Annotated in this window: 40 protein-coding genes and 1 tRNA gene (1 of these 41 only partly in view); 25 read left to right on the top strand and 16 right to left on the bottom strand. The window is 52.7% G+C overall.

The window, feature by feature from the left end; genetic code table 11:
* Nucleotides 1–108: 108 nt before the first annotated feature.
* Nucleotides 109–168: a type I toxin-antitoxin system Ibs family toxin gene (locus H9644_RS14335; RefSeq protein ID WP_072272163.1), complete on the top strand. Its 60-nt coding sequence runs from the start codon at nt 109–111 to the stop codon at nt 166–168.
* Between the two features lie 120 nt (nt 169–288).
* Here the strand turns inward: H9644_RS14335 and hldE are convergent, their stop codons facing one another.
* The 3 genes from hldE to ygiF are packed head-to-tail and all read right to left on the bottom strand — an operon-like array spanning nt 289 to nt 5,934.
* Complete coding sequence (gene hldE / locus H9644_RS14330; RefSeq protein ID WP_191775062.1) at nt 289–1,722, bottom strand: bifunctional D-glycero-beta-D-manno-heptose-7-phosphate kinase/D-glycero-beta-D-manno-heptose 1-phosphate adenylyltransferase HldE; 1,434 nt, start codon at nt 1,720–1,722, stop codon at nt 289–291.
* Between the two features lie 47 nt (nt 1,723–1,769).
* A complete protein-coding gene (gene glnE, locus H9644_RS14325; protein ID WP_191775060.1) occupies nt 1,770–4,610 on the bottom strand; it encodes a bifunctional [glutamate--ammonia ligase]-adenylyl-L-tyrosine phosphorylase/[glutamate--ammonia-ligase] adenylyltransferase in 2,841 nt (946 codons plus the stop codon).
* A gap of 22 nt (nt 4,611–4,632) precedes the next feature.
* Complete coding sequence (gene ygiF / locus H9644_RS14320; RefSeq protein WP_191775058.1) at nt 4,633–5,934, bottom strand: inorganic triphosphatase; 1,302 nt, start codon at nt 5,932–5,934, stop codon at nt 4,633–4,635.
* Between the two features lie 242 nt (nt 5,935–6,176).
* Here ygiF and H9644_RS14315 point away from each other — a divergent pair, with 242 nt between their 5' ends.
* Complete coding sequence (locus tag H9644_RS14315) at nt 6,177–6,797, top strand: TIGR04211 family SH3 domain-containing protein (RefSeq protein WP_001125317.1); 621 nt, start codon at nt 6,177–6,179, stop codon at nt 6,795–6,797.
* 63 nt (nt 6,798–6,860) lie between these two features.
* Nucleotides 6,861–8,099, top strand: a complete 1,239-nt coding sequence (gene cca / locus H9644_RS14310; protein ID WP_191775056.1) for a fused tRNA nucleotidyltransferase/2',3'-cyclic phosphodiesterase/2' nucleotidase/phosphatase Cca — start codon at nt 6,861–6,863, stop codon at nt 8,097–8,099.
* A gap of 182 nt (nt 8,100–8,281) precedes the next feature.
* Here the strand turns inward: cca and bacA are convergent, their stop codons facing one another.
* On the bottom strand, nt 8,282–9,103 hold the full coding sequence (gene bacA / locus H9644_RS14305) for an undecaprenyl-diphosphate phosphatase (RefSeq protein ID WP_064529612.1): 822 nt from the start codon (nt 9,101–9,103) through the stop codon (nt 8,282–8,284).
* Nucleotides 9,104–9,193: 90 nt separating this feature from the next.
* Nucleotides 9,194–9,562 (bottom strand): bifunctional dihydroneopterin aldolase/7,8-dihydroneopterin epimerase, encoded by a 369-nt coding sequence (gene folB / locus H9644_RS14300; protein ID WP_010347879.1) that lies wholly within the window; start codon nt 9,560–9,562, stop codon nt 9,194–9,196.
* Between the two features lie 105 nt (nt 9,563–9,667).
* Here folB and plsY point away from each other — a divergent pair, with 105 nt between their 5' ends.
* Nucleotides 9,668–10,285: a glycerol-3-phosphate 1-O-acyltransferase PlsY gene (gene plsY / locus H9644_RS14295; RefSeq protein WP_064529611.1), complete on the top strand. Its 618-nt coding sequence runs from the start codon at nt 9,668–9,670 to the stop codon at nt 10,283–10,285.
* A gap of 12 nt (nt 10,286–10,297) precedes the next feature.
* Here plsY and ttdR read toward each other — a convergent pair whose 3' ends face one another.
* The gene (ttdR, locus tag H9644_RS14290; RefSeq protein WP_064529861.1) at nt 10,298–11,230 is read right to left on the bottom strand and encodes an L-tartrate utilization transcriptional activator TtdR; all 933 of its coding nucleotides are present in this window, start codon (nt 11,228–11,230) and stop codon (nt 10,298–10,300) included.
* Nucleotides 11,231–11,436: 206 nt separating this feature from the next.
* Between ttdR and ttdA the strand changes: the two genes are divergently transcribed.
* From ttdA to ttdT, 3 genes are read left to right on the top strand one after another with little or no spacing between them, the layout of a single operon-like run.
* A complete protein-coding gene (gene ttdA / locus H9644_RS14285; RefSeq protein ID WP_074399597.1) occupies nt 11,437–12,348 on the top strand; it encodes a L(+)-tartrate dehydratase subunit alpha in 912 nt (303 codons plus the stop codon).
* Complete coding sequence (gene ttdB, locus H9644_RS14280; protein WP_064529610.1) at nt 12,345–12,950, top strand: L(+)-tartrate dehydratase subunit beta; 606 nt, start codon at nt 12,345–12,347, stop codon at nt 12,948–12,950. The genes ttdA and ttdB overlap by 4 nt, the downstream gene beginning before the upstream one ends.
* Before the next feature lie 48 nt (nt 12,951–12,998).
* The gene (gene ttdT / locus H9644_RS14275; RefSeq protein ID WP_064529609.1) at nt 12,999–14,462 is read left to right on the top strand and encodes an L-tartrate/succinate antiporter; all 1,464 of its coding nucleotides are present in this window, start codon (nt 12,999–13,001) and stop codon (nt 14,460–14,462) included.
* 41 nt (nt 14,463–14,503) lie between these two features.
* On the opposite strand, the gene tsaD is transcribed toward ttdT, so the two are convergent.
* Nucleotides 14,504–15,517, bottom strand: a complete 1,014-nt coding sequence (gene tsaD / locus H9644_RS14270) for a tRNA (adenosine(37)-N6)-threonylcarbamoyltransferase complex transferase subunit TsaD (RefSeq protein WP_064529608.1) — start codon at nt 15,515–15,517, stop codon at nt 14,504–14,506.
* 237 nt (nt 15,518–15,754) lie between these two features.
* Here tsaD and rpsU point away from each other — a divergent pair, with 237 nt between their 5' ends.
* The 3 genes from rpsU (at nt 15,755) to rpoD (ending at nt 19,861) form a co-directional block, all read left to right on the top strand.
* A complete protein-coding gene (gene rpsU / locus H9644_RS14265) occupies nt 15,755–15,970 on the top strand; it encodes a 30S ribosomal protein S21 (RefSeq protein ID WP_001144069.1) in 216 nt (71 codons plus the stop codon).
* 110 nt (nt 15,971–16,080) lie between these two features.
* Entirely contained in the window at nt 16,081–17,826 is a 1,746-nt protein-coding gene (dnaG, locus tag H9644_RS14260; RefSeq protein ID WP_064529607.1) for a DNA primase, read from the top strand.
* 193 nt (nt 17,827–18,019) lie between these two features.
* Nucleotides 18,020–19,861: an RNA polymerase sigma factor RpoD gene (gene rpoD, locus H9644_RS14255; RefSeq protein WP_064529606.1), complete on the top strand. Its 1,842-nt coding sequence runs from the start codon at nt 18,020–18,022 to the stop codon at nt 19,859–19,861.
* 80 nt (nt 19,862–19,941) lie between these two features.
* On the opposite strand, the gene mug is transcribed toward rpoD, so the two are convergent.
* Nucleotides 19,942–20,448 carry a G/U mismatch-specific DNA glycosylase gene (gene mug, locus H9644_RS14250; protein ID WP_064529605.1) on the bottom strand — a complete coding sequence of 169 codons (507 nt, stop codon included), beginning with the start codon at nt 20,446–20,448 and terminating at the stop codon, nt 19,942–19,944.
* 125 nt (nt 20,449–20,573) lie between these two features.
* On the opposite strand from mug, the gene H9644_RS14245 reads away from it, so the two are divergent.
* A tRNA-Ile gene (locus H9644_RS14245) sits at nt 20,574–20,649 on the top strand.
* Nucleotides 20,650–20,702: 53 nt separating this feature from the next.
* Here H9644_RS14245 and nfeF read toward each other — a convergent pair.
* A complete protein-coding gene (gene nfeF, locus H9644_RS14240; protein WP_064529604.1) occupies nt 20,703–21,467 on the bottom strand; it encodes an NADPH-dependent ferric chelate reductase NfeF in 765 nt (254 codons plus the stop codon).
* A 276-nt stretch (nt 21,468–21,743) separates the two neighbouring features.
* Here nfeF and nfeR point away from each other — a divergent pair, with 276 nt between their 5' ends.
* Nucleotides 21,744–22,367, top strand: coding sequence for a DNA-binding transcriptional regulator NfeR (gene nfeR / locus H9644_RS14235; protein ID WP_064529603.1), 624 nt, complete (start codon nt 21,744–21,746; stop codon nt 22,365–22,367).
* Between the two features lie 120 nt (nt 22,368–22,487).
* Here nfeR and aer read toward each other — a convergent pair whose 3' ends face one another.
* Entirely contained in the window at nt 22,488–24,008 is a 1,521-nt protein-coding gene (gene aer / locus H9644_RS14230) for an aerotaxis sensor receptor Aer (protein WP_191775048.1), read from the bottom strand.
* Nucleotides 24,009–24,425: 417 nt separating this feature from the next.
* Between aer and ygjG the strand changes: the two genes are divergently transcribed.
* Nucleotides 24,426–25,805 carry a putrescine aminotransferase gene (gene ygjG / locus H9644_RS14225; RefSeq protein ID WP_064529859.1) on the top strand — a complete coding sequence of 460 codons (1,380 nt, stop codon included), beginning with the start codon at nt 24,426–24,428 and terminating at the stop codon, nt 25,803–25,805.
* Nucleotides 25,806–25,849: 44 nt separating this feature from the next.
* Here the strand turns inward: ygjG and H9644_RS14220 are convergent, their stop codons facing one another.
* On the bottom strand, nt 25,850–26,182 hold the full coding sequence (locus tag H9644_RS14220) for a tRNA-binding protein (protein ID WP_000450588.1): 333 nt from the start codon (nt 26,180–26,182) through the stop codon (nt 25,850–25,852).
* Nucleotides 26,183–26,400: 218 nt separating this feature from the next.
* Between H9644_RS14220 and ebgR the strand changes: the two genes are divergently transcribed.
* From ebgR to fadH, 7 genes are all read left to right on the top strand, one after another.
* Entirely contained in the window at nt 26,401–27,384 is a 984-nt protein-coding gene (gene ebgR, locus H9644_RS14215) for a transcriptional regulator EbgR (RefSeq protein ID WP_191775046.1), read from the top strand.
* Nucleotides 27,385–27,567: 183 nt separating this feature from the next.
* The gene (gene ebgA, locus H9644_RS14210) at nt 27,568–30,660 is read left to right on the top strand and encodes a beta-galactosidase subunit alpha (protein WP_191775043.1); all 3,093 of its coding nucleotides are present in this window, start codon (nt 27,568–27,570) and stop codon (nt 30,658–30,660) included.
* On the top strand, nt 30,657–31,106 hold the full coding sequence (locus H9644_RS14205) for a beta-galactosidase subunit beta (RefSeq protein WP_191775041.1): 450 nt from the start codon (nt 30,657–30,659) through the stop codon (nt 31,104–31,106). Before ebgA ends, H9644_RS14205 begins: the two co-directional genes overlap by 4 nt.
* Nucleotides 31,107–31,168: 62 nt before the next feature.
* On the top strand, nt 31,169–32,602 hold the full coding sequence (locus H9644_RS14200) for an amino acid permease (protein WP_001285444.1): 1,434 nt from the start codon (nt 31,169–31,171) through the stop codon (nt 32,600–32,602).
* A 142-nt stretch (nt 32,603–32,744) separates the two neighbouring features.
* On the top strand, nt 32,745–33,815 hold the full coding sequence (gene ygjJ / locus H9644_RS14195) for a protein YgjJ (RefSeq protein WP_064529598.1): 1,071 nt from the start codon (nt 32,745–32,747) through the stop codon (nt 33,813–33,815).
* Nucleotides 33,816–33,831: 16 nt separating this feature from the next.
* A complete protein-coding gene (ygjK, locus tag H9644_RS14190) occupies nt 33,832–36,183 on the top strand; it encodes an alpha-glucosidase (RefSeq protein WP_191775038.1) in 2,352 nt (783 codons plus the stop codon).
* 433 nt (nt 36,184–36,616) lie between these two features.
* Entirely contained in the window at nt 36,617–38,635 is a 2,019-nt protein-coding gene (gene fadH / locus H9644_RS14185; protein WP_191775036.1) for an NADPH-dependent 2,4-dienoyl-CoA reductase, read from the top strand.
* Nucleotides 38,636–38,733: 98 nt separating this feature from the next.
* On the opposite strand, the gene higA is transcribed toward fadH, so the two are convergent.
* The 3 genes from higA to rlmG all read right to left on the bottom strand — a co-directional run bounded on the left by higA (nt 38,734) and on the right by rlmG (nt 40,881).
* A complete protein-coding gene (gene higA / locus H9644_RS14180) occupies nt 38,734–39,150 on the bottom strand; it encodes a type II toxin-antitoxin system antitoxin HigA (protein WP_000560254.1) in 417 nt (138 codons plus the stop codon).
* Nucleotides 39,147–39,461 carry a type II toxin-antitoxin system toxin HigB gene (higB, locus tag H9644_RS14175; RefSeq protein WP_191775034.1) on the bottom strand — a complete coding sequence of 105 codons (315 nt, stop codon included), beginning with the start codon at nt 39,459–39,461 and terminating at the stop codon, nt 39,147–39,149. The genes higA and higB overlap by 4 nt, the downstream gene beginning before the upstream one ends.
* A 283-nt stretch (nt 39,462–39,744) precedes the next feature.
* Nucleotides 39,745–40,881 (bottom strand): 23S rRNA (guanine(1835)-N(2))-methyltransferase RlmG, encoded by a 1,137-nt coding sequence (rlmG, locus tag H9644_RS14170; RefSeq protein WP_191775021.1) that lies wholly within the window; start codon nt 40,879–40,881, stop codon nt 39,745–39,747.
* Nucleotides 40,882–40,965: 84 nt separating this feature from the next.
* Here rlmG and H9644_RS14165 point away from each other — a divergent pair, with 84 nt between their 5' ends.
* From H9644_RS14165 to sstT, 5 genes are all read left to right on the top strand, one after another.
* On the top strand, nt 40,966–41,469 hold the full coding sequence (locus tag H9644_RS14165) for a M48 metallopeptidase family protein (RefSeq protein WP_191775019.1): 504 nt from the start codon (nt 40,966–40,968) through the stop codon (nt 41,467–41,469).
* 76 nt (nt 41,470–41,545) lie between these two features.
* Complete coding sequence (locus tag H9644_RS14160) at nt 41,546–42,238, top strand: SanA/YdcF family protein (RefSeq protein ID WP_191775017.1); 693 nt, start codon at nt 41,546–41,548, stop codon at nt 42,236–42,238.
* A gap of 78 nt (nt 42,239–42,316) precedes the next feature.
* The gene (locus H9644_RS14155) at nt 42,317–43,303 is read left to right on the top strand and encodes a Gfo/Idh/MocA family protein (RefSeq protein WP_191775015.1); all 987 of its coding nucleotides are present in this window, start codon (nt 42,317–42,319) and stop codon (nt 43,301–43,303) included.
* Nucleotides 43,304–43,762: 459 nt separating this feature from the next.
* Nucleotides 43,763–44,728, top strand: a complete 966-nt coding sequence (gene alx / locus H9644_RS14150) for a TerC family membrane protein Alx (protein WP_001098791.1) — start codon at nt 43,763–43,765, stop codon at nt 44,726–44,728.
* A 580-nt stretch (nt 44,729–45,308) separates the two neighbouring features.
* Nucleotides 45,309–46,553, top strand: a complete 1,245-nt coding sequence (gene sstT / locus H9644_RS14145) for a serine/threonine transporter SstT (RefSeq protein WP_064529591.1) — start codon at nt 45,309–45,311, stop codon at nt 46,551–46,553.
* Nucleotides 46,554–46,556: 3 nt separating this feature from the next.
* On the opposite strand, the gene H9644_RS14140 is transcribed toward sstT, so the two are convergent.
* Nucleotides 46,557–47,108, bottom strand: coding sequence for a YgjV family protein (locus H9644_RS14140; protein WP_191775013.1), 552 nt, complete (start codon nt 47,106–47,108; stop codon nt 46,557–46,559).
* Between the two features lie 82 nt (nt 47,109–47,190).
* Nucleotides 47,191–48,058, bottom strand: partial view of an altronate dehydratase gene (uxaA, locus tag H9644_RS14135; RefSeq protein WP_064529589.1) — the 3' portion only. It continues 620 nt past the right edge of the window; only the last 868 of its 1,488 coding nucleotides appear in the window; the start codon falls outside the window, past its right edge — the gene reads right to left on this strand; its stop codon occupies nt 47,191–47,193.

Here is a 48,058-nt window from a genome sequence, read left to right as displayed (position 1 = left end):
ATGGAAAGAGTCCCCCCTAAAGCAGACTGACAGACATCACAAATCCCCGGGTGGGGACTTGTGTATAAGAGACAGCCCGAAGAAGGGGCCTTACAGAAGGAAAGGGTTATGATGAAGTTAGTCATCATACTGGTTGTGTTGTTACTCGTAAGTTTCCAGGCTTATTAACAACCAATTCAGAGGGGGGAGAAATCCTCCCTTACCCTTGTTCCTTTACTCTAGGTTGAAAAAACAACAGCGTCAATAGGCCTGCCAGGTACGAAGCGAGATCTGTGAACCGCTTTCCGGTTAGCCTTCTTTATCCTGTTGGATCTTCTTAATAATGTTGGTCGTTGAGCAACCATCTTCAAAGTTGAGCACCAGCACTTCACCGCCGTTAGCCCAGACTTCTTTACTCCCGGCGATCTCTTCCGGTTTATAGTCACCACCTTTCACCAGCAAATCTGGCAGGATGCCTGCGATCAGGCGCTGCGGCGTATCTTCTTCAAACGACACCACCCAGTCGACCGCTTCCAGTGCGCCCAGCACTATCATACGCTGTTCGAGCGGATTAACCGGGCGAGAATCCCCTTTCAGCCGCCTGGTGGATGCGTCACTGTTCACTGCGACAATCAGGCGGTCGCCCAGCTTGCGAGCGTTTGCCAGATAAGAGACATGCCCGGCATGGAGAATGTCGAAGACGCCATTGGTCATCACCACTTTTTCGCCACGTTTACGCGCCGCCGCTACGGCCAGCTTCAGTTCCTCTTCGGTCATCACGCCAAAGCCAGTGTCTGCGCGCCCGCGCACTGCGTTTTCCAGCTCGATGGGAGAAACCGTAGAAGTCCCCAGTTTGCCGACGACTACTCCTGCCGCCGCATTGGCGAAGAAGCAGGCTTCTTCCAGCGAATTACCCGCTGCCAGCGTCGCCGCAAGCACACCAATCACCGTGTCCCCTGCACCGGTAACGTCATAGACTTCCTGCGCCTGAGTTGGCATATGCAGCGGCGCTTTACCCGGTTGCAGCAACGTCATCCCCTGCTCGGAACGGGTTACCAGCAGCGCAGAGAGTTCGTAGTCGGCAATCAGTTTCATGCCGCGTTCAACAATCTCTTCTTCGGTTTTACATTTACCGGCAACCGCTTCAAATTCCAAGAGATTCGGCGTTAACAGCGTAGCGCCGCGGTAGCGTTCAAAATCGGTGCCTTTTGGATCAATCAGCACCGGAACGCCCGCTTTACGCGCCAGTTGGATCATCTGCTGTACGCTTGCCAACGCACCTTTCGCATAGTCAGAAAGCACCAGCGCGCCAATCGTACCGAGGGCCTGATTAATCCGCTCATGCAGCGGCTGCGGATCAACGCCTTCGAAACCTTCTTCAAAATCCAGGCGAATCAACTGTTGGTTACGAGAAAGCACCCGCAGTTTGGTGATGGTTGGATGCGTCGGCACAGAAACGAAGTCGCATTTTACGTTCACGTCGGCCAGCGATTTACTGAGCGCGCGTGCCGCATCATCAATACCTGTCAGCCCCACCAGGCGTGCGTTTGCACCGAGAGAAGCGATGTTCATCGCCACGTTGGCTGCACCGCCCGGACGTTCTTCAATGGTATTGACTTTAACCACGGGCACCGGCGCTTCCGGCGATATACGGCTGGTGGGACCGTACCAGTAACGATCCAGCATCACATCACCAACCACCATCACTCCTGCACGTTCAAACTCTGGCAGCGTTACTTTCATTCCTGTCTCCTGAGAGATTCAAAATTTGCGCGCGATAATACCATATTTCATTCCTCCACCAGCCACTTCTGCCAGCTTGCCCGCACCAGTTCACGCTCTGCGGTGAAGCAATCCTCCGGCACATGGCCCGGCAGCTCTTGTAATGCCAGATGATGAAGTTCATCGCGCAGCGTAGTGTAAGCACGGGTCAGCGCCATCGCTTCCTGCTCTTCCATAATGTCATTTTGCGCCAGCAGTTCCAGAATGCGCACGTTGTCTGACCAGCGCGTTAACTTCGGTTTTTCATGAGCGTAGCGCAACACCAGATATTGGGTAATAAATTCGATATCGGTAATTCCGCCTTCATCTGCTTTGATATCAAAGCGATCGCGATGTTTATTGCCGAGATGAGCGCGCATTTTCTCGCGCATTTCCCGCACTTCTGTCTGTAAGGTTTTGCCTTCACGCGGCAGCGTCATAATCTCCCGACGTACCGCGTCAAATTGCGCGGTCAATTGTGGATCACCATATACCACGCGAGCACGCACCAGCGCCTGATGCTCCCACGTCCAGGCTTCGTTTTTCTGATAATCGGCAAATGCTTCTGCGGAAGTCACCAACATTCCCGCCGCCCCGGACGGGCGTAGCCGTGAATCCACTTCGTACAAAATACCGGAAGACGTGCGCGTGCTGAACAGATGCATAATGCGTTGAGCCAGACGCAGATAAAACTGCCGCCCGTCGATTTCCCGCTCGCCGTCGGTCATCACATCCATCGGGCAATCATGGAGGAAAATCAGGTCAAGATCCGAACTATATCCCAGTTCCCAGCCGCCCAGCTTACCGTAACCAACCACCGCAAAGCCGCGACCTTCACGTTCGTTCAGGTGAGTGGGTTTTCCGTAACGAGCAACCATTTGTCCCCACGCTTGCTGGACCACAGCATCTATCATTGCCTCCGCCAGCCAGGTTAAGTGATCGCTCACTTTCATTACCGGCAGCGTGCCGGCAATATCCGCCGCCGCAATACGTAACAGTTGTGCCTGTTTAAACTGACGCAGCGCTTCAAGTTGTTGTTCTTCATCATCTTCTGGCACGCGCAGCAAATACTGGCGCAATTCGTCGCGATAGGCATCCGTCGCTGTCGGCTGGTAGAGGGTGTTCGGATCGAGCAGTTCATCCAGCAATAATGGATAGCGCGCCAGTTGACTGGCAATCATCGGCGATGAGGCACACAGTGAAATCAAATGCTTAAGCGCCGCAGGGAATTCACTAAGCAGTTCAAGATAGGTCGTACGGGTGACAATCCCCATCAGCAAGGCGGTAATGCGCGACAGCGTGACGACGGCATCGTTACGCGCACATACGTCACTTAACAAATGCGGCATCAGATGATCGAGCACCTGGCGACCGCGCGGACCAATGGTGCGCTTATCCAGTTCTTTGCGGAAATCGGCAATCAGCGTCAGCACCTGTTTGCGATCATCTTCACTAAGATGCGCCAGCACTGGCGTAGTGTCATCCTCCTGCAACGCATCCTGCCACAGCTCACGCCACTGCTCTGACAGAGTCTCCTCCTGGGTTTCGCTTTCGTCGTCACCAATCAGTTCGTTAAATACCCGACGCACATTGGCCATATGTCCGGTCAGCGCCCCGGTCAATTGCGGCCAGTCAGCAAAGTCCATCGCCCACGCCAGCCGCGCACGGTTAAGCTCATCAGCCGGAAGCGTCTGGGTTTGTTCGTCATTAATGCTTTGCAGCAGGTTTTCCAGACGCCGCAGGAACAGATACGCCACTCGCAATTGTTCGGCATCATTCTCAGAGAGCAGATGCAATGCAGCAATGGCGTTGAGGGTAGGAAGTAATGAACGCGATTGCAGCGACGGCTCGCGCCCACCGCGAATAAGCTGGAACACCTGGACGATAAACTCAATTTCGCGAATACCGCCCGCGCCCAGTTTGATGTTGTCAGTGAGGCCGCGGCGACGCACTTCACGGGCAATCATCCCTTTCATGTTGCGCAGAGACTGAATCACGCTGAAATCGATGTAACGACGAAAAACAAACGGGCGCAGCATCGAACGCAATTCGTTAGCATAAGCACCGTCGCTATCGCCCATAATCCGCGCCTTGACCATCGCATAACGCTCCCAGTCGCGCCCCTGCTCCTGGTAATAATCCTCCAGCGCGGCGAAGCTCAACACCAGCGGGCCACTTTCGCCAAACGGACGCAGGCGCATATCCACGCGATAGACAAAGCCATCTTGCGTCGGTTGATCCAGCACTTTAATCAGCCGCTGCCCCATGCGGGTAAAAAACTGGCCGTTATCCAGTTCGCGGCGTCCGCCCTGAGTACAGCCATGTTCCGGCCAGGCAAAAATCAGGTCGATATCCGAGGAGAAATTCAGTTCCCCGCCGCCCAGCTTACCCATGCCTAAAATCAACAGCGGTTGCGCTTCGCCCTTCGCATTACATGGCGTTCCCCACTCACGACAGCAGGCGTCATACAGCCAGTCACGCGCCGCAACAATCAGCGTCTCAGCGAGATGACTAAGCTGCTGCAAAATGCTCTCTTCCGCGACCAGCGCCAGCGTTTGCGCCCAGGCGATGCGCACCATAATGCGCCGACGGAACAGCCGCAGTTCACGCATTAACCCAGCCTCGTCACTCACATTACTGAGCGCCGCCTGCAACCACTCGCCGTAATATTGCCATTCATCGGCTTGTGGCGGCTCGCTTTCCAGCTCCGTCAGCCACTCTGGATGCGCAATTACGCTATCCTGCACAAAATCACTGAAAGTAAGTACTGACTTCGCCTGTACACCAAGTGATTCCTTGGCTAAAGGCGCTGGCAGCCGCTCAACAACGGTCTGCCAGTACTGCTGTAACGGTGAAGAGAGCGGCTTCATAAGCGATTTTATCCTTGCCAGATTAACGTTTTCCGCTATGCAACCAGAACGGTTCCTGATTGTTTGCCTCATTGCGGAAATGTTCAATTTCAATGCGTTGCCCGGTCGCAATAGCGTGACGCAGCCCCTGCCAGTTCTCCAGCCAGGCTTGCGCGACGAGAGGATCGTAGTAACCCGCCAGCAGCAGTATTGAGTCAATACCACGCGTCAGGCGCGGTAACTGGTCAGGGTAGCGATCGCCCAACGGCTGGCAAAAAACGCTCTTCAATTCAGCGGAATGGCGAGAGAGATGGATATCGGCAAAGCGTTTGAAGGAATCGCTGATTTTACCCTGCTCTTTGGCATCTAAAAACGGCTGCCAGGCTTTAGTCACCAGCCATTCGGTCAACGCCAGTTTCGCCATTGCCGTTTCAGTAGAATAGACCGCCGTCACGGCAGAAACCACAGAAGCAATGGTCGCTTCGCATTGGGTCAGCAAATCACGTAAGTGAGTGCTCGCTTTACGTGGCACGATACCGCCGAACAGCATCAGCGTATGGCGAACCAGGCCGATGGCTGCCAGCACCTGCTCTTTCGCCGCCTCGTTGCCGCGTATCCACAACTCTTCATGGTACTGCCATTGCGATAACGCCAGTTCCATTGCTGCTTCCAGCCCCTGCTCTACATCTGCTTTTGCCGCAACATGCAGAATAGTGGTTGATTTGATTTCACGCACCGGATTGCCCTGCGCCAGATGATAGCCACGCGCCGCCTTGCTCAGGCTGCCCTGGCGTAAACCAGTTTGCGATACCAGTTGGTTTGCCAGTTTCAGCACCGCGCGCGTTTCGCCACTGAGTAATTCCAGTTCCAGCTCGCAGATAGGTTCAACAAACTCACCTGCTTTCACTTCCCCCTGGTCGAGGGCGATTTCAATCTGACTGCCATCCACTTCAACCAGCCATTTTTCGCGGTAAAAATCGGTGCTGAACAGCGGCTGCACGCGTGACGCGAGATCGGCAGGTAACTCACCGTTTGGCCAGACTTCCGTTGGTAACTGCGCCAGATCGAGCGTCGGTTCACTCAACGCCACGTTATATTCCGGGCGCTGGTGCAATCCACCTGTTACCCGTCCGGCAACTTTCATGGTCATCTCATAGCGACCGTTTTCGCCACGAATACGCAGGCCCATATCGTGCCCACGCAGCCAGTTATCCGGCGTTTCGTAGTAAATATTCAGCAACTGCACGGGATCATGATGCTCGCCGCCCAGCGTATTAAGATGGTCACGCAACGCCTCAACGGCACTGTGATTAACAATAAACTTTAATTCGATTTCCTGAGCCATGGCCTCTACTTATCCGGTTATGTCACATAAGTGACGATGAACGGCGAACTAAATGCGATCTTTTTTGTCAGTAGATAGTATTTTGCGCCAAATTGCCATGCAACGAGCATTTTGACGGGCGTAAAAGTTTGAGACGGTGGCAAGACCTGACACAGAGGATTCCGATTGATAGCGAATGCTTTGCGTAGCGACACTGATGCCACTACTATCGTTCCACTTTCCATGACAATAACGACAGCCTGATGCCAAAATTACGCCTGATCGCACTAACTTTACTCGCGCTTAGCGCCACTGCCGTCTCTCACGCGGAAGAAAAACGCTATGTTTCTGACGAACTGAACACCTGGGTTCGCAGTGGTCCGGGAGATCATTATCGCCTCGTGGGCACAGTGAACGCCGGTGAGGAAGTGACATTATTACAAACTGACGCCAACACCAATTATGCCCAGGTAAAAGACAGCTCTGGTCGAACCGCCTGGATCCCGTTGAAACAACTGAGCACTGAGCCAAGCCTGCGCTCCCGCGTGCCAGATCTGGAAAATCAGGTCAGAACTCTGACCGATAAGCTCACCAATATCGATAACACCTGGAATCAGCGCACCGCAGAAATGCAGCAAAAAGTGGCGCAGAGCGACAGTGTGATTAACGGGTTAAAAGAAGAAAATCAGAAGCTGAAAAACGAACTGATTGTCGCGCAGAAAAAGGTCGATGCCGCCAGCGTGCAGCTAGACGACAAACAGCGCACCATCATCATGCAATGGTTTATGTATGGCGGTGGCGTGCTGGGGCTTGGCTTGCTGCTCGGACTGGTATTACCGCACCTGATCCCAACGCGTAAACGCAAAGATCGCTGGATGAACTAAATCGCCTTCTTCGTTGCACTGTCTTATTATTAGGAATTGTGTATTTGACGAAGGGAAGATGGCGTGAAGATTTATCTGGTCGGTGGTGCGGTACGGGATGCATTGTTAGGGCTACCGGTCAAAGACAGAGATTGGGTAGTTGTCGGCAGCACGCCACAGGAGATGCTCGACGCGGGCTACCAGCAGGTAGGTCGCGATTTTCCTGTTTTTCTGCATCCGCAAACACATGAAGAGTATGCGCTGGCACGTACCGAACGGAAATCCGGCTCCGGTTATACCGGTTTTACCTGCTATGCCGCGCCGGATGTCACGCTGGAAGATGATCTCAAGCGTCGCGATCTGACCATTAATGCGCTGGCCCAGGACGATGACGGCAAGATTATCGACCCGTACAACGGTCTGGGCGATCTGCAAAATCGTCTGTTGCGCCATGTTTCCCCCGCCTTTGGCGAAGATCCGCTACGCGTATTGCGCGTAGCGCGTTTTGCTGCGCGTTATGCCCACCTCGGTTTTCGAATTGCCGATGAAACGATGACGTTGATGCGTGAGATGACTCACGTAGGCGAACTCGAACACCTGACGCCCGAACGCGTGTGGAAAGAGACTGAAAGCGCCCTCACCACACGCAACCCGCAAGTTTTCTTCCAGGTATTGCGTGATTGCGGCGCATTACGCGTTTTATTCCCGGAGATCGACGCATTGTTTGGTGTCCCCGCTCCGGCGAAATGGCACCCGGAAATCGACACTGGTATTCACACCTTAATGACGCTATCGATGGCGGCGATGCTGAGTCCGCAAGTAGATATCCGTTTCGCGACTTTATGCCACGATTTCGGTAAAGGGCTAACGCCGCCGGAGCTTTGGCCTCGTCATCACGGCCATGGCCCGGCGGGTGTAAAGTTAGTGGAACAATTGTGCCAGCGTCTGCGTGTGCCTAATGAAATTCGTGACTTAGCCAAACTGGTGGCTGAGTTTCACGATCTCATCCACACCTTCCCAATGCTGAACCCGAAAACCATCGTCAAATTATTTGATTCCATCGATGCCTGGCGTAAACCGCAGCGTGTAGAGCAACTGGCGCTGACCAGCGAGGCTGACGTGCGCGGCAGAACCGGTTTTGAATCAGCGGACTATCCGCAAGGACGCTGGTTACGTGAAGCCTGGGAAGTGGCGCAATCAGTGCCGACAAAAGCCGTCGTTGAAGCGGGATTTAAAGGCGTGGAGATCCGCGAAGAGCTGACCCGCCGCAGGATTGCGGCGGTAGCCAGCTGGAAGGAACAACGTTGCCCAAAGCCTGAGTAAGTATTGGGCATTTTGCCGGAGGCGGCGTAAACGCCTTATCCAGCCTAAATGTCAACGACGGTTGTAGGCCTGATAAGACGCGCGAGCGTCGCATCAGGCGTTGATTGCCGGATGCGGCGTGAACGCCTTATCCGGCCTACGCGATCGTGGACAATTCCCGGCATCCGACACTATTCTTCACATCAAAAGAACACTACGTACACCGCGGCCGCCACAATAAAACGATAAATGGCGAACGGGATAAACGAAATGCGCTTAATCAATTGCAGGAAGGTTTTAATTGCTATCAGCGCCACTACGAAAGCAGTGATAAACCCAACAGCAAACATCGGGATATCGCCGGTGGTCAGGAAGCCCCAGCTTTTGTAGAGATCGAGCGCCGTTGCGCCCATCATCATCGGCACCGCCAGCAGGAACGAGAACTCAGAAGCTGCGTAACGACTCACGCCCATCAGCATCCCACCAGAAATGGTCGCCCCGGAGCGAGAGAACCCCGGCCACAGCGCCAGACACTGGAAGCAGCCAATCATAAACGCCTGACGATACGTCATATCATCCAGACCCGGCGCGCGTGGCTCTTTCGGCTTCAGGCATTCGGCGGCAATCAGCAACAAACCGCCGACAACCAGCGCATACATGACATTTATCGGGTTAAACAATGATTTAATCATGTCATGGAACAACAGTCCCAACACCACCGCGGGGATCATCCCCAGCAAAATGTGGATCAGCGTTAAACGACCTTTGCTTTCTCCTTCGTGCTGCAACGGACGGCCAAAGTGAATGCCAATCAGGCCAAACAGACGCCGCCAGAACATCACTACCACAGCCAGAATCGAACCTAACTGGATAACGACTTCAAAGGTTTTTGCCGTGTCGCCTTCAAACCCCAACAAATGGCCCACAATAATCATGTGGCCCGTACTGGATACTGGCAAAAACTCTGTCAATCCTTCGACCACACCCAGGATTGCCGCCACCAGCAGCGAGTGCATATCGCTCATCAATAAACCCCTAAATTATAAAAATATACCGCTTGTCCGAACTACTGCAGTATGACCAGGTTATAACCGTTTGGTTTAACAGCTGTAAAATTAATTATTTTCTTTCAGATTATTGCCACGCTCGATGATGACGCCGACATTCGCCGCTCGTGCCACCGCGCCTGGCTTGCTAAGTTTGATGCGAACCCACGGCGAATTAAAGCGAGTTAACAGCAATTCCGCCACCTCCTCCGCCACGCGTTCCACCAGCGCAAAGCGCGCGCCCTCGACGTGGCTGACTACCGTTTCTGCGATGTCGGCGTAGCTAAGGCAATCTGCCACATCATCGCTTTTCGCCGCTTTGCGGTTATCCCACGCCATTTCGATATCGAACACCAGTTTCTGTTCGATGGTCTGTTCCCAGTCGTAAACACCAATAGTGGTGATTACCGAAAGTTGCTCTATAAATACAATATCCATCACGACCTGCTCGCTTTTTGGCTACCCCGGATACCACTTCCGGCGAAATGTGCGTATTATCCACAGATTCATCGTTGAACACGAATTTTCAAAACGGAACAGCTTATGAGTGCAATCGCGCCTGGAATGATCCTCATCGCGTACCTCTGCGGCTCCATTTCCAGTGCCATTCTGGTTTGCCGCCTTTGTGGCTTGCCCGACCCGCGAACCAGCGGCTCCGGCAATCCTGGCGCGACCAACGTTTTACGCATGGGTGGCAAAGGAGCAGCCGTAGCAGTGCTGATCTTTGACGTTCTAAAAGGTATGTTGCCTGTCTGGGGGGCATATGAATTAGGCGTCAGCCCCTTTTGGCTGGGATTAATTGCGATTGCCGCCTGTCTTGGACACATCTGGCCCATTTTCTTCGGTTTTAAAGGGGGAAAAGGCGTTGCCACCGCTTTTGGCGCTATTGCTCCGATCGGCTGGGATTTAACGGGTGTGATGGCGGGGACCTGGCTGCTTACCGTACTATTGAGTGGATATTCTTCGCTGGGGGCGATTGTCAGCGCACTGATTGCCCCGTTTTACGTCTGGTGGTTTAAGCCACAGTTCACCTTTCCGGTTTCTATGCTCTCTTGCCTGATCCTGCTGCGTCATCATGACAACATCCAGCGTCTGTGGCGTCGCCAGGAGACAAAAATCTGGACGAAATTCAAAAGAAAGCGCGAAAAAGATCCCGAGTGATTTCCGGCAGGTTTACAAAACCTGATAGCCTTCGGCGGGCTTGCCTAGCCGTTGCTGGCACCACGCTGCCAGAAACTCTACGCAAACGCGCAACTTCATGCTGCGATAGAGCGGCTCCCGATAAACAGCCCAGATATTGGCGCTTTGTGCATACTCCGGCAATACTCGCACCAGTTTACCACTCTCCAGAAACGGCAAAACATCCCACTCGGAACGCAGCATGATCCCTTTGCCCTCCAGCGCCCATTGCAGCACAATCTCGCCGCTATTGGAGGAAAGATGCCCGCTAACCTTCACCGATTTTTTCTCCTGACCGTTCCCCAACTCCCATATTCCGTGGGTCATATCGCGCTCTTTGGTCACCAGACAGTCATGACGACTTAATTCCTGTAATGATTGTGGCGGGGGATATTTTTGCAGATACTCAGGTGCAGCGCATAATATTCTTTTATTTTTCGTTAACAGATGCGCGATATAATAATCAGGGATTTCATCATTAATACGAATATCCAGATCAATATTATCCTGCACTAAATCAATTTGCCGATCGAACAATTCAAAATGCACCTGTAATTCAGGGTAATTGCGCATCAGTTCGGTAATGGCTGGCGCAATATAACTGCGCCCAAATCCAAAGCTGCAACCAATACGAATCATCCCCTCCGGGCGCGTTTTGATTTGCGTGACGTCATCGACCAGTCGCTGATATTGGGTGAGGATTTCCAGCGCATGTTCGTAACAACGTTGGCCGCTCTCAGTCAGTGCCACGCCACGTGCCGAGCGGTTCAGCAGCGTGGTTGCCAGCGTATTTTCAAGGATTTGGATCCGTTTAGTGACAAATGCGGGCGTCTGCCCAAGCGTTGCCGCTGCGGCGCTAAAGCTCCCGCTGTGGACGATTTCTACCAGTACCTGCAAGTCTTTGGCTAAAGGCCAGCTATTTAGCATCGTTAAATATCCGCAGTTTTGATAAACGCAGTGTATTTCGCAAAACATTGCCATTCCCTGCTCTGGCGCAATATTCATTCTTATTTTCGTGTTGATTAACGAACTGTTAATTACATATTCACGGCAGCAAAAAATATAAACCCACATTTTTAGTGGTAGTTTGTGGCGGTGAATTTTTCCAGACAAATAGAAAAACTGGAGTTGCCATGATGAGCGAATGTAATAAACAACAGGCAGTGAATAAGTTGACGGAGATTGTCACTAACTTTACCGCCATGATTTCTACCCGAATGCCCGATGACGTGGTGGATAAACTAAAACAGCTAAGAGATGCCGAAACGTCGTCGATGGGGAAAATCATCTACCACACGATGTTCGATAACATGCAAAAAGCGATCGACCTGAATCGTCCGGCCTGCCAGGACACCGGTGAAATCATGTTTTTCGTCAAGGTCGGTTCCCGTTTCCCGCTGCTTGGCGAGCTGCAAAGCATTCTTAAGCAAGCCGTGGAAGAGGCGACCATCAAAGCGCCACTGCGCCACAACGCGGTGGAAATTTTTGACGAAGTGAATACCGGCAAAAATACCGGCAGCGGCGTACCGTGGGTCACCTGGGATATTGTCCCTGACGGTGACGACGCGGAAATCGAAGTTTATATGGCTGGCGGTGGCTGCACGCTGCCTGGCCGCTCGAAAGTATTAATGCCTTCGGAAGGCTACGAAGGCGTGGTGAAATTCGTCTTCGAAAATATCTCCACTCTCGCCGTAAACGCCTGTCCGCCGGTACTGGTAGGTGTGGGCATCGCCACTTCGGTGGAAACCGCCGCTGTACTCTCGCGTAAAGCCATTTTGCGCCCAATAGGCAGCCGCCACCCCAATCCGAAAGCGGCAGAGCTGGAGCTACGCCTGGAGGAAGGACTCAACCGTCTGGGGATTGGCCCACAAGGGCTGACTGGCAACAGTTCAGTAATGGGCGTGCATATCGAATCTGCCGCTCGCCATCCGTCTACCATCGGCGTTGCTGTCTCTACCGGCTGCTGGGCGCATCGTCGCGGCACGCTGCTGGTTCATGCCGATCTCTCCTTTGAAAATCTGTCTCACACCCGGAGCGCGTTATGAAAAAGATCCTGACAACCCCGATCAAAGCTGAAGATCTGCAAGATATTCGCGTCGGCGATGTGATCTACCTGACCGGTACGCTGGTGACCTGCCGCGACGTTTGTCACCGCCGCTTGATCGAACTCAAACGCCCGATCCCTTACGATCTCAACGGCAAAGCGATTTTCCACGCAGGCCCCATCGTGCGTAAAAACGGTGACAAATGGGAGATGGTGTCCGTCGGCCCGACAACCAGTATGCGAATGGAAAGTTTTGAACGTGAGTTCATCGAGCAGACTGGCGTGAAACTGGTGGTCGGCAAAGGCGGAATGGGGCCGCTGACCGAAGAAGGCTGCCAGAAATTCAAGGCGCTGCATGTGATTTTCCCGGCAGGCTGCGCGGTACTGGCAGCAACGCAGGTGGAAGAGATTGAAGAGGTGCACTGGACAGAACTCGGGATGCCAGAGTCGCTGTGGGTCTGCCGGGTCAAAGAGTTTGGCCCACTGATTGTCTCTATCGATACCCACGGCAACAACCTGATAGCCGAAAACAAAAAGCTGTTCGCCGAACGCCGCGGCCCCATCGTGGAAGAAATCTGCGAGCACGTCCACTACATCAAATAACTCTCACGGAGAGGTTCGCCCCCTCTCCTTTTTCGCAGGCATAACACGATGAAACCTTCCACTGAATGGTGGCGATACCTTGCGCCACTGGCGGTCATCGCCATTATTGCTCTACTTCCGGTTCCTGCAGGGCTGGAGAGTCATACCTGGCTCTACTTTGCGGTTTTTACCGGCGTGATCGTTGGGCTTATCCTCGAACCCGTACCAGGTGCCGTGGTGGCGATGGTGGGTATCTCCATCATTGCCATTCTCTCGCCGTGGCTGCTGTTTAGCCCGGACCAACTCGCCCAGCCAGGCTTTAAGTTCACCGCTAAATCCCTCTCCTGGGCGGTTTCCGGTTTTTCTAATTCGGTTATCTGGCTGATTTTCGCCGCCTTTATGTTTGGTACGGGCTATGAAAAAACCGGACTTGGACGTCGCATCGCGCTGATTCTGGTAAAAAAGATGGGGCATCGCACGCTGTTTCTCGGTTATGCGGTGATGTTCTCCGAGTTGATCCTTGCGCCTGTAACACCGTCCAACTCGGCGCGTGGTGCGGGGATTATCTATCCCATCATCCGTAACCTGCCGCCGCTCTATCAATCACAACCAAACGACAGCAGCTCGCGCAGCATTGGCTCGTACATCATGTGGATGGGGATTGTTGCCGACTGCGTGACCAGCGCCATTTTTCTGACGGCGATGGCGCCTAACCTGCTGTTAATTGGACTGATGAAAAGCGCATCTCACGCCACGCTGAGTTGGGGCGACTGGTTTCTCGGCATGTTGCCGCTCAGTATATTACTGGTCCTGCTGGTTCCCTGGCTGGCTTATGTGCTGTATCCGCCAGTACTGAAGTCAGGCGATCAGGTGCCTCGCTGGGCAGAGACGGAACTACAGGCAATGGGCCCGCTCTGTTCGCGTGAAAAACGGATGCTGGGGCTAATGGTGGGCGCACTGGTGCTGTGGATTTTCGGCGGTGATTATATCGATGCCGCGATGGTCGGTTACAGCGTGGTGGCACTGATGCTGCTTCTGCGCATTATCTGCTGGGACGACATTGTCAGTAATAAAGCCGCGTGGAATGTTTTTTTCTGGCTGGCCTCGCTTATCACCCTCGCCACCGGACTCAATAACACTGGTTTTATTAGTTGGTTTGGCAAACTGTTAGCAGGCGGCTTAAGCGGTTATTCACCAACGATGGTGATGGTGGTGTTAATTGTGGTGTTTTATCTGCTGCGCTACTTCTTTGCCAGCGCCACGGCGTATACCTCCGCTCTCGCGCCGATGATGATTGCCGCCGCGCTGGCGATGCCGGAAATTCCGCTACCGGTGTTCTGCCTGATGGTTGGCGCAGCAATTGGTTTGGGGAGCATTCTTACGCCATACGCCACCGGACCCAGCCCGATTTACTACGGCAGTGGTTATCTGCCAACGGGGGATTACTGGCGACTGGGGGCGATTTTTGGGCTGATCTTCCTCGTGTTGCTGGTGATTATCGGCTTACTGTGGATGCCCGTGGTGTTGCTTTAAGTAAGGGCGGTGCCGGAAGAGACTCTCCGGCACCTGATATTTTACGCAGCCGGTAACTCTGCCAGCGGCCAGCGCGGACGCACGCTAACGCCGAGATCCGCCGTCGTGCCTGCTTTAAACCGTACCATTCCGGCATAGGCGATCATCGCACCGTTATCGGTACAAAATTCCGGACGCGCGTAGAACACTTCGCCGCGACGCTTTTTCATCATTTCCGCCAGTTTCGCCCGCAGCGTGCGGTTAGCACTCACGCCGCCTGCCATTACCAGTCGCTTGAAGCCCGTCTGATCCAATGCCCGTTTGCACTTAATCATCAGTGTATCGACCACCGCATCTTCAAAAGCTCGGGCAATATCGGCACGCGTCTGGTCGTCGGTGCCGTTGTCACGAATCGTGTTCGCGGCGAAGGTTTTCAGGCCAGAGAAACTAAAATCCAGCCCCGGACGGTCGGTCATCGGGCGCGGGAAGACAAAGCGCCCGGCTGTACCCTGAGCGGCCATTTTTGACAGTAACGGCCCGCCCGGATAATCCAGCCCCAGCAGTTTCGCGGTTTTATCAAACGCTTCCCCGGCGGCATCATCGATAGACTCACCGAGCAACTCGTACTGACCAATGCCGGTTACGCTGATTAACTGCGTATGACCGCCGGAAACCAGCAATGCGACAAACGGAAATTCCGGTGGGTTATCTTCCAGCATCGGCGCTAACAGATGCCCTTCCATATGGTGTACCGGGATCGCCGGAACGTTCCAGGCAAACGCCAGAGAACGCCCTACCGTTGCGCCAACCAGCAGCGCGCCGACTAATCCTGGGCCTGCGGTATAGGCCACGGCGTCAATGTCTTTTGCCGTTAAACCGGATTCTTTCAGCGCCGCCTGGATCAACGGTACGGTTTTACGTACGTGATCGCGGGAGGCAAGTTCAGGCACCACGCCGCCGTAGTCAGCGTGCAATTTCACCTGACTATACAATTGGTTGGCTAACAAACCTTTTTCATCGTCGTAAATGGCGATGCCGGTTTCATCGCAGGAAGTTTCAATACCCAGTACACGCATGACTTGTTTTACCTCGCTTTATTACCGCGCAGTGTAGGACCAATGCGGGTTGATGTAAAACTTTGTTCGCCCCTGGAGAAAGCCTCGTGTATACTCCTCACCCTTATAAAAGTCCCTTTCAAAAAAGGCCGCGGTGCTTTACAAAGCAGCAGCAATTGCAGTAAAATTCCGCACCATTTTGAAATAAGCTGGCGTTGATGCCAGCGGCAAACCGAATTAATCAAAGGTGAGAGGCACATGCCGGTAATTAAAGTACGTGAAAACGAGCCGTTCGACGTAGCTCTGCGTCGCTTCAAGCGTTCCTGCGAAAAAGCAGGTGTTCTGGCGGAAGTTCGTCGTCGTGAGTTCTATGAAAAACCGACTACCGAACGTAAGCGCGCTAAAGCTTCTGCAGTGAAACGTCACGCGAAGAAACTGGCTCGCGAAAACGCACGCCGCACTCGTCTGTACTAATTCCCTGAGAGCGTTGCTCTCCGATCAGACCGAGTTGTAGTTGTAAGGCCGTGCTTCCGAAAGGAATGCGCGGCTTATTTTCGTTTATGAATTGCTAAAAATCGGGGCCTATGGCTGGACGAATCCCACGCGTATTCATTAATGATCTGCTGGCACGCACCGACATCGTCGATCTGATCGATGCCCGTGTGAAGCTGAAAAAGCAGGGCAAGAATTTCCACGCGTGTTGTCCATTCCACAACGAGAAAACCCCGTCATTCACCGTTAACGGTGAGAAACAGTTTTACCACTGCTTTGGATGTGGCGCGCACGGCAACGCGATCGATTTCCTGATGAACTACGACAAGCTCGAGTTCGTCGAAACGGTCGAAGAGCTGGCGGCAATGCACAATCTTGAAGTGCCATTTGAAGCAGGCAGCGGCCCCAGCCAGATCGAGCGCCATCAACGGCAAACGCTTTATCAGTTGATGGACGGTCTGAATACGTTTTACCAACAATCTTTACAGCAACCTGTTGCCATGTCTGCGCGCCAGTATCTGGAAAAACGCGGATTAAGCCACGAGGTCATCGCCCGTTTTGCGATTGGTTTTGCGCCCCCCGGCTGGGACAACGTCCTGAAACGGTTTGGCGGCAATCCAGAAAATCGCCAGTCATTGATTGATGCGGGCATGTTGGTAACTAACGATCAGGGCCGTAGTTACGATCGTTTCCGCGAGCGGGTAATGTTCCCTATTCGCGATAAACGCGGTCGGGTAATTGGTTTTGGCGGGCGCGTGCTGGGCAACGATACCCCCAAATACCTGAACTCGCCGGAAACCGATATTTTCCATAAAGGCCGCCAGCTTTACGGTCTTTATGAAGCGCAGCAGGATAACGCTGAACCCCAACGTTTACTTGTGGTCGAAGGCTATATGGACGTGGTGGCGCTGGCGCAATACGGTATTAATTACGCCGTTGCGTCGCTGGGTACGTCAACCACTGCCGATCACATTCAACTGTTGTTCCGCGCAACCAACAATGTCATTTGCTGTTATGACGGTGACCGCGCAGGTCGCGATGCTGCCTGGCGAGCGTTGGAAACGGCGTTGCCTTACATGACAGACGGCCGTCAGCTACGTTTTATGTTTTTGCCTGATGGTGAAGACCCTGACACTCTGGTGCGCAAAGAAGGTAAAGAGGCGTTTGAAGCGCGGATGGAGCAGGCAATGCCACTCTCCGCATTTCTGTTTAACACTCTGATGCCGCAAGTTGATCTGAGCACCCCAGACGGGCGCGCGCGCTTGAGTACTTTGGCGCTGCCATTGATTTCGCAGGTACCAGGCGAAACGCTGCGAATATATCTTCGTCAGGAATTAGGCAACAAATTAGGCATACTTGATGACAGCCAGCTTGAACGATTAATGCCGAAAGCAGCAGAGAGCGGCGTTTCTCGTCCTGTTCCGCAGCTAAAACGCACGACCATGCGTATACTTATAGGGTTGCTGGTGCAAAATCCAGAATTAGCGACGTTGGTCCCGCCGCTTGAAAATCTGGCTGAAAATAAGCTTCCCGGACTTGGCTTATTCAGAGAACTGGTCAACACTTGTCTATCCCAGCCAGGTCTGACCACCGGGCAACTTTTAGAGCACTATCGTGGTACAAATAATGCTGCCACCCTTGAAAAACTGTCGATGTGGGACGATATAGCAGATAAGAATATTGCTGAACAAACCTTCACCGACTCACTCAACCATATGTTTGATTCGCTGCTTGAACTGCGTCAGGAAGAGTTAATCGCTCGTGAGCGCACGCATGGTTTAAGCAACGAAGAACGCCTGGAACTCTGGACATTGAACCAGGAACTGGCGAAAAAGTGATTTAACGGCTTAAGTGCCGAATAGCGATCGGGAAGCCCCCGACAGCCGCACTGAGAGGCAGCGGCAAAATATAAGTACGCCCTCGTAATTATCGTTGGCGGTAAACAGCCATTGGATTTCAGCGTTAACGCCTGAAGGACATCTGGTCAATCGCCCAACACCAACCTCATGAAATAAGTGTGGATACCGTCTTATGGAGCAAAACCCGCAGTCACAGCTGAAACTTCTTGTCACCCGTGGTAAGGAGCAAGGCTATCTGACCTATGCCGAGGTCAATGACCATCTGCCGGAAGATATCGTCGATTCCGATCAGATCGAAGACATCATCCAAATGATCAATGACATGGGCATTCAGGTGATGGAAGAAGCGCCGGATGCCGATGACCTGATGCTGGCTGAAAACACAGCAGACGAAGATGCTGCCGAAGCCGCCGCGCAGGTGCTTTCCAGCGTGGAATCTGAAATCGGGCGTACGACTGACCCGGTACGCATGTACATGCGTGAAATGGGCACCGTTGAACTGTTGACCCGCGAAGGCGAAATTGACATCGCTAAACGCATCGAAGATGGGATCAACCAGGTTCAATGCTCCGTTGCTGAATATCCGGAAGCGATCACCTATCTGCTGGAACAGTACGATCGTGTTGAAGCAGAAGAAGCGCGTCTGTCCGATCTGATCACCGGCTTTGTTGACCCGAACGCAGAAGAAGATCTGGCGCCAACCGCCACTCACGTCGGTTCTGAGCTTTCCCAGGAAGATCTGGACGATGACGAAGATGAAGACGAAGAAGATGGTGACGACGATACCGCCGACGATGACAACAGCATCGACCCGGAACTGGCTCGCGAAAAATTTGCTGAACTGCGCGCCCAGTACGTTGTAACGCGTGACACCATCAAAGCAAAAGGCCGTAGTCACGCAGCCGCCCAGGAAGAGATCCTGAAACTGTCTGAAGTGTTCAAACAGTTCCGCCTGGTGCCGAAGCAGTTTGACTACCTGGTCAACAGCATGCGCGTCATGATGGACCGCGTTCGTACGCAAGAACGTCTGATCATGAAGCTCTGCGTTGAGCAGTGCAAAATGCCGAAGAAAAACTTTATCACTCTGTTTACCGGCAATGAAACCAGCGATACCTGGTTCAACGCGGCAATTGCGATGAATAAGCCGTGGTCAGAAAAACTGCACGATGTCTCTGAAGAAGTGCATCGCGCCCTGCAGAAACTGCAACAGATTGAAGAAGAAACCGGCCTGACCATCGAGCAGGTTAAAGATATTAACCGTCGCATGTCCATCGGTGAAGCGAAAGCCCGCCGTGCGAAGAAAGAGATGGTTGAAGCGAACTTACGTCTGGTTATTTCTATCGCCAAGAAATATACCAACCGCGGTCTGCAGTTCCTGGATCTGATTCAGGAAGGCAACATCGGTCTGATGAAAGCGGTTGATAAGTTCGAATACCGCCGTGGTTACAAGTTCTCCACCTACGCAACCTGGTGGATCCGTCAGGCGATCACCCGCTCTATCGCGGATCAGGCGCGCACCATCCGTATTCCGGTGCATATGATTGAGACTATCAACAAACTCAACCGTATTTCTCGCCAGATGCTGCAAGAGATGGGCCGCGAGCCGACGCCGGAAGAGTTGGCTGAACGTATGCTGATGCCGGAAGACAAGATCCGCAAAGTGCTGAAGATCGCCAAAGAGCCAATCTCTATGGAAACGCCGATCGGTGATGATGAAGATTCGCATCTGGGGGATTTCATTGAGGACACCACCCTCGAGCTGCCGCTGGATTCTGCGACCACCGAAAGCCTGCGTGCAGCAACGCACGACGTGCTGGCTGGCCTGACCGCGCGTGAAGCGAAAGTTCTGCGTATGCGTTTTGGTATCGACATGAACACCGACCACACGCTGGAAGAAGTGGGTAAACAGTTCGACGTTACCCGCGAACGTATCCGTCAGATCGAAGCGAAGGCGCTGCGTAAACTGCGCCATCCGAGCCGCTCTGAAGTGCTGCGTAGCTTCCTGGACGATTAATCGGTAGGCCGGATAAGGCGTTACGCCGCATCCGGCAGTTGTCCCTTTGCACAAACGCCACCTTTTCGGTGGCGTTTTTTTTATCGCCCGCGCACCACCAGCGCCTGATCCAGTTCGCGATACGCCTCAACCAGCTTCTCAAGGGAAACGCGACTTAAACCGCTGGGATTCGGCAGCACCCAAATCTGTGTCGGACCAATGGTGAGCGTTTGCTTCCCCCACTGCGCACCGCGCTGGCTGAATCCTTGTTCATATGCTTGTTTGCCCAGAATCGCCAACGCCTGCGGCTGATAATCTTCAATTTTTTCAATCAGCTTGCGTCCGCCTGCATGCAACTCCTGCTTTGTCACCTCATTTGCTTGTACCGTTGGCCTGTCAACCAATTTGGTTACTCCACAACGATAATCCAGCAAATGCTGTGCCTCCTGAGGCTTCAACTGACGGTCGGTAAACCCGGCCTGATAAATTACCTTCCAGAAGCGATTCGCCGGATGGGCAAAAGGAAAGCCAGTATCCGCAGATGAAAGCCCCGGATTAATGCCGCAAAACACCACGCGCAACCCTGGTGCAATAATATCTTCAACCATATTAACTCCTGAACAACACAACCCGCGGGAAGTATAACGAATTGAAAACACATTGTTTATAAAAACAGCAGCCGCGCGGTAATGGCTGGATTGCGACGCGGAGTTACTTTATAATCCGCTACCATGGCCCCTTAGCTCAGTGGTTAGAGCAGGCGACTCATAATCGCTTGGTCGCTGGTTCAAGTCCAGCAGGGGCCACCACATACAGCAAAGGCTGACGAGAAATCGTCAGCCTTTTTCTTTTCATATATCAATTACTTTGCGTGCCAGTAAGCCGCTGCGCGTACCCGCTGTGGGTCATACTGTTCCGCTTCAAAGCGGCGGCTTAAATTCTTAACTACTTTGCCTTCGCCGGTTATCCAGATGAAGTAATCATCGGCAGGGATTTGCAGCTGCGCCAGACGCGCGTCTACCGCCCGCTCATCATGTGCCAGCCATTCGATATTAAAACCATCAAGGTGCACGAGATAATCCTGACAGGCGTTATCCTGCACGCTGACCAGCGCGGTAACTTGCGGTTTAACGGCAAGTTTACTCAACGTTTCCAGGCGGCGGCGCAGTGCGGGCATTCCGGATTCATCACAGACATACACTTGATACGCGTAATCCTCTGGCACCACCAGCGAACCGCGCGGCCCGGCTACCGTGAGCTTGTCACCCGGTTGCGCCTGCATCGCCCAGCCGCTGGCGACCCCGCCATCGTGAATAAAGAAATCGATCGCCAGTTCATGGCGTTGCTCGTCATACAGCGGCGTATAGTCGCGCGAAGGTGGACGCGGTCCTTCCGGCCAGACGATCCCCTCTTCTGTTACCGTTGGCGGAACAAAGTGAGCGCCAGGTTGAGGAAAGAAGAGTTTGCTGTGATCGTCAAAACCGCGCGACGTAAAACCGTCCAGCGCCTCGCCGCCAAGGACAATGCGCTGAAAACCGGCGCTAATGCGCTCAACGCGCAGTACAGTCAGTTCACGGAAGCGCAGATCATTGCGAACGCGCTGCGGGTAGCGGGGGGAATTATTCATTGTTATCGCCTTCGTGATGGTAATCAGATATATCTAAATGAAATTTGCAAATGATAATGATTGTTAATCATGATAAATGCAAGCGATTTGTAGAACTGATATATCTGAAGTGTGTGAAGACATTCCGCGTCGTAGCAAGGCTGCCGGATGCGGCATGAATGCTTTATCCGGCCTGGATGTTGAGTACATCTGCGTTTAAAAATCATTTTTGTACTTGCAGAAATGTTTATATCAGATATAAATTAGATATATCTAATTAAGCAAAAGGAGGCTGATATGAGCCATCATCACGAAGGGTGTTGTAAACATGAAGGCCAGCCACGCCATGAAGGCTGCTGCAAAGGTGAGAAGTCAGAACACGAGCGCTGCGAGCATGGACATCATCATGAACATGGTCAATGCTGCGGTGGTCGCCACGGTCGCGGCGGCGGTCGTCGGCAACGTTTCTTTGGTCACGGTGAATTGCGTCTGGTAATTCTGGATATTCTCTCGCGCGATGACAGCCACGGTTACGAGTTGATTAAAGCGATTGAGAATCTGACCCAGGGGAATTACACCCCAAGCCCGGGCGTCATCTACCCGACGCTGGATTTTCTCCAGGAGCAGTCGCTGATTACCATCCGCGAAGAGGAAGGCGGCAAGAAGCAGATTGCGCTGACCGAACAGGGCGCGCAGTGGCTGGAAGAAAACCGCGAACAAGTCGAGATGATTGAAGAGCGAATCAAAGCGCGCTGTGTTGGCGCGGCATTGCGCCAGAACCCGCAAATGAAGCGAGCGCTGGATAATTTTAAAGCGGTGCTGGACTTACGCGTCAACCAGAGCGATATCAGCGACGCGCAGATAAAAAAGATCATTGCGGTGATCGACCGCGCCGCTTTTGACATTACCCAGCTGGATTAATCACCGATTGCCGGATGCGGCGTGAACGCCTTATCCAGCCTACACCCACCCGTAGGCCTGATAAGATGCGCCAGCATCGCATCAGGCATTGTGTACCAACCGCTATATCCGGTATACCGATTAATGCAGCACCGTCACCGCGTCTTCCAGTCGGCTGGCGCGGTGTTTCACCATCGCCGACACCTGTGCACTCTCTTCCACCAGCTCGGCATTTTTCTGGGTAATCATGTTAAGCTCATCCACCGCCCGGGTCAGGCTGGAAAGCCCATCGGCCTGTTCCAGTGTTGAATGGCTAATCTGGGCAATCAACTGGGTGACATTTTTCACCTGGGCCACAATATCGTCCATCGTACGTCCGGCAGCGTGCACCTGCTGCGAGCCGGATTGCACCTTATCAGCACTGGCATCGATCAACTTGCGAATATCGTTGGCAGCATTGGCGCTACGGCTGGCTAAATGACGCACTTCCCCTGCCACCACAGCAAAACCTTTGCCTTGTTCTCCGGCACGCGCCGCTTCCACCGCCGCATTCAGGGCGAGAATATTGGTCTGAAACGCTATATCGTTAATTAGCGAAGTAATGGTGCCAATGCGCTGGGTACTGTCGGCAATATCATCCATCGTCTTGATCACCATGGTCATCGCTTCCCCGCCCTGCACCGCCGCATTACTGGCGGTGATAGAAAGTTTATCAGCAGCCGAAGCTGTAGCTGAGTTCTGTTTCACCGACGCTGCCATCTGGTTCATGGTCGCTACCGTTTGCTGGACATTATCTACTGTCTGCTGAGTATGCTCGTTCAGTTCATCAGTGCCTTTCGCCAGCGTCTCGCTGCCGTTTCTGACACTGGACACCTGGCTTGAAACATCGTTAATTAGCCAACGGCACATCAGACCTAGCTGCCCTACCGCGCGTAATGTCAGCCCCAGCTCATCGCTGCGATTCAAATGCTCAACACTATTACGCTCTCCGGTCGCCACCTTCAGCGCCTGGCTGGCGACATTTTCTATCGGGCGTACAATTTGCCATTCAAAACAGGCATTTCCCAACAACATCACTAACGCACAGAGGAAATACGTCACCACCGGGGCAGCAACAAACCAAAGCATGGCCGCCAGCACGAGAAACAGCAGCGTCATCACTCCACGCGTTCGCCAACGAAGCGGTAATGAAGGCAATTTTCCCAACCAACCGTTACGCACCACCAGCCCTTTATGGATACGTTTATTGGTACGTCCGGCGTTTAGCGCCTTGTACAGCGGCTCGACCGCCGCGATCTCTTCATCCGTCGCCCGCGTGCGAATCGACATATAGCCACTGATTTTGCCCTCACGCACCATCGGCACTGCATTCGCCCGTATCCAATAATGGTCACCATTTTTGCGGCGATTTTTCACAATACCACTCCAGGGTTCCCCTTTTTTCAGGGTGTACCACATATCAGCAAACGCCGCTTTTGGCATATCCGGGTGACGCACCATGTTGTGCGGCTGGCCCTGTAACTCCTGCAAGGTATAGCCACTCACTTGCACGAAAGAATCATTGGCGTGGGTAATATAGCTTTGCAGATCGGTAGTGGACATCAGGGTAGTATCGTCAGCCAGCGGGGTATTTTGCTGGGTGACATACGGATGAGAAGACATAATCGCGTCCTGTGCAGGTTATATGGTTGTTAACTTCTTGTCGGAAGTTATGTCGGCCCAGGCGCGGTTATCTTTAGCACTTTAATTTGATTTAGATCGCAATTTGCGATTAAAGCACAAGCTCTAATTCCTTGATTTAAAATACTTTCACTCTGTTATTATCCGAAAACGTTAATTATCTTGCCCAAAAATCAGGCTTTTATTGCCCTGAAAGAGTGCATTTGCGCTGCGAACGCAAAATCCATCCCAGATAAAATCGTGCAAAATAACAACAAAAGTTAACCAGCAGCATTAAATGTTACACAAATGATAATACAATTTGTGTTTATCCCGATTTTCGCGATCGCAGCCGGAGTGGCGCAATCCCTGCAATACTTAAATCGGTATCATGTGATACGCGAGCCTCCGGAGCATATTTTGAACAGGTTACCTTCGAGCGCATCGGCTTTAGCGTGCAGCGCCCACGCCCTGAATCTCATTGAGAAGCGAACGCTGGATCATGAGGAGATGAAAGCACTTAACCGGGAGGTGATTGAATACTTCAAAGAGCATGTCAATCCGGGGTTTTTAGAGTATCGCAAATCTGTTACCGCCGGCGGGGATTACGGAGCCGTAGAGTGGCAAGCGGGAGGTTTAAATACGCTTGTCGACACCCAGGGACAGGAGTTTATCGACTGCCTGGGAGGTTTTGGAATTTTCAACGTGGGGCACCGTAATCCAGTTGTGGTTTCCGCCGTACAGAATCAACTTGCGAAACAGCCCTTGCATAGTCAGGAATTGCTCGACCCATTACGGGCGATGCTGGCGAAAACCCTTGCTGCGCTAACGCCCGGTAAACTGAAATACAGCTTCTTCTGTAATAGCGGCACCGAGTCCGTTGAAGCGGCGCTGAAACTGGCGAAGGCTTATCAGTCGCCGCGCGGCAAGTTTACTTTTATTGCCACCAGCGGCGCGTTCCACGGTAAATCGCTCGGCGCACTGTCGGCCACGGCGAAATCGACCTTCCGCAAACCGTTTATGCCGCTGCTGCCAGGTTTCCGTCATGTGCCGTTTGGCAATATCGAAGCCATGCGCACGGCCCTTAGCGAGTGCAAAAAAACCGGTGATGATGTGGCTGCGGTGATCCTTGAGCCGATTCAGGGCGAAGGTGGCGTAATTCTGCCGCCGCCGGGCTATCTCACTGCCGTGCGTAAGTTGTGCGATGAGTTCGGCGCACTGATGATCCTTGATGAAGTACAAACAGGAATGGGGCGGACGGGCAAGATGTTCGCCTGCGAGCATGAGAACGTTCAGCCGGATATTCTGTGCCTGGCGAAAGCCCTCGGTGGCGGCGTGATGCCGATTGGCGCAACCATTGCTACCGAAGAGGTGTTCTCAGTCCTGTTCGACAACCCGTTCCTGCACACCACCACCTTTGGCGGCAATCCGCTGGCCTGTGCGGCGGCGCTGGCGACCATCAATGTGTTGCTGGAACAGAACCTACCGGCCCAGGCAGAGCAAAAAGGCGATATGTTGCTGGACGGTTTCCGCCAGCTGGCACGGGAATATCCCGATCTGGTGCAGGAAGCGCGTGGTAAAGGGATGTTGATGGCGATTGAGTTTGTTGATAACGAAATCGGCTACAACTTTGCCAGCGAGATGTTCCGCCAGCGTGTGCTGGTTGCCGGAACGCTCAACAACGCCAAAACGATCCGCATTGAACCGCCACTGACGCTGACCGTTGAACAGTGTGAAGTGGTGATCAAAGCGGCGCGTAAGGCGCTGGCGGCCATGCGCGTGAGTGTGGAAGAAGCGTAATACCGATGTCGGATGGCGATGCAACATCGCCATCCGATATTTTCTTATACGATTCGCACGCCCGCAGGCATCATGCGTTCCGGCGTTAACAGCACGCTTTCACTGCCGTCATCGGTTTCCGCACACAGCAGCATGCATTCCGAGGTTTCACCGCGCATTTTCGCTTTTTGCAGATTGCACAGCACCACCACCGTTTTCCCCATCAGCTCTTCTTCGCTGTAGTACGGCACCAGGCTGGTCACGGTTTGCAGCGTTTTTTCACCGACATCTACCTGTACGATATACAGCTTGTCGGCGTTTTCATGGCGTTTCACTTCCACAATCTTTCCGACGCGCATTTCCAGACGCGCGAAATCGGCGTAAGCCACGGTTTCCATTGTTGTCCCTCCTCAAGTAAAATTTTACTAAACTATAGCAAAAGTTTTTCTCAATCCTGTAGGCTAAAAATGGAGAATGCAGGCGTGATCACATTCGTACGTCGCTGTGTTACCGTTACAGCGTCAAAGAAACGCGCTTTATTTACTGAAAACAGGTGACCCGATAAGCACTTCCTCTACAATGGAAGCGCACATCAGGGAAAGTAAAAAAGGTAAACATGGCAACACTAAAAGACATCGCAATCGAAGCTGGCGTATCCCTGGCGACAGTATCCAGGGTCTTAAATGACGATCCGACATTGAATGTGAAAGAAGAGACGAAACATCGCATTCTCGAGATCGCCGAAAAGCTGGAGTACAAGACCAGTAGCGCCCGTAAACTACAGACAGGCGCAGTCAACCAACACCATATTCTGGCTATCTACAGCTACCAACAGGAGCTGGAGATCAACGATCCTTACTATCTGGCGATCCGCCACGGCATTGAAACCCAGTGCGAAAAGCTGGCGATTGAACTGACCAACTGTTATGAACACAACGGCTTGCCAGACATTAAAAACGTCACCGGCATTTTGATTGTTGGCAAACCCACGCCCGCACTGCGCGCCGCCGCCAGCGCGTTGACCGACAATATCTGTTTTATCGACTTTCACGAACCCGGCAGCGGTTACGATGCGGTGGATATCGATCTGGCACGCATCAGTAAAGAAATCATCGATTTCTATATCGATCAGGGCGTTAATCGTATTGGTTTTATTGGTGGCGAAGACTTGCCTGGCAAGGCGGATATTCGCGAGGTCGCCTTTGTGGAATATGGTCGACTGAAACAAGTGGTACGCGAAGAAGACATCTGGCGCGGCGGTTTTTCAAGTTCGTCGGGCTATGAACTGGCAAAGCAAATGCTGGCGCGGGAAGACTACCCGAAGGCGTTGTTTGTCGCTTCCGATTCCATTGCTATTGGCGTACTGCGGGCAATTCATGAACGTGGCCTGAACATCCCAGAAGATATTTCGCTTATCAGCGTTAACGACATCCCCACCGCGCGATTTACCTTTCCGCCGCTCTCAACCGTGCGCATCCATTCCGAAATGATGGGAAGCCAGGGCGTCAACCTGTTGTATGAAAAGGCTCGCGATGGTCGTGCGCTGCCGCTGTTAGTCTTCGTTCCCAGCAAATTAAAACTGCGCGGTACAACCCGCTAAATCCCCTTACGCACTGTCCGGCAATCGTTTTTACCGGACAGTGCTGCCGTTTATTTTCGTGATCCAGTTAAAGTAAATGCATTTATTCGCTATTTTTTAGTAAAAATTTTACTAAACTCCCCAGCAATTACACAAACTACCATCACCATGAATGGTTCCGATTTCTCTCTACCGGGAGGCCCTATGAATCGCTGGGAAAACATTCAGCTCACCCACGAAAACCGACTTGCGCCGCGTGCGTACTTTTTTTCTTATGATTCTGTTGCGCAGGCGCGTACCTTTGCCCGCGAAACCAGCAGCCTGTTTCTGCCCTTAAGCGGCCAGTGGAATTTCCACTTTTTTGATCATCCGCTGCAAGTGCCAGAAGCTTTCACTTCCGAGTTAATGGCTAACTGGGGATACATCACCGTCCCCGCCATGTGGCAAATGGAAGGCCACGGCAAACTACAATATACCGACGAAGGTTTTCCGTTCCCCATCGATGTGCCTTTTGTCCCCAGCGATAACCCAACCGGTGCCTATCAACGCATTTTCACCCTCAGCGACGGCTGGCAAGGCAAGCAGACGCTGATTAAATTTGACGGCGTCGAAACCTATTTTGAAGTCTACGTTAACGGTCAGTATGTTGGTTTCAGCAAGGGCAGCCGTCTGACCGCAGAGTTTGACATCAGTGCGATGGTAAAAACCGGCGACAACCTGTTGTGTGTGCGCGTGATGCAGTGGGCGGATTCCACCTACGTGGAAGACCAGGATATGTGGTGGTCGGCGGGGATCTTCCGCGATGTTTATCTGGTCGGAAAACAACTAACGCATATTAACGATTTCACCGTACGCACCGATTTTGACGAAGCCTATTGCGATGCCACGCTGTCCTGCGAAGTGGTGCTGGAAAATCTCGCTGCCTCCCCTGCCGTAACGACGCTGGAATATACTCTGTTCGATGGCGAGCGTGTGGTGCACAGCGGCGCCATTGATCATCTGGCAATTGAAAAACTGACCAGCGCCAGCTTTGCTTTTACTGTCGAACAGCCGCAGCAATGGTCCGCAGAATCCCCTTATCTTTACCATCTGGTCATGACGCTGAAAGACGCCGACGGCAACGTTCTGGAAGTGGTGCCGCAACGCGTTGGCTTCCGTGATATCAAAGTGCGCGACGGTCTGTTCTGGATCAATAACCGTTATGTGATGCTGCACGGCGTCAACCGTCACGACAACGATCATCGCAAAGGCCGCGCCGTTGGGATGGATCGCGTCGAGAAAGATCTTCAGTTGATGAAGCAGCACAACATCAACTCCGTGCGTACTGCTCACTACCCGAACGATCCGCGTTTTTACGAACTGTGTGATATCTACGGCCTGTTTGTGATGGCGGAAACCGACGTCGAATCGCACGGCTTTGCTAACGTCGGCGATATCAGCCGCATTACCGACGATCCGCAGTGGGAAAAGGTCTACGTCGAGCGCATCGTTCGGCATATTCACGCGCAGAAAAACCATCCGTCGATCATCATCTGGTCGCTGGGCAACGAGTCCGGCTATGGCTGTAACATCCGCGCGATGTACCACGCAGCGAAGGCGCTGGATGACACGCGCCTGGTACACTACGAAGAAGATCGCGATGCCGAAGTGGTCGATATTATTTCCACCATGTACACCCGCGTGCCGCTGATGAATGAGTTTGGTGAATACCCGCATCCGAAGCCGCGCATCATCTGCGAATACGCCCATGCGATGGGGAATGGACCTGGCGGGCTGACGGAATATCAGAACGTCTTCTATAAGCACGATTGCATTCAGGGGCATTATGTCTGGGAGTGGTGCGACCACGGGATCCAGGCGCAGGATGACAACGGCAACGTCTGGTATAAATTCGGCGGCGATTACGGCGACTATCCCAACAACTATAACTTCTGTCTTGATGGTTTGATCTATTCCGATCAAACGCCGGGACCAGGTCTGAAAGAGTACAAACAAGTTATTGCGCCAGTAAAAATCCACGCGCTGGATCTTACTCGCGGCGAACTGAAAGTAGAAAATAAACTGTGGTTTACCACGCTTGATGACTACACCCTGCACGTAGAGGTGCGCGCCGAAGGTGAAACGCTCGCGACGCAGCAGATTAAGCTGCGCGACGTTGCGCCGAACAGCGAAGCGCCATTGCACATTACGCTGCCGCAACTGGACGCCCGCGAAGCATTCCTCAATATTACGGTGACCAAAGATTCCCGCACCCGCTACAGCGACGCCGGACACCCTATCGCCACTTATCAGTTCCCGCTGAAGGAAAACACCGCACAGCCAGTGCCTTTCACACCGAACAACGCTCGTCCGCTGATGCTGGAAGACGATCGTTTGAGCTGCATCGTTCGCGGCTACAACTTCGCGATCACCTTCTCAAAAATGAGTGGCAAACCGACATCCTGGCAGGTGAATGGCGAATCGCTGCTGACTCGCGAGCCTAAGATCAACTTCTTCAAGCCGATGATCGACAACCACAAGCAGGAGTACGAAGGGCTGTGGCAGCCGAATCATTTGCAGATTATGCAGGAACATCTGCGCGACTTTGCCGTTGAACAGAGCGATGGCGAGGTGTTGATCATCAGCCACACGGTTATTGCTCCTCCGGTGTTTGACTTCGGGATGCGCTGCACCTACATCTGGCGCATCGCTGCCGATGGCCAGGTTAACGTGACGCTTTCCGGCGAGCGTTACGGCGACTATCCACACATCATTCCGTGCATCGGTTTCACCATGGGGATTAACGGCGAATACGACCAGGTGGCATATTACGGACGTGGACCGGGCGAAAACTACGCCGACAGCCAGCAGGCTAACATCATCGATATCTGGCGCAGCACCGTCGATGCCATGTTCGAGAACTATCCCTTCCCGCAGAACAACGGCAACCGTCAGCATGTCCGCTGGGCGGCGCTGACAAACCGCCACGGCAACGGCCTGCTGGTGGTTCCACAGCGCCCAATTAACTTCAGCGCCTGGCACTACACCCAGGAAAACATCCACGCTGCCCAGCACTGCAACGAGCTGCAGCGCAGTGATGACATCACCCTGAATCTTGACCACCAGCTGCTTGGCCTCGGCTCCAACTCCTGGGGCAGCGAGGTGCTGGACTCCTGGCGCGTCTGGTTCCGTGACTTCAGCTACGGCTTTACGTTGCTGCCGGTTTCTGGCGGAGAAGCCACCGCGCAAAGCCTGGCGTCGTATGAGTTCGGCGCAGGATTCTTTTCCACGAATTTGCACAGCGAGAATAAGCAATGAGGATCATCGATAACTTAGAACAGTTCCGCCAGATTTACGCCTCTGGCAAGAAGTGGCAACGTTGCGTTGAAGCGATTGAAAATATCGACAACATTCAGCCTGGCGTCGCCCACTCCATCGGTGACTCATTGACCTACCGTGTGGAAAATGACTCCGCGACCGATGCGTTATTTACCGGGCATCGTCGTTATTTTGAAGTGCATTACTACCTGCAAGGGCAGCAAAAGATTGAATATGCGCCGAAGGAGACATTACAGGTAGTGGAATATTATCGCGATGAAACTGACCGTGAATATTTAAAAGGCTGCGGAGAAACCGTCGAGGTTCACGAAGGGCAAATCGTTATTTGCGATATCCATGAAGCATATCGTTTTATCTGCAATAACGCGGTCAAAAAAGTCGTTCTCAAAATCACCATCGAAGATGGTTATTTCCATAACAAATAACAACTACGGCGGCAAAAGGAGTTTGCCGCCACCGCTACCCTACTCATTTTCGGAGATGTGTTATGTCTGATACCAAACGTAATACAATCGGCAAATTCGGCTTGCTCTCGCTGACTTTTGCCGCCGTTTACAGCTTTAACAACGTTATCAATAATAATATTGAGCTTGGACTGGCCTCGGCGCCGATGTTTTTCCTCGCAACGATTTTTTATTTTATTCCCTTCTGTCTGATCATCGCAGAATTTGTCTCGTTAAACAAAAACTCGGAAGCCGGTGTCTACGCGTGGGTAAAAAGCTCGCTGGGCGGACGTTGGGCATTTATTACTGCCTATACCTACTGGTTCGTAAACCTGTTCTTTTTCACCTCGCTGTTGCCGCGCGTTATTGCTTACGCTTCATATGCCTTCCTCGGCTACGAATATATTATGACGCCGGTTGCTACCACCATTATCAGTATGGTGCTGTTCGCCTTCTCCACCTGGGTTTCTACCAACGGGGCGAAAATGCTGGGGCCAATCACCTCCGTGACCTCAACGCTAATGCTGCTGTTAACGCTCTCCTACATTTTACTGGCAGGTACGGCGCTGGTTGGTGGCGTACAGCCTGCCGATCCGATCACCGTTGACGCGATGATCCCGAACTTCAACTGGGCGTTCCTCGGCGTTACCACCTGGATCTTTATGGCCGCAGGCGGCGCGGAGTCCGTCGCGGTGTACGTTAACGACGTCAAAGGCGGTTCGAAATCGTTCGTTAAAGTGATCATCCTCGCCGGGATTTTCATTGGTGTACTGTACTCCGTCTCCTCGGTGCTGATTAACGTCTTCGTCAGCAGCAAAGAGTTGAAGTTTACCGGCGGATCGGTACAGGTATTCCACGGCATGGCGGCGTATTTTGGTCTGCCGGAAGCGTTAATGAATCGCTTTGTTGGCCTTGTTTCCTTTACTGCGATGTTCGGTTCCCTGCTGATGTGGACCGCAACGCCGGTGAAAATTTTCTTCTCCGAAATCCCGGAAGGCATCTTTGGTAAGAAAACCGTTGAACTGAACGAAAACGGCGTTCCGGCGCGCGCAGCGTGGATCCAGTTCCTGATCGTCATCCCGCTGATGATTATCCCGATGCTCGGCTCCAATACCGTGCAGGATCTGATGAATACCATTATTAATATGACTGCCGCAGCGTCCATGCTTCCGCCGTTATTCATCATGCTGGCGTATCTGAATTTACGCGCCAAATTAGATCACCTGCCACGCGATTTCCGTATGGGTTCCCGCCGCACCGGTATTATCGTTGTTTCAATGCTGATTGCGATATTTGCCGTAGGATTTGTCGCTTCGACATTCCCGACTGGTGCGAATATTCTGACCATCATTTTTTATAACGTCGGCGGTATTGTTATCTTCCTCGGCTTTGCGTGGTGGAAATACAGTAAATATATAAAGGGACTCACGGCTGAAGAGCGCCATATTGAAGCGACGCCAGCCAACAATGTTGATTAAGCAGACTAATAAAAAATGAGCAGGCATTTTCTCTCTTCCTGGATGGGGAGAGGGAAAATAGTTTCTGCCTTTATGTTTTTTATAATTATTTATTACAACGATAAAAGGCTGTACTTTTTTCTTTAGCTCATGGATTAATATTATGAAATTTATAAGTACGCCATGCAGAGCATTACTTGCTCTGCCGTTTTGCTACGCGTTTTCTGCTGCAGGTGAAGAAGCACGTCCGGCAGAACATGACGACACAAAAACGCCCGCCATTACCTCAACATCTTCTCCTTCATTTCGTTTTTACGGCGAATTGGGGGTTGGTGGATATATGGATTTAGAGGGCGAGAATAAACATAAATACAGCGACGGCACTTATATCGAAGGCGGTCTGGAGATGAAATATGGCTCCTGGTTCGGCCTGATTTACGGCGAAGGCTGGACCGTGCAGGCCGACCACGACGGCAATGCCTGGGTGCCTGACCATAGCTGGGGCGGTTTTGAAGGTGGGATTAACCGTTTCTATGGCGGTTATCGTACCAACGATGGCACCGAAATCATGCTCAGTCTGCGCCAGGATTCCTCGCTGGATGACCTGCAATGGTGGGGCGACTTCACCCCCGATCTGGGCTACGTCATTCCCAATACCCGCGACATTATGACTGCGCTGAAGGTACAGAACTTAACCGGCAACTTTCGTTATAGCGTCACCGCCACACCTGCCGGACATCATGACGAAAGCAAAGCCTGGCTGCATTTTGGCAAATACGATCGCTACGACGACAAATACACCTATCCGGCAATGATGAACGGTTACATCCAGTATGACCTTGCCGAAGGCATCACCTGGATGAACGGTCTGGAAATCACCGACGGCACCGGGCAACTCTATCTCACTGGCCTGCTTACCCCTAACTTCGCAGCCCGCGCCTGGCACCATACCGGACGCGCCGACGGACTGGACGTACCGGGAAGTGAAAGCGGAATGATGGTGAGCGCCATGTATGAAGCGTTAAAGGGCGTTTATCTCTCCACCGCTTACACCTACGCCAAACATCGCCCTGACCACGCTGACGATGAAACCACCTCTTTCATGCAGTTTGGTGTCTGGTACGAATACGGCGGCGGACGTTTCGCAACGGCTTTTGACAGCCGCTTCTACATGAAAAATGCCTCTAACGATCCCAGCGACCAAATCTTCCTGATGCAATATTTCTACTGGTAATAAGGACTGTAATTTCATGAAAATCAAAACTATTTTAACGCCAGTAGCCTGTGCTCTGCTGATGAGTTTTTCAGCCCATGCCGCTAACGCCGACAATTATAAAAACGTGATTAACCGTACCGGCGCACCGCAATACATGAAGGATTACGATTACGACGACCACCAGCGTTACAACCCATTTTTTGATCTCGGTGCCTGGCATGGTCATCTGTTGCCAGACGGTCCGAACACCATGGGCGGTTTTCCGGGCGTTGCGCTGCTGACGGAAGAGTACATCAACTTTATGGCGACCAATTTCGACCGCCTGACCGTCTTGCAGGATGGCAAGAAAGTCGACTTCACGCTGGAGGCATACAGTATTCCCGGCGCGCTGGTGCAAAAACTGACAGCAAAAGATGTGCAGGTCGAAATGACTCTGCGCTTCGCCACGCCGCGCACGTCACTACTGGAAACCAAAATCACCAGCAATAAACCACTGGATCTGGTGTGGGACGGTGAACTGCTGGAAAAACTGGAAGCCAAAGAAGGGAAACCGCTTTCCGATAAAACCATTGCTGGCGAGTATCCTGACTATCAGCGCAAAATCAGCGCCACCCGTGATGGTCTGAAAGTTACCTTTGGCAAAGTGCGCGCCACCTGGGATCTGCTGACCTCCGGCGAATCGGAATATCAGGTGCATAAATCCCTGCCAGTGCAGACTGAAATCAACGGCAACCGCTTTACCAGTAAGGCGCATATCAACGGTTCGACGACGCTCTATACCACCTATTCCCATCTGCTGACCGCACAAGAAGTTAGCAAAGAGCAGATGCAAATCCGCGATATTCTGGCGCGTCCGGCGTTTTATCTCACCGCCTCGCAGCAACGCTGGGAAGAGTACCTGAAGAAAGGGTTAACCAATCCAGATGCGACGCCAGAACAGACGCGCGTGGCGGTAAAAGCAATCGAGACGCTCAACGGTAACTGGCGCTCGCCGGGCGGCGCGGTGAAATATAACACCGTCACGCCGTCGGTGACCGGGCGCTGGTTCTCCGGCAATCAGACCTGGCCGTGGGATACCTGGAAACAGGCGTTTGCGATGGCGCATTTCAATCCCGATATCGCCAAAGAGAATATCCGCGCGGTCTTCTCCTGGCAGATCCAGCCCGGCGACACCGTGCGTTCGCAGGATGTGGGCTTTGTCCCCGACCTGATAGCGTGGAACCTTAGCCCGGAGCGCGGAGGCGATGGCGGCAACTGGAACGAACGTAACACCAAGCCCAGCCTTGCCGCCTGGTCGGTGATGGAAGTGTATAACGTCACCCAGGATAAAACCTGGCTGGCAGAGATGTACCCGAAACTGGTGGCCTATCACGACTGGTGGTTACGTAACCGCGATCACAACGGCAACGGCGTGCCGGAATATGGCGCGACCCGCGATAAAGCCCACAACACTGAGAACGGCGAGATGCTGTTTACGGTGAAAAAAGGCGACAAAGAAGAGACGCAGTCTGGCCTGAATAACTACGCCCGTGTGGTAGAGAAAGGCCAGTATGATAGTCTGGAAATCCCGGCACAGGTTGCTGCGTCGTGGGAATCGGGTCGTGATGACGCCGCCGTCTTTGGTTTTATCGACAAAGAACAGCTGGATAAATATGTCGCAAGCGGCGGTAAACGTAGCGACTGGACGGTGAAATTCGCCGAGAACCGCAGCCAGGACGGAACGTTGCTGGGCTACTCGCTACTGCAGGAGTCAGTGGATCAGGCCAGCTATATGTACAGCGATAATCATTATCTGGCCGAGATGGCAACCATTCTCGGTAAGCCGGAAGAGGCCAAACGCTATCGCCAGTTGGCGCAGCAGCTCGCGGACTACATCAACACCTGCATGTTCGACCCGACCACGCAGTTCTACTATGACGTGCGCATTGAAGATAAACCGCTGACGAACGGCTGCGCGGGAAAACCGATTGTCGAGCGTGGTAAAGGGCCGGAAGGCTGGTCGCCGCTGTTTAACGGTGCGGCAACGCAGGCCAACGCCGACGCGGTGGTGAAGGTGATGCTGGACACCAAAGAGTTCAACACCTTTGTTCCGCTGGGAACGGCGGCGTTAACGAACCCGGCCTTTGGTGCGGACATTTACTGGCGCGGGCGCGTATGGGTGGATCAGTTCTGGTTTGGCCTGAAAGGGATGGAGCGTTACGGGTATCGCGATGATGCCCTGAAGCTCGCGGATATGTTCTTCCAGCACGCCAAAGGATTAACCGCCGATGGTCCGATTCAGGAGAATTACAATCCGCTGACCGGCGCACAGCAAGGTGCACCAAATTTCTCCTGGAGTGCCGCGCATTTGTATATGTTGTATAACGATTTTTTCCGTAAGCAGTAATTAGCAACGGCTGGCGGATGCGGCGTAAACGCCTTATCCGCCCTACATGTACGCTCCCCCTGGCCGGATAAGACGCATCAAGCGTCGCATCCGGCAATTGCACCACGCCACTGGTGGATGCGGCGTGAACGCCTTATTCGCCCTACATGTACGCTCCCGTAGTTCTGTAGGCCGGATAAGACGCGTCAAGCGTCGCATCCGGCAATTGCACCACGCCACTGGCGGATGCGGCGTAAACGCCTTATCCGCCCTACATGTACGCTCCCCCTGGCCGGATAAGACGCGCCAAGCGTCGCATCCGGCGTTGCCACCGGGCGTATTCTTTTTGAATCCCATCACAAACCCCGCATTCCCCTTTTCCCTTTTCCCCGGCGACGGCTAAATTATAACTCATCCGACCACATAACAATTATTTTACATACTGGACAATTTTATGAGCTATCCGTCGCTGTTCGCCCCGCTTGATTTAGGCTTCACCACGTTAAAAAATCGTGTGCTGATGGGCTCAATGCACACCGGGCTGGAGGAATACCCGGACGGTGCCGAGCGGCTGGCAGCGTTTTATGCCGAACGCGCCCGTCACGGCGTGGCGCTGATTGTCAGCGGCGGCATTGCACCAGATTTAACAGGCGTTGGCATGGAAGGTGGTGCAATGCTCAACGACGTCAGCCAGATCCCACACCATCGCACGATTACCGAAGCGGTACATCAGGAAGGCGGCAAAATCGCCCTGCAAATTTTGCATACCGGGCGCTACAGCTACCAGCCGCATCTGGTGGCACCGTCCGCACTGCAGGCCCCCATCAACCGCTTTGTTCCCCATGAGTTAAGCCATGAAGAAATCCTGCAACTGATCGACAATTTCGCCCACTGCGCACAACTGGCGCGGGAGGCGGGATACGATGGCGTAGAGGTGATGGGTTCCGAAGGGTATTTGATCAACGAATTTCTGACGCTGCGCACCAACCAGCGTAGCGACCAGTGGGGCGGCGAATACCCTAACCGGATGCGATTTGCCGTTGAAGTAGTGCGTGCGGTGCGCGAACGCGTCGGCAACGACTTCATTATTATCTACCGTTTGTCGATGCTCGACCTGGTAGAAGGCGGCGGTACTTTTGCCGAAACGGTGGAACTGGCGCAGGCCATCGAAGCGGCTGGCGCAACCATTATCAACACCGGAATTGGCTGGCATGAAGCGCGTATTCCGACCATCGCCACACCAGTACCGCGCGGCGCCTTTAGCTGGGTCACGCGTAAACTGAAAGGTCACGTCTCGCTGCCGTTAGTGACCACCAACCGCATTAACGATCCGCAGGTTGCCGACGATATTCTCGCGCGCGGCGATGCGGACATGGTATCGATGGCGCGACCGTTTCTTGCTGATGCCGAGCTGCTGTCAAAAGCGCAATCGGGGCGAGCTGATGAGATCAACACCTGCATTGGCTGCAACCAGGCCTGTCTGGATCAGATCTTTGTTGGCAAAGTCACATCGTGTCTGGTCAATCCTCGCGCCTGTCATGAAACCAAAATGCCGTTCCTTCCTGCCGTGCAGAAAAAAAATCTGGCGGTTGTTGGTGCCGGTCCGGCGGGGCTGGCGTTTGCCATTAACGCGGCGGCGCGTGGGCATCAGGTAACGTTGTTTGATGCGCATAGCGAGATCGGCGGGCAGTTTAATATCGCCAAACAGATCCCCGGCAAAGAGGAGTTTTACGAAACGCTGCGTTACTACCGCCGAATGATCGAAGTAACGGGCGTAGCGCTCAAACTCAATCACACCGTAACTGCGGATCAGTTACAGGAATTCGATGAAACGATCCTCGCCAGCGGGATCGTGCCACGCATTCCGCCCATCGACGGGATCGATCATCCGAAGGTGCTGAGTTATCTCGACGTACTGCGCGACAAAGCGCCGGTGGGCAACAAAGTCGCCATCATCGGTTGTGGCGGGATTGGTTTTGATACGGCGATGTATTTGAGTCAGCCTGGCGAATCCACCAGCCAGAACATTGCCGAGTTCTGCACAGAATGGGGCATTGACAGCAGCCTGCAACAGGCCGGTGGCTTAAGTTCGCAAGGAATGCAGATCCCCCGTAGCCCACGGCAGATTGTGATGCTCCAGCGCAAAGCCAGCAAACCAGGACAAGGGCTGGGCAAAACCACCGGCTGGATCCATCGCACCACCCTGCTCTCACGCGGCGTGAAGATGATCCCTGGTGTAAGTTACCAGAAGATCGACGATGACGGGCTGCATGTGGTGATCAACGGCGAAATGCAGGTATTAGCAGTGGATCATGTGGTGATCTGCGCGGGGCAAGAGCCAAACCGCACGCTGGCGCAACCGCTGATTGATAACGGGAAAACCGTGTATTTAATTGGCGGCTGCGATGTGGCTATGGAGCTGGACGCACGACGGGCAATTGCCCAGGGAACACGGCTTGCGTTAGAGATTTAAATCGTTATTTGACGTGCCGGATGCGACGCTTGCCGCGTCTTATCCGGCTAATGATCGTAGGCCGGATAAGGCGTTCACGCCGCATCCGGCAGGCCGCGTTAATCAATAAACAAGGCGGGAGAAATACCGAATCGCGCAGCCAGTTTTTTAGCGTGTTCCAGCGTTAATTTTCTCTTCCCGTTCAAAACGCGTGACACCATTGATTTACTGCCAATTTCCGGCAAATCAGAAAGGGTTAAACCGTATTGATCCATCAGAGTACGAATCACAGCAACACCGCCAGGCATGGCTTGAGCCATCGCATTAAATTCAGCAAATTCAGGCGCTGATTCTTCCCACGCGGTTATTTTGGCACATACCAGATCCAGCAAGGGGTTTTCAGGATCGTTGAGCAGCAGATGATCTACCAGTTCCAGCGCCTGGGCGTATTGTTCTTCGTTCTGGATACCCGCCAGAAAAGGTGCCACAGCGGTTAGCTTTTCTCCTGCCTGCAAGATGTCGGCAATCGCAATCATTTTTTCCCCTTAGTACGATGAACGGCGGTAAAGAAATCGTATTCTTTGTGCGTCATAACGTCGCGTATGTAGCACTTTTGCGATTCAAAAAAGATCATTGCTACAACACGTAATTCATTGCCCCCGACATTGAAAACATAATGCTTATCCAGATATTTGAAGTTATCCAGAGATGGGAACACTGCTTTTAATGACTCAGGTTTTTTGAAATATCCCTTAGCAATCGTGTTCCCCAGTGCCACCAACTCCGTTTTATGCTGCGGATATTTTTCCGCAGCATCTTTCAATGCTTTTTGAGTGATCAGGTGCATTCTTCATCAAGTCCGTTGACAAATTGGCAATATGATAACATCCGTTGACAGATTGGCAACGGATGAATTTATCTGTGTGACGGAAGAATAAACGTTGAAAAACACTAAACAAGAGAATGCAGAGGATGGCGACTGGGATTTTTGTTTTATGGAAGCGCGATTCCAGAACTGGGCAGACATTGCCGGATGTGACGATTACCGCGTCTTATCCGGCCTGGGGGTAACATGCTGATCGTAGGCCGGATAAGGCGTTCACGCCGCATCCGGCAGGTAGCTCCCAATCTTACCGACGACGCCCCAGCTTCACCGCTTTCAGCACCACAAATTTATTATTCGTCGCAATAGTGGTGCAGTTGCCGAAAATCTTCTTCAGTTTATGGAAGTAATCCAGATGGCGGTTGGCAACGATATACAGCTCGCCGTTGATTTTCAGGCAGCGGCGAGCGTGGTGGAACATCTCCCAGGCGACGTTATCGGTCAGCGCATGTTGCTGATGAAACGGCGGGTTGCAGAGCACAGCATTAAAGCGGAAAGGTTCCACGCCGGAGAGCGCGTTGTTGATCATAAATTCGCAGCGATCCAGTGCCTCAGGCATGTTGATTTCTACGTTCATGCGGCTGGAAGCAACGGCCATTGGCGATTCATCGACAAACACCACTTTCGCCTGCGGGTTTTTATCAAGCAATGTCAGGCCAATGACACCGTTACCACAGCCGAGATCGACAATCTCACCTTCGAGATTTTCCGGCAGATGCTGCATAAAGAAGCGCGCGCCGATATCAAGCCCAGTGCGGGAGAAGACATTCGCGTGGTTGTGGATGGTCCAGTCGGTGCCTTCCAGTTTCCAGCTAACGGTCTGCGGCGCATCGGCCAGCTGCGGTTCATTGAAAGTGCAGTTAATCAGGCGCGCTTTCTTCCATGCCAGCGTGGTGGTGGTCGGGCCGAGCACTTTTTCGAACAGTTCCAGCGTGGACGTGTGAATGTCACGGGCTTTGGCACCGGCAATAATGCGTGTTTGTGGCGTTACCACTTTGCGCAACGCACGCAGTTGCTGCTCAAGCAATGCCAGCGTTTTCGGTATTTTGATCAGTACTACGCCCGGCTGTTGCGGGTAGTCGGCAGTGCTGTCGAGAAACTTCACGCTCGACTCATCAATCCCGTTGAGACGTAAATTCTCACGCGTCGCCAGTTCGCTGATGTATGAGTCGCCGATGCTGTACGGCTTATGTTCCGCCAGCGCGCAGCTTAACGCGCCAAAAGCATCATTCAGGATTAACACCGGGCCGCGGATTTCTGTATCGTCCAACTGTTGCAGCAAATATTCATCCGCCGCTTCCCACGCCTGTAGCGGGTTAACGTCATCCGTCGCCGGAAAACGTTGTAGTGTCAGTGAACGGAAACCGTTGTCTAAGTGGCTCATCGGCCCTCCTGAATGATAAAATTTCGACGTTGCCCCTGAAAAGGGTGCGTGAGTATACCCTTTTTCTCTTTTTCGTGGGCGGTTATGAGCAATCTTACTTATCTTCAGGGTTATCCCGAGCAACTGCTTTCCCAGGTGCGCACGCTGATTAATGAACAGCGTCTGGGCGATGTGCTGGCAAAACGCTATCCGGGAACGCACGACTACGCTACCGATAAAGCCCTCTGGCAATATACTCAGAATCTGAAGAATCAGTTTCTGCGCAATGCCCCGCCGATCAATAAAGTGATGTATGACAATAAGATCCACGTGCTGAAAAACGCGCTCGGTTTACATACCGCTGTTTCACGTGTGCAGGGCGGCAAGCTGAAAGCAAAGGCGGAGATCCGCGTCGCTACCGTGTTTCGCAATGCGCCGGAACCGTTTTTGCGCATGATCGTGGTGCACGAGTTGGCGCATCTGAAGGAGAAAGAACATAACAAAGCGTTCTACCAGTTGTGCTGCCATATGGAACCGCAGTACCACCAGCTTGAGTTCGACACTCGCCTGTGGCTGACGCAGCTTACGCTTGAGCAGGCCAAAATCTGAAAATGATCTCAGGCGCTATCTTTTCCTCCTTTAGCGCCTAAAATCGACCTCCCCTCTATCGTTAAGGATAACGACCATGCTGCGCGCATTTGCTCGCCTTCTTCGCCGCATTTGTTTTTCTCGCCGGACTCTCAAAATTGCCTGTTTTCTGTTGCTTGTGGCAGGCGCGACGATTTTTTTCGCCGATCGGGCAATGGTCAACGCCAGCCAACAACTCACCTGGAGTGACATCAACGCTATTCCGGCACGTAACGTGGGTTTATTGTTGGGAGCAAAACCGGGTAATCGCTACTTTACCCGACGTATTGATACCGCCGCAGAGTTGTACCACGCAGGAAAAGTGAAATGGCTGCTGGTCAGTGGCGATAACGGACGTAAAAATTACGATGAAGCATCAGGTATGCAGCAGGCGTTGATCGCTAAGGGCGTACCGGCAAAAGCCATCTTCTGCGACTATGCCGGATTCTCAACGCTTGATTCAGTGGTGCGTGCCAATAAAGTGTTTGGTGAAAACCATATCACCATTATCTCGCAGGAATTTCATAACCAACGCGCCATCTGGCTGGCAAAGCAATACGGCATTGACGCCATCGGGTTTAACGCACCCGACCTGGAAAAAGGACACGGAAAGATGGTCCGTCTGCGGGAAAAAATTGCCAGAGTCAGCGCGGTAATTGACGCAAAAATCCTCCATCGTCAACCGAAATACCTGGGGCCGTCGGTCATGATTGGTCCGTTTAGTGAGCATGGCTGTCCGGCGCAGAAATAATGCGTATCCGCGCACGTCGAAGATGAAAAAGGCGTGCTACATTGACGGCAGAATCCCTTTATGGAGTATCCACGCGTTATGATACGTTTCGCCGTGATTGGTACGAACTGGATCACTCACCAGTTCGTCGAGGCCGCCCATGAGAGCGGTAAATACAAGTTAACCGCCGTCTATTCCCGCAGCCTTGAACAGGCCCAGCACTTCGCCAATGAGTTTTCTGTCGAGCATCTGTTTACTTCGCTGGAAGCAATGGCGGAAAGTGACGCTATTGACGCGGTGTATATTGCCAGCCCGAACGCCCTGCATTTTTCCCAGACACAGCTTTTCCTCAGTCACAAAATGCATGTGATTTGCGAGAAACCATTGGCGTCGAATCTGGCGGAAGTGGATGCAGCCATTGCCTGCGCGCGGGAAAATCAGGTGGTGCTGTTTGAGGCATTTAAAACTGCCTGCCTGCCTAACTTTCATTTGTTACGCCAGGCGCTGCCGAAAGTCGGCAAACTGCGGAAAGTCTTTTTCAACTACTGCCAGTATTCCTCGCGGTATCAGCGTTACCTGAACGGCGAAAATCCCAATACCTTCAATCCGGCCTTCTCTAACGGTTCAATTATGGATATCGGCTTTTACTGCCTGGCGTCAGCAGTGGCGTTATTTGGTGAGCCGAAAAGCGTGCAGGCAACGGCGAGTTTGTTGGAGAGCGGCGTGGATGCCCACGGCGTGGTGGTGATGGATTACGGTGATTTCAGCGTTACGTTGCAGCACTCAAAAGTCAGCGATTCTGTCCTGGCAAGTGAGATTCAGGGCGAAGCGGGATCGCTGGTGATTGAAAAACTTTCCGAATGCCAGAAGGTTTGCTTTGTGCCGCGCGGCAGCCAGATGCAGGATCTCACCCAACCACAACATATTAATACCATGCTTTACGAAGCAGAACTGTTTGCTGAACTGGTGGATGAGCATCTGATTAATCATCCAGGACTGGCGATCAGTCGCATCACCGCGAAACTGCTGACCGAGATCCGCCGCCAGACTGGGGTGATTTTTCCGGCAGATAGCGTAAAACTATAATTGTTACCGTAAAGCAGTGTAAAAGGCATGTAACAGACCATTGACTGGCTGAATGGTCTGTCATACTTTGTTACCTGCAAAGGGGAGTAACTTCATTGCCGGTCGATCGTCATTACGATGTGTGAAAAACCACATCCGGTCACTGGGCAACCCGAAAGGAATATGCAGACATATTCCTTTGAGACTGATGACAAACGTCAAGTTGCCTGATGCGCTACGCTTATCAGGCCTACATTATTCTTGCTATCTATTGAATTTGCATGATTTTGTAGGCTGGATAAGGCGATTACGCCGCATCCGGCATAAACAAAGGCACTTTGTCACCAATCTGAAAGGAATACGCAGACGTATTCCTTTTTTGTTGTAAGTGAGACCTTGCCGGAAGGCGAGGTCTATGCATAAAAAGCAGCGGCTGACGTCTTCCGACGTTGGCCGTTTTTTTATGTGTAAGGAACTTCTATGAATACTGTCGGCACGCCGTTGCTATGGGGCGGATTCGCTGTTGTTGTCGCCATTATGCTGGCTATCGACCTGTTGTTGCAGGGGCGTCGTGGTGCGCATGCCATGACCATGAAACAGGCTGCGGCCTGGTCGCTGGTCTGGGTGACGCTGTCGTTACTGTTTAACGCCGCTTTCTGGTGGTATCTGGCGCAGACACAGGGGCGCGAAGTCGCTGACCCGCAGGCGCTGGCCTTCCTCACAGGTTATCTGATTGAGAAATCGCTGGCGGTCGATAACGTCTTTGTCTGGTTAATGTTGTTCAGCTATTTCTCTGTTCCTGCGGCATTACAGCGCCGCGTGCTGGTGTATGGTGTGCTCGGGGCGATTGTTCTGCGTACCATCATGATCTTCACCGGTAGCTGGCTGATTTCGCAGTTCGACTGGATCCTGTATATCTTCGGTGCATTCCTGCTGTTTACCGGCGTGAAGATGGCGCTGGCTCATGAAGATGAATCAGGGATTGGCGACAAGCCGCTGGTGCGCTGGCTGCGCGGCCATTTGCGCATGACCGATACCATCGACAACGAGCATTTCTTTGTGCGTAAGAATGGCTTGTTGTATGCCACGCCGCTGATGCTGGTGTTGATTCTGGTGGAGTTGAGCGACGTGATCTTCGCCGTGGATAGCATTCCGGCTATCTTCGCTGTTACCACCGATCCGTTTATTGTGCTGACCTCAAACCTGTTTGCGATCCTCGGCCTGCGTGCGATGTATTTCCTGCTGGCGGGCGTAGCGGAACGTTTCTCGATGCTCAAATATGGTCTGGCGGTGATTCTGGTGTTTATCGGTATCAAGATGCTGATTGTCGACTTCTACCATATTCCGATCGCCGTCTCGCTGGGCGTGGTGTTTGGTATTCTGGTGATGACGTTTATTATCAACGCCTGGGTGAATTATCGGCATGATAAACAGCGGGTAGAATAATTCGCATTAAAACGCATACACCACCAGGTCAGGCACAACTATGTGATGTTCTCTTCTGGTTGCGCTCCTTTTCAGTGCAATGCCATATAAAGTCACTGGCGCAAGGAGCGCGCAGGGGGAGGACAATCGCCTCCTCCCCCTGCACCCCCGGGCTCTGGCGAACAAAATCGCCGCTGCGCGGTGCCCTCAGCTTATCCCTTCCGGCTATCGGGTACGGGCGCGAGGTAACATCCCTGTAAAACGCGCCCTCAGCCCACATCCATGTGGGCTGCCCCGGCCTCCAGGAAACGCTTCGGCGACTTTGACGCCACCAACACCGGTGCGGTTTATCAGTCTGCAACAAACACAACTAAACCTAATCAAGGATCAGGAGATGCCAGTTTGCTTTACCCACGAATATGTAAAACAAATGTAACCACTAAGTTGCAAAATATGACCTCCCTTTAAAATCCAGCATTTTTCGCTTCCCGAAGCTGTAACTTTCCTTATACTCGACCTTGCAAACACTTTGTTACATCCTGAAAGATGCGTCGACAGAACGCACCAGGGATGTGCGTTAACACAACGAAAGGATCGAAAAATGACTACGCAACGTTCACCGGGGCTATTCCGGCGTCTGGCTCATGGCAGCCTGGTTAAACAAATCCTGGTCGGCCTTGTTCTGGGGATTCTCCTGGCATGGATCTCAAAACCGGCGGCAGAAGCTGTTGGTCTGTTAGGCACTTTGTTCGTCGGTGCACTGAAAGCCGTAGCGCCAATTCTGGTGCTGATGCTGGTAATGGCTTCCATCGCTAACCACCAGCACGGGCAGAAAACCAATATCCGCCCTATTCTGTTCCTCTATCTGTTGGGTACTTTCTCTGCCGCACTGGCTGCAGTTGTCTTCAGCTTCGCCTTCCCTTCTACCCTGCATTTATCCAGTAGCGCGGGCGATATTTCCCCGCCGTCAGGCATTGTGGAAGTGATGCGTGGGCTGGTAATGAGCATGGTTTCCAACCCCATCGACGCCCTGCTAAAAGGTAATTACATCGGGATTCTGGTGTGGGCCATTGGTCTTGGTTTCGCGCTGCGTCACGGTAACGAAACCACCAAAAACCTGGTCAACGATATGTCGAATGCCGTTACCTTTATGGTGAAACTGGTGATTCGTTTCGCACCAATCGGTATTTTTGGTCTGGTTTCTTCTACGCTGGCAACCACCGGTTTCTCCACACTGTGGGGCTACGCGCAACTGCTGTTGGTGCTGGTTGGCTGTATGTTGCTGGTGGCGCTGGTGGTTAACCCACTGCTGGTATGGTGGAAAATTCGTCGTAACCCGTTCCCGCTAGTGCTGCTGTGCCTGCGCGAAAGCGGTGTATACGCCTTCTTCACCCGTAGCTCTGCGGCGAACATTCCGGTGAATATGGCGCTGTGTGAAAAGCTGAATCTGGATCGTGATACCTATTCCGTTTCTATTCCGCTGGGGGCGACGATCAATATGGCAGGTGCAGCCATTACCATTACGGTGTTGACGCTGGCTGCGGTTAATACGCTGGGTATTCCGGTGGATCTGCCCACCGCGCTGCTGTTGAGCGTAGTTGCTTCTCTGTGCGCCTGTGGTGCTTCCGGCGTGGCAGGTGGTTCTCTGCTGCTGATCCCGCTGGCCTGTAATATGTTCGGTATTCCGAACGATATCGCCATGCAGGTGGTTGCCGTCGGCTTTATCATCGGTGTGTTGCAGGACTCCTGCGAAACCGCGCTGAACTCTTCAACTGACGTGCTGTTCACCGCCGCGGCTTGCCAGGCGGAAGATGCACGTCTGGCAAATAGTGCCCTGCGTAACTAATACTTAGCCCCTTTCGTCAACGGCGGAAGGGGTTTTCTCCACTTTAAACGGATCAATCCCCCTTCTCTGCATCCGCCAGAAACGAATGATGTTCAGGCCATTCATCAGCAGAAAACTGCCTTCAATCATCGTGCCACCAATCGACCCAGCCCAGATGTTATGCGTTAACCAGCAACAAGTAGAAAACCACATCACGCAGCGCATGGTCAGTCCTTTACAGCGAAATAGCGCCCAGGTACTGACAATCGTGCCAATGACCGGCAGCAGCTCCATGGGATGATGGAACTTCGCCAGACCAACACCTCCCGTCAGCACGATGAAGATCGCCATTATCCATAAGCTACGGGTACGCAGAGTAATTAACGTACGGATAGCATTGAGGATTGAGCTGGCCCCAGCCGGGAAGATACCCATCAGGAAAAAATGTACGCCAATAAATACGCTATAGATGGAAAGCTGAATTTTGAAGCGACGTTCATCGCGGTTGAAGAAGGTGGTGATCCCAATCAGAAAGGCGATGACACCCACGCCCTGGGCCAGCCAATACGCGGTCATGATAAATCCTTAGCAGGTATGGAAAAGCAAACGGCGCTTCACATTATGAAACGCCGTTTATTATTCACAACTTATTTCGACTTTACAGCGTTACGCCGCTTTTAAAGATCGCCAGTTCGCGGAAGTCGTTACGCTCGTTGCAGGTTTGCTTACCGTTAGCAAACTCAACGATGGTATCGATAAATTCTTCCAGCAACTGCGGCATCGCTTTACCGTGGATCAGCTGACCTGCGTCAAAGTCGATCCAGTGTTTTTTCTTCGCGGCCAGTTCACTGTTGGTGGCGATTTTCACCGTCGGTACAAATCCGCCGTACGGCGTGCCGCGACCGGTACTGAACAGCACCATGTGGCAGCCTGCGCCCGCTAGTGCGCTGGTCGCTACAGCATCGTTACCCGGCGCGCTTAACAGGTTCAGGCCCGGCGTTTTCAAACGTTCGCCGTAACGCAGCACGTCAACCACCTGACTGGAGCCTGCTTTTTGCGTACAGCCGAGAGATTTATCTTCCAGCGTGGTGATACCACCCGCTTTGTTCCCCGGTGATGGGTTTTCGTAAATCGGCTGGTCATGGGCAATAAAGTACTGTTTGAAGTCGTTGACCATGGTGACCAGTTTTTCAAACGTTGCTTCGTCACGGCAATGGTCCATCAGCAACTGCTCTGCACCGAACATCTCCGGTACTTCGGTCAGCACGGTAGTGCCGCCGTTAGCAATGACGTAATCAGAGAAGCGCCCCAGCATTGGGTTAGCAGTAATACCGGAAAGACCGTCGGAACCGCCGCACTCCAGACCAAACTTCAGTTCGCTGAGTTTGCCCGGCTCACGCTTGTCGTTGCGCATCACGTTATACAACTGATGCAGATGTTCGATCCCCGCTTCAATTTCATCATCCTGCTGTTGGCAGATCATGAAATGAACGCGATCAGGATCAATATCACCCAGCGTTTCACGG

Origin of the sequence: Escherichia whittamii (assembly GCF_014836715.1) — a bacterium.
GTDB lineage: Bacteria > Pseudomonadota > Gammaproteobacteria > Enterobacterales > Enterobacteriaceae > Escherichia > Escherichia whittamii.
The sequence above is the reverse complement of the archived record's forward strand: the minus strand, read 5'-3'. Positions and strand labels throughout refer to the sequence as shown.

What these genes read in the sequence shown, in the direction of transcription:
- ygiF (WP_191775058.1), bottom strand. Translation starts at nt 5,934, where the DNA reads ATGGCTCAGGAAATCGAATTAAAGTTTATTGTTAATCACAGTGCCGTT.
- plsY (WP_064529611.1), top strand. Translation starts at nt 9,668, where the DNA reads ATGAGTGCAATCGCGCCTGGAATGATCCTCATCGCGTACCTCTGCGGC.
- H9644_RS14165 (WP_191775019.1), top strand. Translation starts at nt 40,966, where the DNA reads ATGAGCAATCTTACTTATCTTCAGGGTTATCCCGAGCAACTGCTTTCC.
- ttdR (WP_064529861.1), bottom strand. Translation starts at nt 11,230, where the DNA reads ATGCTAAATAGCTGGCCTTTAGCCAAAGACTTGCAGGTACTGGTAGAA.
- ttdB (WP_064529610.1), top strand. Translation starts at nt 12,345, where the DNA reads ATGAAAAAGATCCTGACAACCCCGATCAAAGCTGAAGATCTGCAAGAT.
- rpoD (WP_064529606.1), top strand. Translation starts at nt 18,020, where the DNA reads ATGGAGCAAAACCCGCAGTCACAGCTGAAACTTCTTGTCACCCGTGGT.
- bacA (WP_064529612.1), bottom strand. Translation starts at nt 9,103, where the DNA reads ATGAGCGATATGCACTCGCTGCTGGTGGCGGCAATCCTGGGTGTGGTC.
- ygjJ (WP_064529598.1), top strand. Translation starts at nt 32,745, where the DNA reads ATGAAATTTATAAGTACGCCATGCAGAGCATTACTTGCTCTGCCGTTT.
- H9644_RS14155 (WP_191775015.1), top strand. Translation starts at nt 42,317, where the DNA reads ATGATACGTTTCGCCGTGATTGGTACGAACTGGATCACTCACCAGTTC.
- nfeF (WP_064529604.1), bottom strand. Translation starts at nt 21,467, where the DNA reads ATGAATAATTCCCCCCGCTACCCGCAGCGCGTTCGCAATGATCTGCGC.
- folB (WP_010347879.1), bottom strand. Translation starts at nt 9,562, where the DNA reads ATGGATATTGTATTTATAGAGCAACTTTCGGTAATCACCACTATTGGT.
- mug (WP_064529605.1), bottom strand. Translation starts at nt 20,448, where the DNA reads ATGGTTGAAGATATTATTGCACCAGGGTTGCGCGTGGTGTTTTGCGGC.
- dnaG (WP_064529607.1), top strand. Translation starts at nt 16,081, where the DNA reads ATGGCTGGACGAATCCCACGCGTATTCATTAATGATCTGCTGGCACGC.
- H9644_RS14160 (WP_191775017.1), top strand. Translation starts at nt 41,546, where the DNA reads ATGCTGCGCGCATTTGCTCGCCTTCTTCGCCGCATTTGTTTTTCTCGC.
- H9644_RS14140 (WP_191775013.1), bottom strand. Translation starts at nt 47,108, where the DNA reads ATGACCGCGTATTGGCTGGCCCAGGGCGTGGGTGTCATCGCCTTTCTG.
- H9644_RS14220 (WP_000450588.1), bottom strand. Translation starts at nt 26,182, where the DNA reads ATGGAAACCGTGGCTTACGCCGATTTCGCGCGTCTGGAAATGCGCGTC.
- fadH (WP_191775036.1), top strand. Translation starts at nt 36,617, where the DNA reads ATGAGCTATCCGTCGCTGTTCGCCCCGCTTGATTTAGGCTTCACCACG.
- rlmG (WP_191775021.1), bottom strand. Translation starts at nt 40,881, where the DNA reads ATGAGCCACTTAGACAACGGTTTCCGTTCACTGACACTACAACGTTTT.
- aer (WP_191775048.1), bottom strand. Translation starts at nt 24,008, where the DNA reads ATGTCTTCTCATCCGTATGTCACCCAGCAAAATACCCCGCTGGCTGAC.
- hldE (WP_191775062.1), bottom strand. Translation starts at nt 1,722, where the DNA reads ATGAAAGTAACGCTGCCAGAGTTTGAACGTGCAGGAGTGATGGTGGTT.
- H9644_RS14315 (WP_001125317.1), top strand. Translation starts at nt 6,177, where the DNA reads ATGCCAAAATTACGCCTGATCGCACTAACTTTACTCGCGCTTAGCGCC.
- higB (WP_191775034.1), bottom strand. Translation starts at nt 39,461, where the DNA reads ATGCACCTGATCACTCAAAAAGCATTGAAAGATGCTGCGGAAAAATAT.
- ttdT (WP_064529609.1), top strand. Translation starts at nt 12,999, where the DNA reads ATGAAACCTTCCACTGAATGGTGGCGATACCTTGCGCCACTGGCGGTC.
- tsaD (WP_064529608.1), bottom strand. Translation starts at nt 15,517, where the DNA reads ATGCGTGTACTGGGTATTGAAACTTCCTGCGATGAAACCGGCATCGCC.
- higA (WP_000560254.1), bottom strand. Translation starts at nt 39,150, where the DNA reads ATGATTGCGATTGCCGACATCTTGCAGGCAGGAGAAAAGCTAACCGCT.
- ebgR (WP_191775046.1), top strand. Translation starts at nt 26,401, where the DNA reads ATGGCAACACTAAAAGACATCGCAATCGAAGCTGGCGTATCCCTGGCG.
- nfeR (WP_064529603.1), top strand. Translation starts at nt 21,744, where the DNA reads ATGAGCCATCATCACGAAGGGTGTTGTAAACATGAAGGCCAGCCACGC.
- alx (WP_001098791.1), top strand. Translation starts at nt 43,763, where the DNA reads ATGAATACTGTCGGCACGCCGTTGCTATGGGGCGGATTCGCTGTTGTT.
- sstT (WP_064529591.1), top strand. Translation starts at nt 45,309, where the DNA reads ATGACTACGCAACGTTCACCGGGGCTATTCCGGCGTCTGGCTCATGGC.
- ebgA (WP_191775043.1), top strand. Translation starts at nt 27,568, where the DNA reads ATGAATCGCTGGGAAAACATTCAGCTCACCCACGAAAACCGACTTGCG.
- ttdA (WP_074399597.1), top strand. Translation starts at nt 11,437, where the DNA reads ATGATGAGCGAATGTAATAAACAACAGGCAGTGAATAAGTTGACGGAG.
- H9644_RS14205 (WP_191775041.1), top strand. Translation starts at nt 30,657, where the DNA reads ATGAGGATCATCGATAACTTAGAACAGTTCCGCCAGATTTACGCCTCT.
- ygjK (WP_191775038.1), top strand. Translation starts at nt 33,832, where the DNA reads ATGAAAATCAAAACTATTTTAACGCCAGTAGCCTGTGCTCTGCTGATG.
- H9644_RS14200 (WP_001285444.1), top strand. Translation starts at nt 31,169, where the DNA reads ATGTCTGATACCAAACGTAATACAATCGGCAAATTCGGCTTGCTCTCG.
- rpsU (WP_001144069.1), top strand. Translation starts at nt 15,755, where the DNA reads ATGCCGGTAATTAAAGTACGTGAAAACGAGCCGTTCGACGTAGCTCTG.
- glnE (WP_191775060.1), bottom strand. Translation starts at nt 4,610, where the DNA reads ATGAAGCCGCTCTCTTCACCGTTACAGCAGTACTGGCAGACCGTTGTT.